Raw genomic sequence first — 55,948 nt, forward strand, 5'->3', positions numbered from 1 at the left:
AGTCGGTTCTGCTACCACCGGCGCAACCATTTTTGGAGGCTGATCCATGACTCTTACCGCAAAAGACGCCAGCCGTCGCACCCGTGAAATCTGCGCGCTCGCCCCAATCGTGCCTGTTCTGGTGATTGAATACGTCGCACACGCCCGGCCATTGGCTGAGGCGCTGGTCGCCGGGGGGCTGCCCGCGTTGGAAGTGACCCTGCGCACGCCTGCCGCGCTGGATGCGATTGCGGCCATGGCTGAGGTCGCGGGCGGGCATGTGGGGGCGGGCACGTTGATCACCCCCGAAGACGTGCGCGCGGCGAAACGGGCGGGGGCGACCTTTGGCGTCTCGCCCGGTGCCACAGATGCGCTGATCGCTGCCTGCGAGGAAGAAGATCTGCCGCTACTGCCCGGCGCTGCCACAGCGAGCGAAGCGATGCGTCTGTTGGAACTTGGCTATGACATGCTCAAGTTTTTCCCCGCCGAAGCTTCTGGCGGGGCACCCGCACTCAAAGCCATCGGCGCACCGCTGCCGCAGATCACCTTTTGCCCGACCGGCGGCGTCAGCCCAGAGAATGTGGAAAGCTACCTGAGTCTGCCCAATGTGCTTTGCGCGGGCGGCAGTTGGGTGGCCCCGAAAAAGCTGATCGACGCGCAGGATTGGGCAGGGATCGAAGCGCTGGCACGTGCAGCAGCGGAATCCGGGCAAAAAGGCTGATTTCCATTCGGACCGAAGGCTTTCCGCCGAGGTTGAAAATGCCGCGGAAAGCCCAACACCATCAGACCCTTGCTGGCTGACCGAACTTATCTCTATATTGACTTGAGTTTACGCGCGATGCGTTTCGTCAAGGGAGGGTTAAGATGGGCCAGCAAAAGATCCGCAATATGGAAGAGTTCGCCGCTGTCAGTGGCATTTCTCGGCCCACGCTGTCAAAATACTTTAACGACGCCGACAGCGTGCGCCGCTCTACCCGGGAGCGGATCGAAGCGGCCCTTAGTCAGTATGACTACCGCCCCAACGTCTATGCGGTGAACCAAAACCGCCGCAAAACCCGCAACATCGGCGTGGTAGTGCCCAACCTTGCGGACCCGTTCTTTTCTGAGATTGGTCGTGAGGTGGAACTGGCCTGTCTGGCGGCAGGCTATAGCCCTATCCTGCTTAGTTCACACGGCAAGCCAGCGCAGGAGCGGGCCAATCTCGACTCGCTTCGGGCGCTGAAGCCTGCGGGCGTGCTTTTGGCACCTTTCGGCAAGGCCTCGGACCGAGGGGCGATTGAGCGTTTTTGCAAAGACGTGCCGGTCGTGACCTTTGATGCGAATGTTGAAGGGGTGTGTGAGGCCTTCGTGGGTACAGATAACTTCCAAAGTGTGGAGTTGATCGTCGAATACCTCTGCCGCAGTGGCGAACCGCCTTGTTTCTTTGAGATGAAGACTCCCAGCAACCCGAACGCCAACAAGCGCCGCCAAGCCTATCTGGAAGCGATGGAACGTCACGGCTTTGCCCCGAAGATCCATCAGGTGCCGGGCGAGGGATGGAACTTTGAAGAGATCGGCGCAACCGAAGGCGGGCGGTTGATCTCAGCTGGGGCATTCGAGACGGACACGGTTCTGTGCTCAAACGACCGTCTGGCGATTGGGATGCTCTCGGCTGCTTATGAACTGGGTGTGCGGGTCGGTCACGGTAAAGATTGCGTCATGCGGATCGCGGGGCAGGACGACCACCCGTTCTCGCGCTACACCTGTCCGCCGCTGACCACCATCGCACAGGATTATGGCGCCATCGCGAATCGCGCGGCGAGCACTTTGTTCCGCATTATCGAAAGCGAAACCAGACTGGCCGAACGCGAAGAGACCGTGTTCGATGGCAAATTGGTGATGCGCGCCTCGGCCTAAGTCATTGAGTTCGCAAGTTGCTCAGAAAATAGTTATCGCGCGTAAAATTTAATTTGACTGCGCGTTATGTGGGCCGTTAGTCTCGTTCCATCATCTGTAGAGGGAGGAACTATCGATGTTCTCGAATAAATCATTGCACGCTGCGACGGCCCTGTCCTTGGTCATGGGCGGCGGCGCTTTTGCTGAGACGATCACCATCGCCACCGTGAACAACGGCGACATGATCCGCATGCAAGGCTACACCGACAAATTCACCGAAGAGACCGGCCACGAAGTGGAGTGGGTCACGTTGGAAGAGAACGTGCTGCGCCAGCGCGTCACCACCGACATCTCGACCAAGGGCGGCTCTTTCGACATCATGACCATCGGCATGTATGAAACGCCGATCTGGGGGGCGAACGGCTGGCTTGTACCGCTGGATGACCTCAGCGAAGAATACGACGCGGACGATATCCTACCCGCGATGGCCGGTGGTCTGAGCCACGAAGGCACGCTCTACGCCGCACCGTTCTATGGCGAAAGCTCCATGATCATGTACCGCACAGATCTTATGGAAAAAGCCGGCATGGAAATGCCGAAAGACCCGACTTGGGAATTTATCCGCGAAGCCGCCGCCGCCATGACCGATCGCGACAACGACATCAATGGCATCTGCCTGCGCGGCAAGGCCGGTTGGGGCGAGGGCGGCGCGCTGATCACGGCGATGTCCAACTCCTTTGGCGCACGCTGGTTCGACGAAGACTGGAACGCCCAGTTCGACACCGAGGCTTGGGCCAACACCATCAACTTCTACAAAGACCTGATGGATGAAAGCGGCCCTGCGGGCTATGCCTCCAACGGCTTCAACGAGAACCTCTCGCTGTTCCAGCAGGGCAAATGCGGCATGTGGATCGACGCCACCGTGGCGGCATCCTTCGTGACCAACCCCGACGATTCCACCGTGGCCGACAAGGTTGGTTTTGCGCTGGCACCGGATACGGGCCTCGGCAAACGCTCCAACTGGCTCTGGGCATGGGCGCTGGCAATCCCGGCGGGCACTCAGAAAGAAGATGCCGCGAAAGAGTTCATCGAATGGGCCACCTCGAAAGACTACATCGAGATGGTTGCCGAGAACGAAGGTTGGGCCAACGTTCCTCCCGGCGCGCGTAAGTCGCTCTATGAGAACCCCGAGTACCAGAAAGTGCCCTTCGCACAGATGACGCTCGACTCGATCCTGTCGGCTGATCCTGAGAACTCCACCGTCGATCCGACGCCTTACGTCGGTGTTCAGTTCGCCGCGATCCCAGAGTTTGCAGGCATCGCGACCGACGTGAGCCAAGAGTTCTCTGCCGCCTATGCCGGTCAGCAGACCGTCGAAGAGGCACTTGAGAAGGCACAGGACCTGACCAACGACGCAATGGAAGCTGCTGGCTACCGCTAAGCCGCCGCTTCTCCGGCACAAAGGGCGGCGGACACCGCCGCCCTTTTCCGCCCCACCACCTGATATGATACCCTTCACCTAAACGCGGCATCCGCCGCCTGCAGAGGAGATGTGCCCGATGGCTACCCAACATTCCCGATCAGCGGCACGCCTGATGATGGCCCCTGCGGTGGTCTTGCTCCTTGGATGGATGCTCATCCCGCTGACCATGACGCTCTATTTTTCCTTCAAGAAATACCTGCCGATGCGCGGCGGTGATCTGGGCTGGGTGGGGTTTGACAACTACGTACGCTTCGTCACCTCGAGCGCCTTCTGGCCCTCGGTGATGACCACGCTGATCATCGTCGGCGGTGTGCTGGCGATCACGGTGGGCTTGGGCATCTTGCTCGCCATCCTTTTGAACCAGCCGATGTGGGGGCAGGGCTTTGTCCGCATCCTCGTCATCGCGCCCTTCTTTGTTATGCCCACCGTTTCGGCGCTGGTGTGGAAGAACATGTTCATGGACCCGAACTATGGTCTCTTCGCGCATCTGTGGGAGTTTTTCGGCGCGACCCCGGTGCAATGGATGAGCCAAGCCTCGCTGTCGTCAATCGTAATCATCGTGTCATGGCAGTGGCTGCCCTTTGCGACGCTGATCCTTCTGACCGCGATCCAGTCGCTTGACCGCGAGCAGCTTGACGCCGCCGAGATGGACGGCGCCCCCGCCACCAAACGTTTCGCCTATATCACCCTGCCGCATCTGGGCCGCGCGATCACCGTGGTGATCTTGATCCAGACGATCTTTCTGCTGTCGATCTTTGCGGAGATTTTCGTGACCACGGGCGGTGCCTTTGGGACCAAAACACTGACCTATCTCATCTTCCAGCGGGTGCTGGAAAGCCAGAACATCGGCCTCGGATCGGCAGGCGGTGTCTATGCAATCATTCTCGCCAATATCGTTGCCATCTTCCTGATGCGCATCGTCGGCAAGAACCTGGACGCCTGAGGAGGAGACATCATGGCACGCGCAGTCACCAGACAACGCAAGATCGTCAACACGGCCCTCGCATGGGGCATCGGTTTCCTGATCTTCTTCCCCATCCTTTGGACCATCCTCACCAGCTTCAAGACCGAAGCGCAGGCCATCGCCGATCCGCCGATCTTCCTCGGCTTTGATTGGACGCTGGCCAACTACGAGGCGGTTCTGGAGCGGTCCAACTACGGGCGCTTTCTGTGGAACTCGATCATCATCGCCGGGGGCTCGACCGTGCTTGGCATCCTGATCGCAGTGCCCGCCGCATGGTCGATGGCCTTTGTGCCCGGCAAGCGGACCAAGGATATCCTGCTCTGGATGCTCTCGACCAAGATGCTGCCAGCAGTTGGTGTGCTCTATCCGATCTATCTGCTCTGCATCCAGTTCGGTGTGCTCGACAGCAAGATCGCTTTGGTCATCATCTTGATGCTCATCAACCTGCCGATCATCGTCTGGATGCTTTATACCTACTTCCGCGAAATTCCCGGCGAGATCTTGGAAGCGGCACGGATGGATGGGGCAAGCCTGCGTGAAGAGGTGCTTTATGTCCTCACGCCCATGGCGATCCCCGGCATTGCCTCCACCTTGCTGCTGAACTTCATCCTCGCATGGAACGAAGCCTTCTGGACACTCAACCTCACCGCGGCCAAAGCGGCACCGCTCACGGCCTTCATCGCGAGCTATTCCAGCCCCGAGGGCCTTTTCTACGCCAAGCTCAGCGCGGCCTCCACCATGGCCATCGCGCCAATCCTCATCCTCGGCTGGTTCAGCCAGAAACAACTCGTCAGCGGCCTGACTTTCGGCGCAGTCAAGTAAGCAAGGGACAGTCACATGGGACAAATTAAACTCAATCAGGTTTCCAAAAGCTTCGGCGATGTGGAAGTCATTCCGCCCCTTGATCTGACCATCGAAGATGGCGAGTTCACGGTCTTCGTCGGCCCCTCGGGCTGCGGGAAATCCACACTGCTGCGGCTGATCGCGGGGCTAGAGGATATCACCTCGGGCCATATCGACATCGACGGCACGGATGCGACCCATGTGCCGCCCGCGAAACGCGGTCTGGCGATGGTGTTCCAATCCTACGCGCTTTATCCGCATATGTCGGTGCGCAAGAACATCGCCTTTCCGATGAAGATGGCGGGTGTTCCGGCGGAGGAACAGCAGCGCCGGATCGAAGCGGCTGCCAAAGCGCTGAACCTGACCGACTACCTTGATCGCCGTCCGGGCCAACTGTCTGGCGGTCAGCGCCAGCGGGTCGCTATTGGCCGTGCCATTGTGCGGGAGCCTTCGGCGTTCCTGTTCGATGAGCCGCTGTCGAACCTCGACGCCGCGCTGCGGGTGGGGATGCGTCTCGAAATCAGTGAGCTTCACAAGCGGCTGGCCACGACGATGATCTACGTGACCCACGATCAGGTCGAAGCGATGACCATGGCCGACAAAATCGTCGTGCTGCGTGCGGGCTATATCGAACAGGTCGGCACCCCGCTTGAGCTTTACTACAAGCCGCGCAACGAATTTGTCGCGGGGTTCATCGGCTCGCCCAAGATGAACCTCATCAAAGGGCCCGAAGCCGAAGCCCGCGGCGCGCCGACGATCGGCATCCGCCCCGAGCATTTCGACGTCTCCACCACCGAGGGCGCTTGGGAAGGCACCATCGGTGTGGCCGAGCATCTGGGCTCTGACACCTTTTTGCACATCCACGGTGTCGCGGGCTGTGACCCGATGACCGTGCGTGTAGATGGGGAGTTATCGGTCAAACATGGCGACCGGATTTTTCTGACCCCGCAGGCAGACAAGCTGCACCGGTTCGATGCGCAGGGCCTTCGGGTCGAGTGATGCAAGCGACAGGAATGACAGGCCGACCCCCGCACCCTTTCCCCGGTGCGCGGCCCTACAAGGATGTGGATCATGGATAATTTGGTAGACCTCTCGAACGCGACGCTTGGCGATCTTGATATCGCGCGGCCCACCTATGACCGCAGCGCCCTGACCCCCGGTATCGTGCATGTTGGCGTCGGCAACTTCCACCGCGCGCACCAGGCGTGGTATCTGCACCGTTTGATGCAGAACGGCCAGGCGCATGACTGGGCGATCCTCGGCGCGGGCGTGCGCCCCTATGATGCGGCGATGCGCGAGAAGCTCCTGGCACAGGACTGTCTGACGACGCTGATCGAACTCGACCCCGCGCAGACCTCGGCTGAGGTTGTGGGCTCTATGATCGACTACCTGCCGATCGAAGAGGGCAACGGCGCCCTGATCCGCGCCATGGCCGATCCGGCCATCCGCATCGTCGGGCTGACGGTCACGGAAAGCGGCTATTACATCGACCCCGTCAGCAAGAGGTTCGACGCGGCTCACGCCGATATCGTCCATGACGCGGCGAACCCTGACACTCCGCGCACCGCCTTTGGGGCCATTGTCGCGGCCCTGCGGCTGCGCCGCGATGCGGGGCAGGGGCCGTTCACGGGGCTGAGTTGTGATAACCTGCAAGGCAATGGCGATATCCTGCGCCAGGCGGTCGTGTCGCTGGCGCGCATGTCCGACCCGGCGCTGGCCGATTGGATCGAGGCAAACGCCAGCTTCCCCAACTCCATGGTCGATTGCATCGCCCCGGCTACTGGCCCTGCCGAGATCGCGCAGGCGCGGGAGTTCGGCGTGAACGACGCCGCCCCCGTCACGCATGAAGCCTTCCGCCAGTGGGTGATCGAAGACGACTTCTGCGCAGGCCGCCCGGATTGGGATCAGGTGGGGGCCACCTTCTCGGACGATGTGCATGCCTATGAAAAGATGAAGATCCGCATCCTCAATGCGGGCCATCAGGTCTTGGCGAACGTCGGTGAGGTGCTGGGGATCGAGACGATTTCGGCCACCATGGCGCATCCGGCGATCCGCGCGATGTTCCACCGCGTGCAGGCCGAAGAGATCACCCAGACGGTCGCCCCGGTGCCCGGCATGACGCCGCTGGCCTATCTTGAGCTGATCGAACAGCGTTTCTCGAATCCGCGCATCGTCGACACCACCCGCCGTGTCGCCTTTGATGGCTCGGCGCGGCACACCGGGTTCGTCCTGCCGATCCTGCGGGATCAACTGGCGGCAGGGCGTTCGGTCAGTGGTTTGGCCTTGGTTGAGGCGCTTTGGGCGCGAATGTGTGCGGGCACGCGGGAGGATGGCAGCGAGATCGTGGCGAATGATCCGATCTGGGAGGCTTTGAAAGAGGCGGCGCAGGCCGCGCGGACGCGGCCCGAGGCATGGTTGGCGCAAGACCGTCTTTATGGCGATCTGGCGCAGGCAGAAGCGTTCCGCGACGCTTTTGTTGCTTGGCTCTCGCTCATTTGGGATGAGGGGGCCGTCGCGGCGATGAATGCCTATACGCAGGTCGATGAGAGCAATGGCCGCGCGAGCAAAGCAAGCTAACGGTTAGCCTTGGTCGGGTTTCAAGAACCCGACCAGCAGCGCCGACAGGGCCACCATGATCGCCGCCGCCCCCAGCATCAGGGGCAGGCCGCCGATCTGATAGCTCAGCCCCGACAGCAGCGTGCCCAACAGTCGCCCCGCAGCATTGGCCATGTAGTAGAACCCCACATCCATCGTCACCCGTTCGGCCTTGGTGAATGATAGGATGAGGTAGGAATGTAGGGACGAGTTCACCGCAAAGACCGCGCCAAAGGCCAACAGGCCGATTACAAGGGTCACGGTGAGCCATGTCTGCGGCCCGTCGCTGAACAGCGCCGCCAGCGTCAGCGCCGCAGGCACGGCGGCGAGCGACCATGCCCCGCCCTTCGCGGCTGAGATCAGGTCTTCCGCCGGGCGGGATTTCGCGCGGAGTAGGCGCGGGGCGTAGATCTGCACCATGCCGTAGAGGATCACCCAGACCGCCATAAAGGTGCCGATCATGAAGAAGGCCGCGCGGTTGCTTTCCTCCGTGCCGTCCGAGAGGACCGCGTAGAAATAGATCGGGATGCCCACCACAAACCAAACATCCCGCGCGCCGAACAGAAACACCCGCGCCGCGCTCAGCCAGTTCACGTTGGGGGATTTAGAGAAGATTTCGGAGAATTTCGCCCCCTTGCGCCCTTTGGGCAGGCCGGGCGGCATGGCGGTCAGCACGGCGAGCAGGATCAGCGCAAGGATCGCCGCCATGCCGAGCACCGCCCAGACGAAGCCTAGCGTCGCCAGCAACGCCGCGCCGAGCAGAAAGCCCAGACCCTTAACCATGTTCTTGGAGCCGGTCAGCAACGCGACCCAGCGGAACAACCCGCCATCCTCAGCCGGGGCGAGCAGTTTGACGGCGGATTTCGACGACATCTTGGCCAGATCCTTGGCCACACCGCTGGCCCCCTGCACCAGCATCACGAAGACGACCGAGGCGCCAACCGCCCAAGACGGATCAAGCTGCGCCAGCGCCAGCAGCGCCACGATCTGCAACCCCAGCCCCGCATAGAGCGTCGAGGCCAGCCCGAACCGCGCCGCGATCCAGCCCGCGCAGAGGTTGGTGACAACGCCCGCGATCTCATACAGCACAAAGAGATAGGCCAGTTGCACCGGCGAAAAGCCCAGCCGGTGGAAATGCAGCAACACCAACATGCGCAACGCGCCATCGGTCAGCATGAAGGCCCAATAGGCCGCCGTGACCGCGATATAGGCCGATAGCCCCTCAGGGCGGGTCGCGCTCTGGCTCACAAGCTTGCCCCGACCATCAGCGCCACATCGACCAAACGGTGCGCATAGCCCATCTCATTGTCGTACCACGCATAGATTTTCACCTGTGTCCCATTCACCACCATGGTGGAGGGCGCATCGACGATGCTGGACCGCGTGTCATTGGTGTAATCGGTCGAGACGAGCGGGCGCTCCTCATAGCCTAGGATATCTTTCAATTCCCCTTCAGCGGCGGCTTTGAACAGGGCGTTTACCTCTTCCACCGTCGTCTCGCGCTCTACTTCAAACACGCAATCGGTCAGCGAGGCATTCAGCAGTGGCACCCGCACGGCGTGACCGTTCAAGCGGCCTTTGAGTTCGGGGTAGATCAGCGTGATCGCCGTGGCGCTGCCGGTGGTCGTCGGAATCAGGGAGTTCAGGGCCGAACGCGCGCGGCGCAGGTCTTTGGCAGGGCGGTCGACGATGGTTTGCGTGTTGGTCACGTCATGGATTGTGGTGATGGAGCCGTGTTTGATCTTCATTGCCTCATGGATCACCTTCACCACCGGGGCGAGGCAATTGGTCGTGCAGCTTGCCGCCGTGACGATCCGGTGCCGTGCGGGATCATAGACGTCATCGTTGACGCCGTAGACGATATTCGCCGCATCGCCGTCTTTCACCGGAGCCGAGATCACCACCTTCTTCACCCCTGCATCGAAATAGGGGGCGAGTTTGGCCTCGGTTTTGAAGGCCCCGGTACAGTCGATCACCACATCCACCCCGTCGAGCGGCAGCGCGCTGAGGTCGCGGGTGCCGATGAAGGGCAGGCGGGTGCCGTTGATCGTCACGCTGTCTGCGTCATGGGTGAAATCGGCCTGCCAGCGCCCGTGCACCGTGTCGAACTCCAGCAGATGCGCGTGCATCTCCGGGTCGCCCACCGCGTCGTTGATCCATGCGATTTCTGCGCCCTGATCCAGCAGGGGCTTCAAGGCGAGCTTGCCGATGCGGCCAAGGCCGTTGATGGCATAGACGGTCATGCGGAGAATCCTTCTTTGTCGGTTTGGCCCGCGTCATCGAGCGCTTTTTGCAGCGAAACACGGTCGAGCGAGGTCAGCGGTAGGCTGGTAAAGCCCAGCATTCGGTTGCGCAGCGTGCCATAGGCTTGTTGAAAGGCGAGGCTCTTTTCGGCGTCGGATCCTTCGACCTTGACCGGATCGGGCAGGCCCCAATGCGCGGTGATCGGCTGGCCGGGCCATGTGGGGCATTCTTCGTTGGCCGCCTGATTGCAGACGGTAAACACAAAATCGAATGCCGGGGCGTCCTCAGCTTGGAATTCTGACACGCTTTTTGAGCGCAGTTGCGATACGTCATGGCCCTTCTGCTTAAGGACTTCCACCGCGAAGGGGTTCAACTGTGATTGCGGCCGGGTGCCTGCGGAATACACATTGAAACGGTCCTCAGCGAGATCGCGTAAGATGCTTTCGGCAAAGATCGAACGGGCAGAATTGCCGGTGCAGATGAACAGGACATTGAATTTTCTGTCAGTCATGAGAGCATTTCCATGTATGGAGGGGGTGGTGTTGGGGGTGCAAATCTCGGGCCGTCCACGGCAGCAGTCGATCAGTAGATAGTTGATCGTGTCACGGGCGGCAGTCAGATCAACCGCATAGCGCAGGGAGGTCCCGACACGTTCCTGAGTGACCAATCCAACCTGCATAAGCGCGCCGACATAGGTTGAGAGGGTGTTGGGTTTCAGCCCAAGCGCCTGTGCCAGTTCGGTTGCGGGAACGCGGTCGGGATAGCGGCGCATAAGCAGCCGAAACAGCGCGAGCCGCTGTGGGTGGCCAAGGGTGGCAAGGCGATGGGGGATCACTTGTTCCATAATTCACGAATTATGGAATTAGTCGCAATTTTGCAAGTGAAGTTTTTGTAACGGGGATGTTCGGCATAGTGGGCGTAACGCTGGGGCGTCGCGTCGATTCACCGGACCCTATAATTTCTACCAGCTTTACAAATGCGACCCGCCGCGATCAGTCAAGATATGCGAAAAATTTAATCAAACTATAACAAATGCTTGGGGTTCTGATGCGCGAATCTTGTTATTCGGGTTTGTGGCTGCCTTGAATGGAAGCCACATAAGACCTGCGTGCTACGGCTGACGCGACCTTTTGACAGGGTCTGCCATTTGGCTCTGTTCCGGCCCTCGCTTGAGGAAGCCGCGCCCCTGTCCGCTGTGTTGGACGACTGTGTTTTTGTAAGGGGTGTATCGGTTTTCCGGCGGGGGCCGCTTTATGCCCTGCAGGGTGCTGGGAAAAGGTCCGGTCATCTGCCGGGCGTCCTTGCGCTTGACCTTTGGTCACCGGGGCAAAAATGCAACGTTTTGGTCCGATTCCCCTATACCGAGAAATCATTCGCCGTGGGCCATGTTCCCTCACTGGTTGAGGTGCCTTAAAATATTGCTCAGTATTTAAACACATGAGCTTTTGAACGCCGCCCTATGGTGACCCCGCTTTCCGACCGCTACCTCGCTTTGAAAGAGCAACGACCAGATATCAAGCCTGCTGAAATATTGCAGGTTTTGGCGCAGGATATGGGGCTGAACAACCTGTCCTATCTGGGGTTTCACAAAACCACTTCGGGCGGGAGTGATCCAGTTATTCACTCGACCTATGATCCCGCTTGGCTGACGCGCTACCAAGAAGAAAACTATCACCTGATCGACCCGGTGGTCGACAAATCCCTCGAAGGCACCCTGCCGGTGGATTGGAGCGAATTGCCTAAGGTCGACCGGACCACGCGCAACTTTTTCGGGGAGGCAATGGAGTTTGGCGTGCGCCAGAACGGTGTGTCGATTCCCATTCGGGACCATGCGCATGGCAAGGCGGTGCTGACGTTGAACTCTGACCTGCGGATTCACGAATGGCGCAAATACAAGCGCGGGATCATTGCCGATGCGATCTATCTGGGCTGCCTGATTCAAAGCGATATGGTGGCCAGTATCGGCAAGGGGCAGCCCGCACCGAGGCTAAGCAATCGCGAGAAAGAAGTGCTGAAATGGGCGGCGGTGGGCAAAACCGCGTGGGAGACGGCACAGGTAATGACTGTGTCCAACAGCACCGTGAATCACCACCTCTATAACGCCTGCGCCAAACTGGACGTGACCAATAAAACCCATGCGGTCGCCAAGGCGATCCGGGCGCAGATCATTACGATCTGACCGCAGCGTGTCTTTGCATCAAACCGCCCTTCGCGGTAAGCCGCCGCCAGCATAGGAGAGCAATATGGAACTGCGCGACAAACGTATTTTGGTTACCGGCGGCAGCGACGGGATTGGGCGGCACATTTGCCTCAAACTGGCAGGGACTGGTGCGCGGCTGGCCATTCTGGGCCGCGATGAGGTTCGGCTGCAAGCTGTCGCCGATGCCTGCAAAGCCGCAGGCGCGCCGGATGCGGTGGGGCTGATGTGCGATCTAAAAGACCCGTCTGCTATTGCCCGAACCGCCTCAGAGGTGGTGGCGCGCTTTGGCGGGCTCGATATCCTGATCAACAACGCAGGGATTTGGCACAAGGCAGGCCCGCTCGACACGATCGCGCCCGAAATGCTGCAAGCCACGGTCCAGACCAATTTGACGGGGTTGATGCAGATGACGCATGCCACGCTGCCCGCGCTGCGCGACAATGATGAGGCGATTATTCTGAATGTCGTGTCAAAATCCGGTGTCGTGGCGCAGGCGGGGCAGTCGGTCTACACGGCCACGAAATACGGCGTGCGTGGCTTTACCGAAGTGCTAAAGGCAGATGAGGAGGGCACCGGCGTGCGGGTTGGCGGGCTTTATCAGTCAGGCACCAATACCGGCATGTTCGCCAAAGCGGGTGAGGATGTGCCGAACCACATTTTTACTGAGCCGGATGATCTGGCCGATGTGGTGGTCTTTGTCCTGTCACGCCCGCCGAAACTGTGGATTCACGACATCCGTATTGAACTGTAGGCGGGGCAGGGGCCGTCAGGCCGTTTGTTGCAGCGTGTCTTCGTCACCTTGGGGCGTGGGGTTGCTTGCGGCCCCAAGGCCAAACTCTACATGAAAGGTTGATCCGACGCCGACTTCGCTTTCGTAAAATAGGTCTCCCGCCATCTGCCGCGCCAGTTGGCGAGAGATATGCAGCCCAAGTCCGGACCCTTGAGTTGATTTTTGACCGTCGTCATCAAGCTGCCCAAAGCGGCCAAAGACCCGTTCTTCCATCCCCTCAGGAATGCCGCGCCCCTTGTCAGTGATAGAGATCCGCACGCGGCCATTATTCGTGGTCAACGTACCCTCAACAGTGGCGCCCACATTCGAGAACTTCACTGCATTGGAAACCAGATTATCGACCACTTGCCGGATGGCAAAGGCATCGCCCAAGATCACGGCGGGCTGGCCCAGTTCGCCGATATCAAGCCGCACGCCGCGCTCATGGGCGTACATGCGGTTTTCCTCAATGCTCTCTTTCAGCAGGGCAGGTAGATCGACGGGCAGCCATTCAAGCGACAACGCCTGTACCTCAAGTTTCTGCACCAATAGGATATTGTCCACCAGCCGTGACAGCCGCACCCCATTGCGATGGGCGATATCCAAGGACGACCGCAGCGGCCCTTTGACCTCGCCCAACTTCCCGCTCAGCGCCAATGCCAATCCCCCCTTCAACGAGGTCAACGGCGTGCGCAGTTCATGGCTGACGACAGAGATGAATTCGTCCTTGGCGCGGTTGGCTTCATCGGCTTCTTTCAAGGCTTGCTCAAGCGCTGTTGTGGTGGCGATCTGTTCGGTTACATCGACAAAAGTAACACTCCATCCGATGCCCGGGCCAGCGGGAGCGAGTGGGTTTTCGATGGGGTGAACGCGCGGCTCATAAAGGCGTTCATTGCAGGCGATATGGGGGGCATCGGCGTCGTTAATCTGCGCTTCGATTCCGGCGATTAGGTCCGTTGCGAATTCCGGTTCAGACAATAGCCCGCTGCGTTTCGCCGCCGCGTTCGAGCGGACGATATGGCGCCGCGCATCAAGCAGGATCAGCGGCTCGCTCATCGTGTCAAACAGTGTCGATTGCCCTACCGAGGGCATGTCCATGGTCTTGTTCGTCACCAGCAGCCACGAGAAGGCCAATATCCCCAAGGTGAACATGAAGGACGTCGGGTCCAGCCCCAACACCGTGAAACCAAAGAAGGCATAGGCCGCGTTTGCTGCCAATGGGGTGAGCGTGATGGCCAGCAGCATCGTCAACAATGGCCAAGCGGCCCGCTTGGCCCGGGAAAATGCGCGGCCCAGCCAGACCAAGGTCGCCATGACAAAGCAGTAAAGCACGGCTAGGATCAGGAAATATCCCGGTCCATGCAAAAAGGTGATCTGATCCCCATCCGGCGGGATCGCCGTTTCTGCCGTATAGACCAGATGATGCCAGTCATTCGTCGCCGCGAGGCCAAATGCACCCAGCGGTATAGCGATAAGGGCCAAAAGGCTCAGCCGTCCCCGCGCGCGGTTCGAAGGACCGACATAATCGAAGATAAAGAATGACCATGCGACCGGAACTAAACCATGGCCCAACCAAGCCAATTGCGCTTGCCGCATCTGGCATTGATAGGGTGTTGTCGCGGCTTCGGCCCCAACCATCATCAGGGTCCAGATCATGCCGACGAATGTCAGCGCATAGTAGACCTTGGCTTGGAATTTTTGGAACTTAAGCGTCCAAAGCGCGACTGCTGCAGCGATCGAGCTAACGGCGAGCACGGTCCAGTAGACCGGGTCAAGCATCAGCCCTTGAAAACACGTTAGCATGGCGAAAACACCTATAAGCTAAATACAATGTGCGCAGATCAGCATGGAAATGCGGCGCAAGTTTGGCAATCTAGTGCCGTATTATGGCAGAGCAATGCAACCCTTGGATGTGAATCAAGGGGGTTGGCGTGGGATTTGGCTGCGGTGACGTCCTTATAGGACGGTTGGACGCGGGCATTCGCGACGTTCTTGAGGAGGGGCGCAAGAGTTTCCGGTGTTGCGGCAACGCAAGCCTATGAGGGCTTAGAAAACGCATGGGCGTTTAGCAAAGGTGCTGGGTGAATCAATGTCCACAGCCCCGGCCGGAGTAGCAGTGCGCTGTGCGGGCCGAGCGAAAACCAATACACGCACTGGTTATGTAAGGTGAAAATACCGTTAAAAGGAGCGGTCTTTGACAACGTTTTGCCGCATTCCTTTAGCAACACTACCTTGATTATTTTGAGGTTAAAAAATGCTTACAGTCGCTCATTCTATGCATAGTGACCACGACATGATGCTGGTTCTGCTGGCTGCGCTTTTGTGTGTTTTCGGCAGTTGGGTGTTCACAAACCTTTACCGGCATGCGCTAAAGCAGACGCCGCGACAGGCCTTGCTGTGGTATTTTATGACCGCTGTCACCTCTGGTATCGCCATTTGGTGCACACATTTCATCGCCATTCTTGCCTATCAGCCTGACGCTCCGGTAAGCTTTGATCTGGGTTTGACGTTCGCATCCCTGCTGATCGCGATCCTTGGGTGTACACTCGGCATTCTGATCGCTGGGATGTTCCGCTTTTGGATTACAACCATTATCGGCGGGGTGATCTTGGGGCTGGCGATCTCGGCCATGCACTACACTGGGATGGTCGCCTATCGGGTTGAAGTGATGATCCATTGGGACGAGAATTACCTCATCGCCTCAGTTGTATTTGCCATGCTGTTTGCGACCTTCACGTTGTTCTTTGGCGCGCAGAACGGGAAGTTCACCACGCTCAACATGACCCTGACCTTTGCGGCGGCGATCATTGGGCTTCATTTTACCGGGATGGCCGCCTTTCATGTGACTCCCACGAATTTGATGGCCGGGCACAGCAACCCTGCTGAGTTCAAGCTGCTGGCGCTTGTCATCGCAGGAACGGCGGCGCTAATCGTTCTTGGTGGGCTGTTCACCTATTTTATCGAAAACCGCACGCGGATGGAGAATATCGACGAGTTGCGCCAGGCGCGGGATGAAGCGCGCAATGCCAGCCGTGCCAAATCAGAATTCATGAGCGTTCTAAGCCACGAGCTGCGCACGCCGCTGACGATTATCAACGGTTACGCCAGCTTTTTGACGAACCTCAAAGGACATACGATAGCCAAGTTGAAACCGAATGAGCCGATCACCAAGGTCCACTTTGATGATTTGGGCGATCAGACAGAGCGTTACGGGGGCCGCATTAAATCGGCAGGCGATCACCTGCTAACGATCATCAACGAGCTTCTGGATTACACAAGTATTGAACTTAACTCGATCAAACTGAACAGAACCTCCTTTCAAGCTGGTGATTTGCTGGCCGAGCTGCAGGAGCAGTTTCAGGGCCTGGCGAGAGAGAAACAGTCGTCATTGGAAATTGAGTTTGATGAGTTCAACGTTTTCGCCGACCGTGGGCGCTGCAAGCAAATCTTGATTAACCTGCTTGGCAACGCGCTGAAGTTTTCATCGGCCTCAAGCATACGAATGCGCGCCAGAATGATCGACGATACCTGCCGACTTGAGGTTGAGGACAACGGCTGCGGGATGCCGGCAGAAGACTTGGAGCGGATTTTCCAAGCCTTTATTCAAGCTGAAACAGCGACCAGAAGCGCCGAAGGGGGCACCGGTCTGGGCCTTGCGATCAGTAAAAAGCTAGCCGCGGCACATGATGGCGACATCGGCGTGGAAAGCACCGTTGGTGTTGGGACAAAGTTCACCGTTGATCTCCCGGAATGCGCTTCGGTTATCGTTGCCGAAAAAGCGCTCGCTGCGGCTTGATTGATCCAATCGGTCGATGTTTGGGCCGATGAATTTCGGCCCTGACGGATTGGGCTTCACAATCAGGTTGATAAGGCAGTTTGTGAAGATGCTGCCAGCCAGTGAAGGCACAGTTCGGCGAAAGCCGCGGCACAGGGTGGTGCCTAGGGAAATAGGTTTGCCCCCTCGGCAGCTTTATGAAAAATGGCGCTCCCTGAAGGATTCGAACCCTCGGCCTGCCGATTAGAAGTCGGCTGCTCTATCCAGCTGAGCTAAGGGAGCACTCGCCTGCTTATAGGGGTAAGCCTTAGCGCGCATCAAGAGGAACCCGACGCGGGCCGGGTGGGTTGGGCTATCATCTGATATAGAACCCAACGGAGGAAAGCCATGTATCTGCGCACTATCCTAATCGGGGCCACTCTGGCCGCCACTGGCGCCGCAGCGGTGCAGGCCGAAGGCCATATGCAAACGGCAGCAACCGCTCAGGTGGCCGGCAATTCTGATGATATTTCAGGCAGTGTTACGCTAAACACGACCGCTTCGGGTCGGACATTGGTCAAGATCGATGTGACGGGCGTTCCGGCTGGAACTCATGGCGTCCATCTCCATGAGACTGGCGATTGTTCTGCGGAGGATTTCAAATCGGCAGGCGGTCATATCGCGGGCGATCATCAGCATGGCGTGCTTGTCGAAGGTGGACCGCATCCGGGTGACATGCCGAATATGACTGTCGGTGATGATGGCGTGTTGAAGGCCGAAGTCTTTCTTGATCTGTTAGAAATTGACAGCATGATCAAAGACGATGACGGCGCGGCTTTTGTTATACACGACGGCTCGGATGATTATACATCTCAGCCAGCGGGTGACGCAGGATCACGTATTGCTTGCGGTGTGTTTGAAGCATCTTGATTCGACTTGAAGCGTAGAAAACACCACGCCTTGCCCCATGATTGGGGCAGGGTGGTTGAAGTTGACGTTCGAGATGTTGCTGGGCTTAGTAGGTTTCCCCGGTACCATTTCCCGAAGAAACTCTGCCTTCGCAAAACTGAGGGTGAAGAAGGACTTATCTGAAAAAGGTAAGGGTCCACAGTATTGCTGAAGAGAATCGATCTTTCGCACTCAGAGTGACGCGCAGCGACGGGCGTAAGTCGAGAGATCATCGCCAGCGCGACGAGTGTCTTATATGACGAAGTGTGGGGTTCATGGTGCTGCTGGAGAGAATTGAACTCTCGACCTCTCCCTTACCAAGGGAGTGCTCTACCTCTGAGCTACAGCAGCGCCGTGGGCGGGTGATTAGCCGCAATCGAAATGGGGCGCAACCCCTGATCTGGACGCTTCGTGCACCCTGCGCTAGATAGGCGGCATGGCAAAGCAAAACGTCCCAGAAAAGACCGCCAAAACGCCGAGCGTGCGCGACGCGCGGTTGAAGGCTGCGCTCAAGGCCAATATGGCCCGGCGCAAGGCGCAAGCGCGTGCGCGGGCCGAGGATGTGGCGCAGGATACAGGCAATGACCCCCAAGGGTCGGAAAAGGACAGCTGAACGATGGATTCTATTCTGGTCAGGGGCGGCGGTGAGCTGAACGGGCAAATTCCCATCGCGGGGGCCAAGAACGCCTGTCTGGCGCTGATGCCGGCGACGTTGCTGAGCGAAGAGCCGCTGACGCTGACCAACGCGCCGCGCCTGAGTGACATCCGCACGATGACCGAGCTTTTGCGCTCTCTGGGTGCCGAAGTGGCCTCGATGCAAGACGGCAAGGTCATCACAATGGCCAGCCATGGTGAGATCAACACCCGCGCGGAATACGACATCGTGCGCAAGATGCGGGCGTCTAACCTGGTGCTGGGTCCGCTGCTGGCCCGTGAAGGCCATGCCGAAGTTTCCCTCCCCGGTGGCTGCGCTATTGGCGCGCGGCCGATGGACATCCACACCGATGGGCTGGCGAAGATGGGCGCGGAAATCGATCTGCGTGACGGCTATCTTTACGCCAAGGCTGAGGGTGGCAAGCTTAAGGGCGCCGTGATCGATTTCCCCTTTGCCTCTGTCGGGGCGACCGAGAATATCCTGATGGCCGCGACGCTGGCCAAGGGGACCACCGTTATCAACAACGCCGCGCGGGAGCCTGAGATCGTCGATCTCGCGGACTGTCTGCGGGCCATGGGCGCGCAGATTGAGGGTGACGGCACACCGAGCATCACCATTCAGGGCGTCGACAGCCTGCATGGCGCGACCCACAAGGTGGTAACCGACCGTATTGAGCTTGGCACCTACATGCTTGCGCCAGCCTTTTGCGGCGGCGAAGTGGAACTGCTGGGCGGGCGGATCGACTTGCTGCAGGCGTTCTGTGAAAAGCTCGATGCGGCAGGGATTGAAGTGACTGAGACCGAAGCAGGCCTCAAGGTCGCGCGGCGCAACGGGCGCATCTCGGCGGTGGATGTCACGACCGAGCCTTTCCCCGGCTTCCCGACCGACCTTCAGGCGCAGATGATGGCCCTGCTCTGCACGGCGGAAGGGACCTCCGTGTTGGAGGAAAAGATTTTCGAGAATCGCTTTATGCATGCGCCGGAACTGATCCGCATGGGAGCAAAGATTGACGTGCATGGCGGCACGGCCAAGGTCACCGGGGTTGAAAAGCTCAAAGGTGCGCCGGTGATGGCGACCGATCTTCGGGCCTCCATCTCCCTGATCCTTGCCGGGCTGGCCGCCACCGGAGAGACCACGGTAAGCCGGGTCTACCACCTTGATCGTGGCTATGAGCATGTGGTGTCGAAACTGCGCGGCGTGGGTGCGGATATCGAAAGGATCAGCGGCAAATGACCGAAGATGCACGTTTTGAAGATGGCCGCGAAGCACCCCTGAACCTCGGCGCATTGGATGCCGAGGATCTGACGGTGATCGCCTCGCTGACCCAAGACGCGGTCTTTCCCGCCTCTGAAATGCGCTGGCATCGCACCGGGGCGCGCTTTGCCTTGCTGCTGAACCGCTTGCGGCACGAAGACACGGGCGCTGCACGGCACGCGCCTGAACGTGTGCAATCAATACTGATGTTCAACAATGTGCAGCGTGTGGCGAGCCAAGGCGTGCCCAAGGGCGATGCCGATACGATCCTATCGCTGCTCGACATCACCTTTGAGGAAAGCGACGCACCTTCAGGCCATGTCACCCTGACATTGGCCGGGGATGGCGCGATCCGATTGGAAGTCGAAGCGCTTGAAGTGACGCTTAAGGACGTGACCCGTCCCTATGTCGCCCCCTCCAAGAAACGGCCCGTTCACCCCGAGTGACATCCCGTCACGGTGGCAAGGATCGCGAGATGCCTGAACTTAAACAGAATAGATTTACCCGGGGGCGCGTTGCGGCCCTCATGACCGAGGCCACCGGCTGGGCGCTTTTGCTGCTTGGGGTGGCGCTGGCGGTGCGGCATCTGTTGGGCACGGTCACATTACCGGGGCTTTTGGCTCCTGCAGCGGCGATCGCTGGCGGGCTGTTTGCCATTCTGGCAGCCCATGTCGCCCGCGCCGTTTTCGACAACGCCCAAGACACCCGCGCCATGCGTCTCGCGCAGCGCTCCGCCCCCAGTGCTGCCGTTAAAACCTCGGGTCTGCGTGCCGAACCCAGTCTGCGCCGTCCTTCCGCGCCTTGATACCTTTGGGCCAACCCCTCGCGGCGGCCCCCTTTTTCGAAAGCCTGCACCCATGCCCGTCACGCTCGATGCCACCGCACCCGATTTTGAAGCCGCTTTTGACAAGCTGCTGAATGCCAAGCGCGAGGATAGCCCCGATGTAGATGCCGTGGTGGCCGAGATCATCGCCGACGTCCGCGCCCGTGGCGACGCCGCCGTGATCGAACTATCGCAAAAATTCGACCGCGTGACCCTGACGCCTGAGACCCTGCGCATCACCGCCGCAGAGGTCGACGCCGCCGTGGCCCAGGTCTCCCCCGAAGACCGCAAGGCGCTGGAACTCGCCGCCGACCGCATCCGCGCCTACCACGTCCGCCAATTGCCCGAAGACGCCGAATGGACCGACCCCGAAGGCGCCACTCTCGGCTGGCGCTGGACGCCGGTGTCAGCGGCAGGCCTCTATGTCCCCGGCGGGTTGGCAAGCTACCCGTCCTCGGTGCTGATGAACGCGGTTCCGGCCAAGGTGGCGGGGGTCGAGCGTTTGGCCATGGTCGTGCCCACGCCCGATGGCGTGCTGAACCCGCTGGTCCTGCTCGCCGCCCGCATCGCCGGGGTGGACGAGATCTACCGCATCGGTGGCGCGCAGGCCGTGGCGGCGCTGGCCTATGGCACCGATACGATCCGCCCAGTGGACAAGATCACCGGCCCCGGCAACGCCTTTGTCGCCGCCGCCAAACGGCGCGTTTTCGGCAAAGTCGGCATCGACATGATCGCGGGGCCATCCGAGATCCTCGTCATCGCCGATGGTGACAATGACCCCGATTTCATCGCCCTCGATCTGCTCAGCCAAGCCGAACATGACGAGAGCGCGCAGAGCATTCTGATCACCACCGACCCCGCCTTTGCCCGCGCGGTGGAAGAGGCGGTCGAGAAACGCCTGCTCACCCTTGAGCGTCGCGCCATCGCGGGCGCAAGCTGGCGCGACAACGGGGCGATCATCACCGTGCCGGACCTCGACGCCGCCGCGGCCCTCAGCAACCGCATCGCGCCCGAACACCTCGAGCTGTGCGTCGCGGACCCCAAAGCGCTCTCGGCCAAGATCACCCATGCGGGCGCGATCTTCCTCGGCCAATGGACGCCTGAGGCGATTGGCGACTATGTCGGCGGCCCGAACCACGTTCTGCCCACAGCCCGCTCGGCACGCTTCTCCTCTGGCCTCTCGGTGCTGGATTTCATGAAGCGGACCACGCTGGCACAGATGTCTCCCGAGGCGCTCAAGACGATCGGCCCAGCAGCAGAGCGGCTGGCCCAGTCAGAGAGCCTTGAGGCGCACGGCCTTTCGGTCACCGCGCGCCTGCGCAAACTGAACGACTAGGGCAGGAGGCTGCTCGCTGAGCCAACCGGGCGCGACATTCGCCATAGGGTGTGCTCTCGCGCATTGCCCCCTCCCCACCGCTGCGCTATCCACGAAAGGGTATCGCCAGCAAAAAGGATGCGTTCATGACCCGCATCACCCATATCGCGCTTGATGACGCGAACATGCCGCCCCCCACGCCTGAGATTGATCAGGAGCGTAAGGTGGCTATGTTCGACCTGCTGGAAGAGAACAGCTTTGTCCTGCCCGAACGGGAGAAGGGCCCAGTGCCGGAAGGGCCCTATCACTTATCTTTGTCGATCCGCGATAAGCGGCTGGTCTTTGATGTGGAGACCGAAGCGGCTGAGAAGGCAGCGGAATTCCACCTCTCCCTCGGCCCGTTCCGGCAGGTGGTGAAGGATTACTTCCAAATCTGCGAAAGCTATTTCGAGGCGGTCAAGAAACTGCCCCCCAGTCAGATCGAGACGATCGACATGGCCCGGCGCGGCATTCACAACGAAGGCTCCCGGGTGCTGCAAGAGCGCCTGTCGGGCAAGGCCGAGATCGACACCGATACCGCGCGGCGGCTCTTTACCCTGATCTGCGTTTTGCATTTCGGCGGATAAATGAAGCAGGTGCTGCCTCAGTCCGTTCTCTTCTGCTGCGACCACAATGCCGTCCGTTCGCCGATGGCCGAAGGCTTGATGAAGAAATTCTACGGCACCGGCACCTATGTGCAGTCCGTGGGCGTCAAGAACGACATGGAGATCGACGGTTTTTCCATCGCTGTGTGCAGTGAATTGGATGTGGAGTTGGACCGGCATCGCAGCCGCAGTTTCGATGAGATGGAAGAATGGGGCGACGATCTGGGGTCATTCGACCTTGTGATCGCGCTCAGCCCCGCCAGCCAGCGCCGGGCGCTGGAACTGACGCGGTTTTATCATCTCGACGTGGAATATTGGCCAATCCTCGACCCAACCGGGCTGGGAGAGGGGCGCGAGGCCAAGCTCACCCAGTTTCGCGCCGCCCGCGATCAGATCGTCGGACGGCTGATTGACCGGTTCGGACCGCCGCTGAACGAAAGCTGAACGGTTAGGTGTTGGAGCAAGCCGCTGCAGCGCTTTGCCCAAATGCTTTCCATGTGCTCCAGAAAGCGTTGTGGCTCTTGTTGTCGGACTGACGCATTTCCTGCAAACGGTGCGGGTCGCGGAAAATCTTGGCGCCTTGGCGCTGGTCTGAGCGGGACAGCGTTTGATCCGCCACCGCCTGTACGCATCCGCAACGCGCATGGCTCGAGCCGCGACGCCCATCGGCCAGACAGGCCTTTTGGATCGGTCCTGTGGCGAAAAGCACCGGAGACGGAGCGAAACGCCCCACGGCCGCATCGCTGGAATACCGCGACCCACCACAGCCCGCCAAGACGACAAGCGCCATCAAACTTACAACTGTACGCATTGATTTGCCCTATTGTTTTGGACCGTGGGGTTTTCCCCTTGTCGGCCCGATCTGCTCTGACGAGCATTATGCCGCAAAAAGGGGCTTCGTGCAATTCTCCTTTGGAGGGGTGCTGGCTCTCAGCCCGCGATAAAGCGCCGTGAAGGGCGGGCAGGGGGCACAGGAGCGTTCATGGCCAATTGACGCAGGCGCGGCACTGCGCCATATCCCCTTGCATGACACCGCTTGAAAACATCCGCAATTTCTCCATCGTGGCGCATATCGACCACGGCAAATCCACGCTGGCCGACCGGTTGATCCAACTCACCGGCACGGTCGCCGAACGCGACATGCAAAGCCAGCTTCTGGACAACATGGATATCGAGCGGGAGCGGGGCATCACCATCAAGGCCAACACCGTCCGCATCGAATACCCTGCCAAGGACGGCAAGACCTATGTGCTGAACCTGATCGACACGCCCGGACACGTCGACTTCGCCTATGAGGTCGCGCGCTCCATGCATGCGGTCGAAGGTTCGCTGCTGGTGGTCGACGCCACCCAAGGCGTCGAGGCGCAGACGCTGGCCAATGTTTATACCGCCATCGATGCGGATCATGAGATCGTGCCGGTGTTGAACAAGGTCGACCTGCCCGCCTCTGACCCCGACCGCGTGCGCGAACAGATCGAGGACGTGATCGGCATCGACGCCTCCGAGGCCTGTCTGATCTCAGCCAAAACCGGCGTCGGCATCCCCGACGTGTTGGAAGCGATCGTCAATAAATTGCCCGCGCCCAAGGGCGGCGACCCCGATGCGCCGCTCAAAGCGATGCTGGTGGACAGTAAATATGACCAATACCTCGGCGTCATCTGTATCGTCCGGATCATCGACGGCACCCTGAAAAAGGGCGACCGCATTCGCATGATTAAGACCGGCGGCACCTATGACGTGGATGATGTGGGCGTTTACCGGCCCAAGATGGTCGGCGTCGAGAGCCTCGGCCCCGGCGAGATCGGTTATCTGAACGCCTCGATCAAACAGGTCCGCGACACCCGCGTCGGCGACACGATCACCCATGAGAAGCGCAAGTGCGAAACCCCACTGCCGGGCTTTAAGCCCTCGGTGCCGGTGGTTTTCTGTGGTCTCTTCCCGGTCGACGCCAATGATTTCGAAGACATGCGCGATGCGATCGAAAAGCTTGCCCTGAACGATGCCTCCTTCACCTATGAGATGGAAACCTCTGCCGCGCTTGGCTTTGGCTTCCGCTGCGGCTTCCTTGGCCTGCTGCACCTCGAAGTGATCCGCGACCGGCTTGAGCGTGAGTATGACATCGACCTGATCACCACCGCCCCTTCGGTGATCTATCACGTCCACATGAAGGACGGCGAGATGCAGGAGCTGCACAACCCCGCCGACATGCCGGACATGACGTTGGTGGACCACATGCAAGAGCCGCGGATCAAGGCGACGATCCTCGTGCCCGATGATTACCTCGGCGACGTGCTGAAACTCTGCCAAGACCGCCGCGGCATTCAGGAAGACCTGACCTATGCCGGTTCGCGGGCGATGGTCGTCTATGACCTGCCGCTGAACGAGGTGGTGTTTGATTTCTACGACCGGCTGAAGTCGGTCACCAAGGGCTACGCCAGCTTCGACTACCAGATGATCGGCTACCGTCAGGACAATCTGGTCAAGATGCAGATCCTCGTGAACGACGAGCCGGTGGATGCGCTCTCGACCATGGTGCACCGCGACCGCGCCGAGATGCGCGGCCGGGCGATGGTGGAAAAGCTCAAAGACTTGATCCCGCGCCACATGTTCAAGATCCCGATCCAAGCGGCCATCGGCGGCAAGGTGATTGCGCGGGAGACACTCTCCGCGATGCGCAAGGACGTGACGGCGAAGTGCTATGGTGGTGACGCCACGCGGAAGAAGAAGCTGCTGGAGAAGCAGAAGGCCGGTAAGAAGAAAATGCGCCAGTTCGGGAAAGTGGACATCCCGCAGGAGGCGTTTATTTCCGCTCTAAAAATGGACAGCTAAAAGCTGGCCATTTTTAGAGCGCGCGGGGGGCAGCGTATTGCAAAGCAATGCGCGTTCCCGCTCGGTTGTGTTTGGGGGCATTGGTTCACGCTGGAAGCTCTTGGGCTTTCTTGAGGGTGAGCGGGGGCTTCACTTCCCCGCTAGCACCACCTTCCACTTCCCAATAGTGTACACCGCCCCCGCCATATGCGACCCTGCGCATCAAACACTACAGGACCCCACCCATGACCACCCCCTGCATTCTCTGCGTCGCCATCACCGGCTCCGTGCCCACCAAAGCCGCGAACCCCGCCGTGCCGATCTCGATCACCGAGCAGGTCGAGTCGACACACGCAGCCTTCGAGGCCGGGGCCTCGATCTGCCACGCCCATGTGCGCAACGATGATGAGACCCCGTCCTCCGACCCCGATAAGTTCGCGCGGCTGATGGAGGGCGTGCAAAAGCATTGCCCCGGCATGATCATCCAGTTCTCCACCGGCGGGCGCTCGGGCGCGGGGCGGGAGCGGGGTGGAATGCTCTCGCTCAGGCCCGACATGGCCTCGCTCTCGGTCGGGTCCAACAACTTCCCGACGCGGGTTTATGAGAACCCGCCGGAACTGGTCGATTGGCTGGCCTCGGAAATGAAAACCCACGCGGTCAAACCCGAGATTGAGGCCTTTGACCTGAGCCACATCCACAAGGCCGCCGAGATGAACCGTGACGGGCGCATCCCCGGCCAGCTTTATGTGCAATTCGTCATGGGCGTGAAAAACGCCATGCCGGTGGACCGTGAGACCTTTGATTTCTACATCCAGACGCTCAACCGTTTGGCACCCGATGCGCAGTGGTGTGCTGCCGGGATTGGGCCGAACCAGATTGTGCTGAACGAATGGGCCATCGCGGCGGGCGGTCATACCCGCGCGGGGCTGGAAGACAACGTGCGGCTGGACCGCGACAGGCTGGCGCCGTCGAACGCCGCGCTGATCCAGCGGGCGGCGGATCTCTGCGCAAAATACGAGCGTCCGGTCGCCACGGCTGCACAAGCGCGTGAGATTCTGGGTCTGCGCCCGGCATAGGCTTGCCGCAAGAAGGGCGCTGCGTTGAAATGCGGGACGGGACAGCTATGTCCCGTTCCAGCAACCAACAGGAGCCTGAGATGTCCCAGACCCGCCGCCATTTCCTTGCCACCTCCGCCGCCGCCGCTGGCATCGTAACCCTGCTGCCCTTCGCCGCCCGTGCCGCCGCGCATAGTGGTGACACATTCGACACCAGCGCAGGGCCGATCACGGTGCATCCCGTCGATCACGCCTCTATCGTGTTGGAGACGCCCGCGGGCGTGATCTATGTCGATCCGGTGGGCGAGCCCGCGCAGTACAGCGACTTCCCCGCCGCCGATCTGATCCTTATCACCCATGAGCATGGCGACCACTATAATGCCGATACGCTGGCCGCGCTGGCAGGCGATGACGTGCAGATCATCACCAACCCCGCCGTCTTCGACTTGCTGCCCGAGGCGCTGGCCGCCAAGGCCAGTAAGATTGCCAATGGCGAGAATACCGAATTTAACGGCCTGCCGGTCAACGCGATCCCGGCTTATAACACCACCGAAGAGCGCAAGAAGTTCCACCCTGAGGGCCGCGACAATGGGTATATCCTTGGGTTTGAAGGGTTCCGCGTCTACATCTCGGGGGACACCGAAGATACGCCAGAGATGCGCAGCCTGACCGACATCTCTCTGGCCTTTGTCTGTATGAACTTGCCGTTCACCATGGATTCCAACGCCGCTGCTTCCGCCGTGGCAGAGTTCAAACCGACCTATGTTTATCCCTATCACTTCCGGGGCAAAGACGGCGGCACGCAAGATCCAGAAGAGTTCGCCAAGCGCGTCGGCACCGATGTCGAGGTTAAAATCGGCGGCTGGTACGAAAGCTAAAGCCCTGCGGCCACGCCCATTGGGGTGTGGCCGACCCTTTCGACGGTTCCCGCACAGGTCGCAACGGGAGCCGCTTCCAAATTCCCTGTATTATCTTCTTATACAATGAATTCAGTGCTCTAGGCACTCTCCCTTCCCAAGTCAGAAGTTTTGCTTGATCGCCCCAAGCTCGCGGACTAGCGTGACCTGCGACAGATGTGAAACAATGGTTCACATTGCGAAACAAGTCTCTGGGAGGAGCCGACATGACAATTTTCAAACACCTGAGCTGCGCCGCAGCTCTGGCGCTGGCTGGCGGCGCGGTGAGCGCCGAAACCGTTTTGATTCACGGTGAAGCAGGGCCCAACCGCGGCGCGCGCGCCGATGCGTTGCAGTGGTTCGCCGATCAAGTTGCCGAACGCTCGGACGGCGATATCCGATTCGACATTCAGTGGGGCGGCGCGCTGTTCAAAGCCAACGCAGCCGTGCAATCCATCGCCGATGGCGTGGCGGACACAGGCTCGGTCATCGCCGTGTACTATCCGCAGGAAATGGCGGGCTACGGCATCGCTGACCTGCCGGTAAACAACCCTGACGCTTGGGTCGGTATGCGCGCCACGGATGAGTTGATGCGCTCCAGCCAAGCGATCCAAGACGATCTGGCCGACAAGAACCTCGTCTACATCGGCACTTGGACCACCAGCCAGGTAAACATCGGCTGCAAGGGCGGCGCGATCAAATCCGTGGCGGATATCTCGGGCAAGAAGGTCCGCGGCGTGGGCGCCTACGGCAAGGTCTTTGGCGAGCAGGGCGCGAACATGGTCAACATGTCGATCTATGACGCCTACCAAGGGCTCGACACCGGGCTGATCGACTGTTCGCAGGGCTACAGCTATGCCGTCGCAGCGCTGAAGCAGGCCGAGGTGATGGACAGCTACACGATCCTCGACTGGGGTCAGGTCGGCGGCCTTGGCATCTTCATGAATAAAGACATGCACGACAGTCTGACGCCCGAGCAGCAGGAAACGCTGGCTTCCGTGGGGTCGGACATGGCGGATGAATTTGGCCGTATGATCACAGAGGCCAACGACAACGCCATCGCATCGATGAAAGAGCAGGGCGTCGAAGTCATCTCCCTCCCCGAAGAAGATCGCGCTCAACTGGTCGAAGCGGGTCAGAAGTTCCTCGACGAATGGCAGCAGACGGCCGATTCTGCGGGCCTGCCCGGAGAGCAACTGCTGGAAGAGTATAAAGGCCTCATCGCCAAATACACCGAGCAGCGCGACGCGGATGGTTATCCTTGGGAAGCCAAAAGCAACTAAGCGCAAAATTAGGGGAGGGGCAGCATATGTTGGTAAATCTGGAGAAAATTCTGTTGGGATTGGGCGCTTTGGCGGTGATCGCTTTGGGGGTGCTGATCACCTCCAACGTGATCGCTCGCGCGCTCTTTGCCAGTCAGGTGCCCGATAGCGTGACCATGGTGCGAGAGCTCATGGTCGCCGCCATCCTGCTGCCCCTCGCCGCTGCGACCGCAGCCCGTGCGCATGTCTCCGTGGCCTTCGTGACGGACCGGTTTCCCGACCGCGCCCGTTCGGTGTTGATCGTTGCGGGCTCTGCCATCGGGATGCTGGCACTGGCGCCGCTGATTTATTCCGGCGGGCGCGAATTCTTTGCCGTGGTCGAAAAGGGCAGCTTTTTCTACGGCGACCTCAATCTGCCGAAATGGCCCGGGCGGCTGCTGTTCCTGATCGGAATGATCGCGACCTTCCTGCGACTGGCCGAACTGACGTGGCGCGATGGGCGCACCGTGCTGGCGGGTGGCGTGGTCTCTGACGAACAACACCATGCGGCCGACCTTCTGGCCGAGAAGGACGTGCTGTAATGGATGCTTCGACCATCGGAATGATCGCCTTTGCCGCAGTGCTGATCCTGCTTGCCCTGCGCGTGCCAATCGCCTTTACGCTGGCCGCCGTGGCGACCGTTGCTACCTTCTTTATCTTCGCCTTCCGTACCGGGACCTTCATGCCCGAACGTGCGATCAAGGCGACCACCTCGATGGTGTTTTCAAACTCCTTCGACCTCATTCACTCTTACGATCTGTCGATGATCCCGCTTTTCGTGGCGCTTGGTCACATCGCGTATCGCGCGGATATCACGACCAAGATTTATCACGCCGCCAAAGTCTGGCTGACCCGCCTGCCGGGTGGTGTCGCCATGGCAAGTGTTATGGGCTGCGGCGGGTTCTCCGCGATCACCGGTTCATCCATCGCCTGCGCCTCGACCATGGGTAAGATCTGTACGCCCGAGATGCTGCGCATGGGCTATGACCCGCGTTTGGCCACGGCTTCGGTCGCGGCGGGGGGCACATTGGGCTCGCTCATTCCGCCATCGGTTCTGTTCATCATCTACGGCATTTTCACCGAGACTTCGATCTCGTCGTTGTTCCTTGCGGGTGTTCTGCCGGGGTTGCTGACGCTGGCGGGTTTTGTGCTGGTCATCGCCGTCTGGGTCTGGCGCGATCCGGCGGTAGCACCCTCGACCGACCAACGCTACACCGGGGGTGAGCGTTGGCAGGCGGCCCTTGATAGCTGGCCCGCGATCTTGCTGTTCGTGCTGATCATCGGCGGCATCTACGGCGGTATCTTTACCGCGACCGAGGCCGCCGCCGTCTGCGTCGTTTCCGCCACGCTGATCGGTTTCGCGCAGCGCAAACTGGATTGGGCGGGCCTTTGGGAGGCGGTAAAAGAAACCTGTGTTCAGACTTCTGCTATCTTCCTGATTGCTGCCAGTGCCAAGATTTTTGTGGCTTTTGTTGCGCTGACTGGCGTCGCGGGCACCATCGTTGGTTTCGTGTCCGACGCGCAGATGTCGCTGGTTGTGCTGATGCTCTGCATTGCGCTGATTTACCTTCTGCTCGGCATGTTCCTCGATCCCATTGGCATCATGGTGCTGACCCTGCCGCTGATGATCCCGCTGGTGGAAAGCTATGACCTCAACCTCATCTGGTTCGGCGTCGTGGTCATCAAACTGCTGGAGATCGGCCTGATTACACCGCCTGTGGGCTTGAACGTCTTTGTCATCGCCAATGTGGTGGGCCGCGAGGCACCGATCGACAAGATTTTCGCAGGCATCACACGGTTCCTCAGCGTAGATTTCATCGTGCTGATCCTCATCATGTCCTTCCCGATGATCTCGCTTTTGATCCCGATGGCGGCGCGATGAAGGACCGCGACGAAACGACAACTGACCGCAAGTTCGCCAATACGCTGGCGCGGGGTCTCGGGATTCTGCGTGCCTTCCGTGCCAGTGACAGCGGGCTGAGCCACGCGCAGATCGCCGAGCGGACGGGCCTGCCGAAACCTACCGTTTCGCGGCTAACTTATACACTGTGCGAACTGGGCTATCTGGCGCATGGCGGGCGCAACGACAAGTTTCGGCTAGGGCCTGCGGCGATTGCGCTCGGCTCGGTCGCCTCGGTCGCGGTCAGTTTCGTCGATATGGCGTCGGACGTGATGCAGCAATTGGCCGACGAGACCCGCACGCTGGCGCTGATCGCGGTGAGGGATGGCGACCGGATGATGCTGGTGCGCACATGGCGTCCGCATACCGCCTCGACCATCTGGCTAGAGCCGGGTCACCGCATCCCGGTCTATGGCTCTTCTTCCGGTCTCGCCACGCTGGCCAGTCTGGACGAGAACCGTTTTGACGCGCTTGAGCCAGATGAGCGGCTACGCAATTTCCGCCGCGAGGGGTATGAGCAATTGCTGGCGCAGGGCTTTGTCCTCGCCCCGCCCGAGACGCGTTATGCCCGCAGCATCAACGCTGTGAGCGTGCCTTATTACGCAGGGGAATTCGGCGAACCCGTCGCCTTCACCTGCGGCGCTTTGCCGGGTGACTTGCCCGACTGCCGCATTCTGTCACAAGTGGGGCCAGCGCTGCGTGACGTGGTCAGCGGCATCGAACAACGCACCGGACGGGCACCGGCCCTATCCCGGCGCGGATAGATCAAGGAGTTTAACATGACCGACAAGATTGCCTATTCCCGCCATGACGACATCGTCGTGCTGCGCATTCAAAACCCGCCCGTCAACGCGCTGAGCCAAGCCGTGCGGCAGGGGCTGGCCGACGGCATGGACCGTGCCGAGGCTGAAGACGGCGTGCGCGCCGTGATGATCGTGGGCGAGGGCCGCGCCTTCATCGCGGGGGCTGATATCACCGAATTCGGCAAGCCGCCGATGGAGCCGTTCCTGCCTGACCTGTGCAACCGGATCGAAGCCTCGCCGCTTCTGGTCGTGGCGTCCATGCATGGCGTGAGCCTTGGCGGCGGTCTCGAAGTGGCCCTCTCGGCGCATTACCGCATCGCTCAGCCTTCGGCACGTGTGGGTCTGCCGGAAGTCCACCTTGGCCTGATCCCCGGCGCAGGCGGCACCCAGCGTCTGCCGCGCCTTATCGGCGTGGAACCCGCGCTCGACGCGATCACCACGGGCCGCCATATTAAGGCACCGCAGGCGCTGGAGATGGGCATCGTCGACCGCGTGGAGGAGGGCGATCCGCAGGAGGTCGGTCTCGCCTACGTCCGCGAATTGCTCGACAGCGGTGCCGAGCGTCGCCCGATCTGCGAGATGCCCGCGCCTGCGCCGATCGACTGGGATGCCGCCTATGAAGTGACGCTGAAGAAAGGCCGCGGCCAGATTTCCCCCGCTGAGGCCGTCCGCGCCGTGCAGGCAGGTGTCGAGAAACCCTTCGAAGAGGGCATGAAAGCCGAGCGCCGTATCTTCTCGGAACTGATGAACACCGACCAGCGGCAGGGCATGATCCACGCCTTCTTCTCCGAACGCGCGGTCAGCAACCTGCCCGAGCTGAAAGGCGTCGAGCCGCGCGAACTGAAAGCCATCGGTGTCATCGGTGGCGGCACCATGGGGGCGGGGATCGCTACCGCAGCACTGCTGTCGGGCTCCTCGGTCGTGCTGATCGAGATGAAGGAAGAGGCCGCCAAGGCCGCGCATGAGCGTATCTCGGGCAACCTTCAAGGCGCGCTGAAACGTGGCAAAATCGATCAGGCGAAATTCGATCACCTGACCGGCACGGCGCTCACCGTCTCCACCGAATACGACAGCCTCTCGGACGTCGATCTGGTGGTCGAAGCGGTCTTCGAGGACATGGACGTCAAAAAGCAGGTCTTCGGCAAGCTCGACGCGGTTTGCAAGCCGGGCTGCGTGCTGGCCTCCAACACCTCTTATCTCGACGTGAACGAGATCGCCGCCTCCACCAAGCGCCCCGAGGACGTGATCGGGCTGCACTTCTTCTCGCCCGCGCATGTGATGAAACTGCTTGAGGTCGTCGTCGCCGACAAGACCGCGAAAGATGTTGTCGCCACGGGCTTTGCCCTTGGCAAGGCGCTCGGCAAGATCAGCGTGCGCGCGGGCGTCTGCGATGGCTTCATTGGCAACCGCATCCTCGCCACCTACCGCACCGCGGCGGACCACATGGTGCTGGACGGCGCCAGCCCCTACAAGATCGACGCGGCACTTGAGAAATTCGGCTTTGCCATGGGCCCCTTCGCCGTGGCCGATCTCGCTGGGCTCGACATTGGCTGGGCCACGCGCAAGCGCAAGGCCGCGACGCGCCACCCCGAGGAGCGGGTGCCGACTTATATCGACCGTCTGTGCGAGCAGGGACACTTCGGCCAGAAGACCGGCCAAGGCTACTACCTTTACGAGAAGGGTAAACGCGGCGGCACGCCGAACCCTGAGATCACCCGCCTGATCGAGGAAGAGCAAAAGGAACGCGGCATCACCCCGCGTGAATTCACCGAGGCCGAGATCGTGCGCCGCTACATGTGCGCCATGGTCAACGAGGCCGCCAAGGTGCTGGAAGAGGGCATCGCAAAACGCCCGCTCGACATCGATATGACGCTGCTTTTCGGCTATGGCTTCCCGCGCTACTGGGGCGGCCCGATGAAATGGGCCGATATTCAGGGCTTGCCCAATGTCCTCGCCGCGATCGAAGGCTTTGCCGAAAAAGACCCTTGGTTCTGGAAACCAGCGCCGCTGCTGGTCGATCTGGTCAAGACCAACCGCACTTTTGATGATCTGAACAAGGAAGCTGCCAAATGAAACAGGCTGTCATCGTCTCTGCCGTCCGCACCGGGCTGGCCAAATCCTTCCGCGGGTCGTTCAACATGACCCACGGTGCCACCATGGGCGGCCATGTCGTCGCCGAAGCCGTGAAACGCTCGGGCGTCGATCCGTCGGCCATCGAAGACGTCATGATCGGCTGCGGCTACCCCGAGGGGGCGACCGGCTCGAACATCGCGCGGCAGATCGCCCTGCGCGCGGGTCTGCCGGTCACTGCATCCGGCGTGACCGTGAACCGCTTCTGTTCGTCCGGCCTGCAGACCGTTGCCATGGCCGCCAATGCGATCTGCATGGAGGGCGCAGGCCCGATGGTCGCGGGCGGGGTCGAGAGCATTTCGCTGATCCAGCCGGATGTGAAATCGGTGAAAGAGGCTTGGCTTATGGAGCAAAAGCCCGAGGTCTATATGGCGATGATTGACACAGCCGACATCGTGGCCAAACGCTACAACATCAGCCGCGAGGATCAGGACGCCTATGGCCTGCGCAGCCAGCAGTTGATTGCCGCAGCGCAAGAGGCCGGTCTCTTTGATGACGAGATCGTGCCGATGCAGACCACCATGGGCGTGCAGGACAAGGAAACCAAGGAGATCTCCACCCGCGAGGTCACTGTGGACCGCGACGAATGCAACCGGCCCGGCACCACGCTCGAAGGGCTTGCGGGCCTGACGCCCGTGCGCGGCGAGGGGGCCTTTATCACCGCGGGCAACGCCAGCCAGCTTTCCGATGGGGCCGCGGCCCTCGTGCTGATGGACAGCAAAGAGGCCGAGCAGCAGGGCCTGCAAGCCATGGGCGCGTTCCGCGGCTTCGCCGTCGCAGGCTGCGAGCCCGACGAGATGGGCATCGGCCCGGTCTTTGCCGTGCCGCGCTTGCTGGAACGCCATGGCCTCAGCGTCGATGACATTGACATCTGGGAGTTGAACGAAGCCTTCGCGAGCCAAGCGCTCTACTGCCGCGACAAACTCGGCATCGACCCCGACAAATGCAACGTGAACGGGGGATCCATCGCCATCGGCCACCCCTTCGGCATGACCGGGGCGCGGATGACCGGGCACATCCTGCGCGAAGGCCACCGCCGCGGCGCGAAACTCGGCGTCGTGACGATGTGCATCGGCGGCGGCATGGGGGCGGCTGGCCTCTTCGAAATCTACTAAAGGGGGCCGAGATGGACCTGAGCTATACAGACGAAGAACGCGCCTTTCGCGAGGAGGTGCGTCAATTCCTCGCCGAGAAACTGTCCAAGGAACTCTCCGAGAAGGTGCGCCGCGGGCGGGAGCTGACGAAGGACGATCACGAACGCTGGCACGCCATCCTGAACGATCAAGGCTGGCTGGCCACCAACTGGCCCAAGGAATTCGGCGGGGCCGCGTGGAATGCCGTGCAGCGCCACATCTTCGAGGAAGAAGCCGCCGCCCATCACGCTCCGCGCATCGTGCCCTTTGGCCTGTCGATGCTGGCGCCCGTCTTGCAGAAGTTCGGCTCGAAGGAGCAGCAGGACTACTGGCTACCGCGCATCCTCTCGGGTGAAGACTGGTGGTGTCAGGGCTATTCCGAGCCGGGCGCCGGGTCGGACCTCGCCTCGCTGAAAACCACAGCGGTGAAGGACGGCGACCACTACATCGTCAACGGTCAAAAGACTTGGACCACGCTGGGCCAGCACGCCAACATGATCTTCTGCCTCGTGCGCACCGACAAGGACGTGAAACAGCAAGAGGGCATCTCCTTCGTGCTGATCGACATGGGCACGCCGGGCATCACCGTGCGCCCGATCATCCTGCTGGATGGCGGCGCCGAGGTGAACGAGGTATTCTTTGACAACGTGAAAGTGCCCGCCGAGAACCTTGTAGGCGAAGAGAACAAGGGCTGGACCTACGCCAAGTACCTGCTGACCCATGAGCGCACAAACATCGCGGGCGTGGGCTTCTCCCAAGCCGGTCTTCAGGCCGTGAAACGCATCGCCAAATCCGAAATGGCCGGGGGCCGCCCGCTGATCGAGAACCCGCATTTCGCCGCCCGTGTGGCGCAGGCAGAGATTGATCTGATGGCGATGGCCACGACCAACCTGCGCATCATCTCCAAGGCCGCCGCAGGGCAGGCACCGGGGGTGGAAAGCTCCATGCTCAAGGTCAAAGGCACGATCATCCGTCAGGAAATCAACGATCTGGCGCGCCGTGCGGCTGGCGTCTATGCCATGCCCTTCGCCTCGGAAGCGGTGGCAGGCAGCAACGACGCGCTGCCCGATCCGAACGAGGCCGGCCCGGTGGCCGCGCAGTATTTTAACAACCGTAAGCTGTCGATCTTTGGCGGTTCTAACGAAATCCAGCGGCAGATCATCGCCAAGACAACGCTGGGAGGTGCAAAATGAATTTCGACCTGACCGAAGAACGCCAGATGCTGCAAGACAGCCTGCGCCGTTTCCTGCGGGATAAATACGACACCGCCACGCGCAACGGCATTCTGGAAAGCGAAGCAGGCTTCTCTGCTGATATCTGGAACGGCTTGGCCGAATTGGGCGTCATCGGCGCGCTGTTCACCGAAGAGCAGGGCGGCTTTGGCGGCGCGGGTTTCGACATCGCAGTGGTGTTCGAAGAACTGGGCCGCGCCGGTGTGGTCGAGCCGCTGCTCGACAGCGCCGTGCTGGCTGGGGGCTTGATTGCCGATCTGGGCAGTGAAGCGCAGCAGGAGCATATTGAGGCACTGATCGGCGGCGCGTTGCAATTGGCCTTTGCCCATGGCGAGCCGACCAGCCGCTATGACCTTGAGCGCGTCACCACCACTGCGTCGCAAAACGGCGGTGACATCGTGTTGAACGGTCGCAAAGCCGTCGTCGCCAATGCCGAGGCTGCCGATATGCTCGTCGTCTCTGCCCGCGAAAGCGGAGAGGCTGGCGATCAGGCAGGCATTTCGCTGTTCCTTGTGCCAGCGGATACCAAAGGGCTCACCGTCACGGGCTACGCCCTGCTGGCCGGTGGCCGCGCCGCCGAAGTCACGCTGGACGATGTGACTCTGCCCGAAAGCGCCCGCTTGGGCGAGGCTGGCAAGGCGTTTGACGCCATCGAGGCCCGTGTGGCCGTGGCGACCACCGCGCTCTGCGCGGAAACGCTGGGCGCGATGGAAACCGCCTGCGATCTGACCCGCGAATACCTCGGCACCCGCAAGCAGTTTGGCCGCCCGATCGGCAGCTTCCAAGCGCTGGCGCACCGCATGTCGGACCTGCTGATTGACCTCGAACAGGCCCGCTCTGCCGTGATCAATGCCGCAGGCCATCTGGCTGACGACCGCGCCAGCCGCGAGCGTCACGTCTCAGCCGCAAAGAACCTGATGGGCCGCGTGGGCCGTCTGGTGGCCGAAGACACGATCCAGATGCACGGCGGCATCGCCATGACGCAGGAGTACGAACTGGCCCATATCGCCAAGCGCATCACCATGGCGGATCACCGCTTTGGCGACATTGACTATCATCTGGAGCGGTTCATTGCACTATCCGCCGCATGAGGCACCGACCAGCGGGGTTCAACAGCTGATCGGGTTTCAACCCGACCTGTCGAACCCCGATGGCAGCACCCGCGTGACGCTCGATATCGGCCCACAGCACCTGAATGTCTCGGGCGTGCTGCACGGGGGGCTGCATACGTTGCTCTTGGATGTGGCCACGGGCTTTGCCTGCGCGCGGCACTGTGCGATGAGCGGGCCTTTCGTGCCGATGCTGACCCTGTCGCTGACCACCGATTACATCTTGGCGGTGCGCGAGGGGCGGGTTGTGGCGACAGGCCGTGTCACCGGTGGAGGCTTCAAGATACTCTATGCCGAGGCGCAGTTGCATGATGCCGAGGGCAAGCTGCTGTCGCGCGCGACAGGCGTATTCAAAAGGGCAAAAACATGAGCGCACGTATCGAAGATCGCGGTGATCGGTTGATCGTCTGGAACGGCAATGCCGAGAAGCGCGGTGCACTGACGCCAGAGCTTTATGAGGCGATTGCAGAGGCGATGCGGATGGCCGAAGACCCGCGCATCCGCGCGGTGATCCTCACTTCTGAGGGGCGCTTTTTCTGTGCGGGGGGCGACCTTAACGTGCTGATCGAACGTCGCAAATTGACCGAGGCCGAACGCCGCGAGCGGGTGGACGGTCTGCATGATCTTGTCCGCGCCATGCGCGCCTGCCCGGTGCCTGTGATTGCGGCTATCGAAGGCGGTGCTGCTGGCGCTGGCCTGTCTCTGGCGCTGGCCTGCGACATGATCGTGGCTTGCGAAGAGGCGCAGTTTACTGCCGCCTATGTGAAGGCTGGTCTGGTGCCTGACGCGGGGCTTACCGCGTCGCTTGCCCGGCTATTGCCGCGGCCCTTGTCGATGGAGATGTGCCTTTTGGGCCGTCCTGTCATGGCGATGCGCTTTGCGGAACTGGGCGCGGTGAACCGCATCTGCGCCAACGGCAAAGCCTTGGACGAAGCGCTGATGCTGGCCGATACGCTGGCCGCTGGCCCGCGTGCGGCGCAAGCTGTGATCCGACAGTTGGTGGCGCAAGCCTATGAGACCGAAGAGGCCGATCAGCTTGATGCTGAGCGCAACGCCATGGCGCATGCCGCCGGCGGGGATGAGGCCGCCGAAGGGATCGCGGCCTTTTTGGATAAACGTAAGCCCCGGTTTTAAACCGGGCGGCGACACTCGGAGGAGGGCGTCGCAGATAGGCAGGAGGAGACACCCATGAATGCCAGGGTACAGGATTTTCTAGCTGAGCAATTGGCGACCCGACCAGAGGCACCCGCGCTGAGCGATCCCAGCGGTGCCGCGTGGAGCTACGCCGATCTGGACCGTGCGCGCGTGGCATTGGCCGCTGAGTTGCGCAGCGCGGGTGTGCAGGCGGGCGACCGCGTGCTTTTGATGGTGGAAAACTGTGTTTCCGCCGTTGCCGGCCTCTATGCCGCGTGGGAGTTGAACGCGGTGGCGATCCCCGTCAATGCCCGCCAGACCGAGGCCGAAGTCACCCGCATCATCGATCACGCCACCCCGGCAGCGGTGCTGCTGACCTGCGATGTCTCGCCCGAAGCGGCGGCCCACGCGGCGCGGCTGAATGCGCGCGAGATTGCGGGCGATTTCGGCAGCTTGCATTTGGCCACGCCACTGCCCAGCAGCCCGGACGCCGATCTGCATGATGTGGCCGTGCTGCTTTATACCACCGGCACCACGGGCGATCCTAAGGGCGTGATGCTGACCCATTCCAACCTGCGTTTCGGCGCGCGGGCCTCGGCAGATTTGCGGCAGATGCTGCCCGGCGATGTGGTCTATGGCGTCTTGCCGATGACCCATGTTTTCGGGTTGGTTTCTGTGTTGATGGCGGCAGTGAGCGCGGGGGCAAAGGTGCGGCAGGAGTCGCGTTTCTCGGCGGCGAAGCTCCACGCGGCGACCCACGAAGACGTGACGATCCTGCCAGCGGTGCCGCAGATGCACGCGCTGGTGATGCAATACTCCCGCGAGGGTGGCATGGCGAAACTGGCCAGCCCCACGCTGCGCTATGTTTCATCAGGCGGTGCACCGCTGGACCCGGCGTGGAAACGCAAGGCCGAGGCGTTCTACGAACTACCTCTACAAAACGGCTTTGGCATGACCGAGACATGCTCGGGCGCCTCCGCCACCACCAACGCGCTTGGCTCGCCCGACACGTCGGTCGGACCGGTCACGCCGGGCACCGAATGCAAGATCGACGACCAAGCCCCCGGCGGCAATGGCGCGGGCGAAGGTGAGGTGCTGGTGCGCGGCCCGCATGTGATGAAAGGCTACTACCGGAACCCGACCGAAACCGACAAAGCCATCGACGCCGAGGGCTGGCTGCACACCGGCGATCTGGGCAAGCTCGATGAGAATGGGCGGTTGCACATCCTCGGGCGCAGCAAGGAATTGATCATCCACGGCGGTTTCAACGTTTATCCACCCGAGGTCGAAGCCGCGTTGAACGATCACCCGCGCGTGGTGCAATCGGCCGTGGTCGGACGGCGGCGCGAAGGCGACGAAGAGGTGCTGGCCTTCGTGCAGGTGGCACCGGGGGACGAGGTGACCGCAGAAGAGTTGCGCAGTTTCGTCAAAGAGCGGCTGACCGGCTACAAACGCCCGTCGCAGATTATCGTGGCGACCGATTTGCCCGCAGCGCCCACCGGCAAGATCCTGAAGCACCGCCTGCTGACGGCTTTCGCCGATCAACTGGCGTGACAGCGCGGGGCGCAGAGGCGCCCCGCATTTCTATCAGACGTAGGTGCCTTCGGCGGCGGCGCGGATCGCGCGGATGTTCTCGCCGTAAGGCGCGGGGTCGCTGACCGAGCCGCCCTTGAAAACGGCGGATCCCGCCACCAGCACATCGGCTCCGGCCTGCGCCACCAGCGGCGCGGTCTTGGGGTCGACGCCGCCGTCGATCTCAATATGCACGGGCCGGTCGCCGATCAACGCGCGCAATTCGCGGATTTTGGCTGTCATGTCGATGAACTTCTGCCCGCCGAAGCCGGGGTTCACGGTCATCACACAGATCAGGTCGACCATGTCGAGCAGTTCGGCCACCGCGCTGGCTGGCGTGCCGGGGTTGAGTGCCACACCCGCTTTCGCGCCCGCGCCGCGGATCGCCTGAAGCGTGCGGTGGATATGGGGGGTGGCCTCGGCATGGGCGGTGATCACATCGGCGCCCGCCTTGGCGAAGGCTTCGATATAGGGATCGACCGGAGCAATCATCAGATGCACGTCCATCACGCCCTTGATGTGGGGCCGGATCGCCGCGCAGGTGGCGGGGCCGAAGGTGATGTTGGGCACGAAATGCCCGTCCATCACGTCCACATGCACCCAGTCCGCGCCTTGGGCCTCAATGGCTTCGCATTCGGCACCGAAGTTGGCGAAATCGGCGGCGAGGATGGAGGGGGCGATCTTGATCGAACGGTCGAAACTCATGGGGGCAGCCCTTTGTTGCAGAGGTTGGCCTCTCTTAACGGCTGCGCGCTTTTTGCGAAAGGGGTTAGAGATCGAGTTCCAGTACGCCGCCTGCCTCTGCCGCGCGGGACTGGCAGAGGATGATCGCGCCTTCGCGTTGCTTGGCGGAGAGCACGAAGTCGCGGTGTTCGACCGCGCCGCCCCGCAGGCCGCATTTACAGACGCCGCAGATGCCATCGCTGCATTTCAGATCCACCGGCACCCCCGCCGCGATCAGCGCGTCGGCGGCGGTTTCTTCGGCTGAGACGGCGATTTCACGGCCAGAGCTGAGTTTCAGCGTGAAGGGGTGATTGACGTAATCCGGCACCTCGGGGGTTGAGAAATATTCCAGATGCCGCGCGTCTTCGGGGATGCCCGCGGCCTCAGCGGCGGCCATGACAGATTGCATGTAGGCGTCCGCGCCACAGGTGTAGACATGGGTGCCCGGTACGGCGTGATCCATGATGGCAGGCAGGTCGGCGCGGGTGCTCTCGGACGAGATATGCAGGTGCACGCGGTCGGCCCAAGGAGCCTGCGCCAGTTCTTCGGCAAAGGCGGCGGCTTCGCGGTCAGAGGCCGAGTAGTGCAGATCAAAGGGCCGCCCAAGGACGTGCAGGCGATGGGCAAAGGCGATCATCGGCGTGATGCCGATACCGCCGCCCATGAGCAGGCTATGCGGCGCGTCCTCGACCAGTTCAAAATGGTTCACCGGCTTGCCGACAAAGATCCGCCGTCCCTTGGTGAAGACCCGGTGGAGCAGGGCTGATCCGCCCCGGCCCGCGTCCTCGCGCAGTACCGCGATGCGGTAGCGTTTGCGGTCAGTTGGATCACCCAGCAGGGAATAGGGGCGCAGGAATTCGGGCGCGACGACCAGATCGAGATGCGCGCCAGCGGTCCATTCGGGCAGGTCGTGGCCTTCGGGGTGGGCGATGTCATAAAGCGCCGTGGTCGCGTTCAGGTGGGTGACTTGCGTGATGCGCAGATCAAGCACGGGGGTGTCGCTGCCGACCTTGTAAAGATGCAAATGATCGGTCTCGCCCGCTGCGGTTTTGCGGCGGTGCTCATCGGCGCTCAGCAGGGCCGCATGGGCAGCAATCCCGGCCTCGCGGTTCATCGGATCGGGGTAGGGCCATGGGTGCGGGGCCAGCGGGGCGGGGTAGACGGCGAGGGTTTGATCCTCGAACTTGAGATCAAGATCGGGCTGCAGGTCACGTGCGTTAACGGGCTGGGCAGGCGTGTCGAACTGGCCCGAGGGTTTGCGTTCGATGTCCCACCACCACTTTTTGACCGGGTTCAGGCGGCCTTTGCCGACCTTGTCATCCAGCTTGGCCAGCAGTGGTGCGGCGGCGGGGATGTTGGAGGCGGCCCAGCGGAAGGGGGCCTCGGCGAAGAGCCCTTCAAGGTTCCACGGACAGGTCTTCATGCAACGCCCGCACATCGCGCCGCCTTGGTTGGTGATCCGGTAGGTAGCGCATTTCTGGCTGTCAGATTTCCAGATTTCATAGCCGTTGAACATGCGTTTCGGCCCGGCGGTGATCGCCCCCGAGGGGCACTCGCGGGCGCATTTGTTGCAGGCTTCGCAGAACTTTTGCAGGCCAAAGTCGATGGGCTTGTCATGGGCAACGGGCAGGGTGGTGGTGACCACGCCGGATTTCAGGCGCGGGCCGAGGAAGGGGTTCAGGATCACTTCGCCGATGCGAGAGACTTCGCCCAAGCCCGCGAGCAACAGCAGCGGCGGCTGCAGCACGTCGCCATCCATCACCGTATGCGCTTTGGCGGAATGGCCGAGGTTGCGCAGATGCTGGGCCATCACGCCACCCAGCATCGAGAACCGCAGATAGGCCCGCATGGATTGCGACACGGCGATCCAGTCGTCGCCCGAGGAACCTTCCATCGTGTCGAAGCCTTGGTCGATGATAAGGCTCAGCGCTTGGTCATGCGGCGGGGTGATCGGGGTGCCGGTGGCGTCGTGGCTGTACCATGTCCAATCGGGGCAGGCAGAGAGGCCCGCAGCATCGGCCCCCAGAAAGTAGCTTGCCGCTTTAAGGTTCGCGGCATTTCGGGCGCTGTCCGCCATAGCGGGTGCGGCGTCGTTCACCGGGCCATCTTGCAGCAGGATCAACGCCCCCAGCAGACGGCGCTGCGCGGCGGAGGGGGCGGATTTCACCACATGGTGCCCGCCTTTCATGGCGTTCTGCACCTTTGGCCCCATGTCGCCGAACTGCCCGCGTGCGAAAAGATCCCCGCGTTTCGGCACGCGCGGCACGTTCGGCGCGTCGATATAGGTGGTCGGCTCGTCCACCCGCTTCAAAGTCTCGAATGGATGCGGCCCTGCGGCATAGTCGCGCCGCGCGTAGGGGTCGGCATCGCGGGCGCTGACGCCGCCATGGGTGCCCAACTGCCAATGCGGGCCTTTGAGCACAGACCACGGCTGATCGGCCAGCGGGGCAAGCGGCATATCGGGCGCGAGATCCATGTCGGTGGTAACAACCGCCAACCCGAAACGCGCGCCCACCCACGGAGCTTGCAGTGTGTTGTCTTCCCAAACCGCCAACCCCGCCGCCACGGCCAGTTGTCCAAGGTTCACATCGGCGGTGGTGCCTGAATGAACCTTGGCCGCGAAGCCCAGCTGCCGGATGTATTCGGCCAGCACGGTGGCGTTTTCGGTGCCGCGTAGGCAGGCGCGCTCGGCTTGGGCGTCGATGATCCAATCGCTGCCCAATTCATCCTCGCGCGGATCGCGGGGATAGGCGGTGAGGACCACCAGCGCGTGGCTGTGAGTATTGATCGAGGTTTCGGGCGCGTCCACCGCATCGCGCAGGTTCGCCATGATGACATCCACTCCGGCGGCGAGCGTCTTGGTCTGGCGGCTGCGCAGTCCTTCGGCCAATTGCGCAGTGCCCTCGCTTCGGCGGGGCGTGGCTAGAAGCGCCTCTTGCGGCAGAGCGCAGACGCCCATCATCGAGGCATCGTTGTAATAGCCAAAAGATTTGAGGTGGTTGGCGCGTTCCACCGGGCCGTCGGGGATCACCGCGCCCGCCGTATTGATCGGCCCGTCGCGCAGCACGTCCATCATCGCTTGGAAGGGCGCCATGGCGTTGCATATGCTTTGGGGCGTCTCGGGCCGCTCAAAACGCAGCACCGGCATGGGCGCGCCCGGCAGTTGGTCATGGGGCGCATGCAGCCGGCGCAGCCGCTCCAAGGGGAAGGGGCCGAGGTGCATGGGGCGGGTCTTGGATGAAAAGAGCTTCATGGCAAATCGATGCCATGCTTTGAAATGATATGCCAGTCCCGGTTGTGGCCGCTGAGGGCGCTCTCGCTTGACTTTCGGTCTGGCCGCCGACCATGCTGCGGCAAAATTGGAGGAGTGAGATCATGACCCTGTTCAACCGCCGTCAGGCCATCGCAACCTTGGGTGCCGCAACCGCTGTGGGGCTGGCGGCTCCGGCGCTGGCGCAAAACCGCAAGATCACCGTAGGCGCGCTGCGTTTCACCAGCCACGCGGGCAGCTTTGTCGGCTTTGAGCGGGGCTATTTCAAAGAGGCCGGGCTGGACGTTGAACTGCGCTTTTTCGAGGCCGCGCAGCCGATGGCCGTGGCGATTGCCAGTGGCGATGTGGACTATGCGATCACCGCGATTTCGGGCGGCTTGGTGTCCTTGGCGCAAAAGGGCGCGGTCAAGGTTATCGGCGGCGGTCTGCAAGAAGAGCCGGGCATCGACGGACAGAAGTTCCTCGTCTCCGACGCGGCTTATCAAGCGGGCATCACCGCGCCGGGCATGTTGGATGGCAAAAGCTTTGGCATGACGCAGGCGGGATCGTCCTTCCACTACATGGGCTCCAAAATGGCCGAGGCGGAGGGGATTGAGCTGAAGTTCAAGCCGCTGCAAAAGGTTGGCGCGGTGATTGGTGCGCTGAAGTCTGGCCAGATCGATGCGTGGTCGATCGTGCCGCATATCGCCAAGCCGCTGGCCGGGTCGGGTGCCGTGCATATCATCGGCGATGTGGCGACATATCTGCCGGATTATCAGGTGACGACCGTCTTCACCTCGTCCAAGAACGCCAGCGATGAGCAGGAGATGACCAAGAATTTCCTTACGGGCTATTCCAAAGGTGTCGCCGACTATAACGCCGCTATGATCGCCAAGGACGGCGGCGATGCGGGCGTGGATGAGATGGTCGATCTGATCCATAAATACGTCTACACCGACCGCCCGCGCGACAAGGCGGCGCCGTCGATCATCAACGGCACCATGCGTCTGAACGAAGGTGCCAAGCTGAACGTCGCCTCTGTGCGCGACCAGTTGGAGTGGTTCCAGTCCGAAGGGCTGGTCGACAGCGACATCTCCTTGGAGACGCTGGTCGACACATCTTATGTCGAGACGGCGGGCAGCTAAGTGCGCCACTGGAGTTTTGTAGTCATTCTAAAAGGCGCGTCCGAAATGGGCGCGCCTTTGTTTTTGGCCGCGCGCAGGGGCGATTTTGGGCGGGCGTGACTGGCAATGCCGCCCCGTAAAGATACCTTTGAAGCTGATACAGGGCCAAGCCCCTGACCAGTAGACGGAAACGTTCAGTGAGCGACGGCAGTTTTTTCACCCTAGACGGCTATCATTTCGCCTTGGGGGCCGTCGGGGCGGTTGTCATCCTTGCTCATTGGCTGCCGCGATTTGTCAGCCGACGCGAGCCTGCGGCATCGGGGCTTTTGATCCTTTTGGGCATGGGTATTTTCGCCCTTGTCCCCGGTATGCCGATATTCCCCGACCCCCGCATCTATCCCTTCCCGTGGGAGATGGTGTCAGAGCTTTGCGTGATCGTCGCCTTATTCGCGACGGGGCTGCGCATTGATAAACTCTCGGATTGGTCCCGCTGGGGGCCGACGGCGCGGCTCTTGGCGCTGACCATGCCACTGACGATCCTATCGGTCGCGCTGATGGGATGGGCCTTTGCGGGGATGACCGCGGCGGGCGCGATCCTCTTGGGCGCGGTGATGGCCCCGACCGATCCGGTTCTGGCCGCCGATGTGCAGGTCGGCCCGCCGCATGAGGGGGGCGAGCATCCGGTGCGTTTCGCGCTGACGACCGAGGCGGCGCTGAACGACGGCTTGGCCTTTCCCTTTGTCTATCTCGGGATTTTGGTCGCGGCTGAGGGCTTGGCCCCTGCGGCTTGGGGTGTGGAGTGGCTGGCGCGCGATGTCTTTTGGCGCATTGCTGTCGGCACCGCCATGGGTGCTGCGGGCGGTTGGGCCTTGGGGCAGGTGTTGTTCGTCGTGCCGCGCAAGGCGGTTCTGGCGGATACCTCCTCGGGCGTGGTGGCCTTGGCAGGGGTGCTTTTGTGTTATGGCACGACGGAATTGGTTGAAGGCTATGGCTTTATCGCCGTGGCGGTGGCCGGTCTGGTGATCCGACGGGTTGAGGCAGACCACGAATTCCACCGCCGTTTGCATGATTTCACCGCTGCTGTTGAGCACGCCCTAACGGCGCTGCTGCTGGTGGCGATTGGCGCGGTGCTGCCTGCCTTGCTGGCTGGTTTGACCCTCTCCGGTGGGGTGATCGTGCTGGCATTGATCTTTGTCGTGCGTCCCTTGGCGGGGTGGCTGGCGCTTTTGGGATCGTCGATTGAGGCGCGCCCCCGCTGGGTCGTGGCGCTCTATGGCATTCGGGGGATCGGGTCGATCTACTACCTCGCCTATGCGGCGGGGAAGGTGGAATTTCTGGACGAAGAGCCGCTTTGGGCGATGGTGGGGTTCGCGATCCTTGTGTCGACTTTAGTGCATGGGTTTACCGCCGGGATCGCGGTGGATGGGCTGCGCGGGAAAGAGGGTGAGCAGCCTTAAGCGCGTCACCGGCGGCGGACGGCTGTCCTAGTGTGCGGATCGTACATTGCGTGCGCAGCGTTTTTGCTGAAAAAGGACGGCATGGACCTCAAGCTTTCCTCCGTCAGCCATTATTATGGCGATACCCAAGTGCTGCGTGATATCACGCTCGACATTCCCTCTGGCCAGATCGTTTGCATCGTTGGCCCCTCCGGCTGTGGCAAATCCACTCTGCTGCGCATGCTGGGCGGGTTGGAGCGGCCCAGCGAAGGCCGCGTGCTGCAAATGGGCGATGCGCCCGAGGGCTGTCTGAACCCGCTGACCTATATCTTTCAGGATTTCGCCCTGCTGCCGTGGCGCACGGTGCGCGGCAATGTGGCGCTGGTGCTGGAGGATCACGGGCTGGGCAAGGCGCAGCGCGAGGCGATCATCGCCGATGTGCTGGCGCGGACCAAGTTGACCGATTTTGCAGATGCCCTGCCCAAACAGCTTTCTGGCGGGATGAAACAGCGGGTGGCGATTGCCCGGGCGCTGGCGGTGAACCCCGCTGTGATGCTGATGGATGAGCCGCTGAGCGCGCTCGACAGCCAGACCCGCGAATTGCTGATGGATGACCTCGTGGCGCTTTGGACGCGGCAGCCTTTCACGGCGGTCTATGTGACCCACAACCTCGCCGAGGCCGTGCGGCTGGGGCATAAGATCGTCGTCCTGTCGCGCCGTCCGGGTGAGCTGCGTGAGGTGGTGGAGTTGGACATGCCACTGGTCGAGCGGCGCCACGGCGACCCGGTATTGGAGGCGCAGCAGCAGCACCTTTGGGGCTTGATGCGTGATGAGGCCGCGGCGGCGGATGCGGAGTTGATCGATGGCTGAAATGACGGATGCAAATGCCCGCGAGGTCACTTTTCGCGGCGGTGGTTTCCAGCCCGGCACGCGGCGGGGCGTGGGGCTTGCGGTCTTCGTGGTGCTGATCCTGCTGGCGGAATGGGGCACGCGCAGCGGCTTTATCTCGGCCCTGACGCTGCCTCGGCCCAGCGATGTGTTGCTAACGTTTCAAGAGCTTTATCAGTCGGGGATGTTGTTCAAACACCTCGGCCCCTCGTTGACCCGACTGGCCGTGGGCGCGCTGATCGGTGCCTCGCTGGGGATCGGGATTGGCGTGTTGATCGGGCTGTTTTCCTTGGCCCGCGCGGGTCTGGTGCCGCTGGTGGCGGCGATTTTCCCCATTCCCAAGATCGCGCTGTTGCCGCTGTTTGTGATTTGGTTCGGCATTGATGAGGCGAGTAAATACGCGCTCATCGCCTTTGGCACCTTCACGCCCACGGTGGTTGCGACCTATGCGGCGGTGGACAATGTGGACCGGGTGCTGATCCGCATGGGGCAGAGTTTCGGCCTCGGCTGGTGGTCGATTGTTTCGAAAATCGTGGTGCCCGGCGCGATGCCGGGGATCCTCTCGGGGCTGCGGATTTCGCTGACGATTGCGATTATTCTGTTGGTGGCGGCTGAGATGCTGGGCGCGGAATATGGGATCGGGGCGTATATTTTGCAGGCGGGGAGTCTGTATGATTTGGAGCGCCTGTTTGCAGGCGTGGTGATCCTGTCGCTGCTGGGCGTTGCGGTGTCTTCCGTGGTGGCTTTCGTTGAACGGCGTGTGTTGAACTGGCGGGTCTGAGGGTTTCGGAAGGGCCAGCGCCTACCCGGTCGCACCAAAGGTGCGCCAATATAGGCTGGCACGCCTCCGGCGTGACGTGCGGGCAGGCGATGGCCCGGCGCCTGCGGCTTGATTCCGGGCCCGGGGTGGCAACATCCATCCATTTGCGTATCAATGCTGCAACCGCCCTCACAAACGGACCCCACCATGACCGACCACACCACCACCCACGCAGCAGACGAAGACGCCCGCAACCGCGACATCAAGATCTACGTCAATGGCGACATCGTCCACCGGGATGAGGCCAAGGTCTCGGTCTATGACGCGGGCTTCATGCTGGGCGACGGCATTTGGGAGGGCATGCGCCTCTATAACGGGACATGGGCCTTCTTCGATGAGCATATGGACCGCTTCTTCAACTCCTGCAAAGCGATCTCGCTCGACGTGGGCATGGATAAGGCCGGCATCGCCGAAGCGCTGCGCCGCACGGCAGAGGCGAACGATATGCACGAGGACGTGCACTGCCGCCTGATGCTGACCCGCGGGATCAAGGACAAACCCTTCCAGCACCCCTCGCTCAGCACCACCGGGCCGACGCTGGTGATCATCATGGAGCATTCCAAGCCCGTGGACCGGCTGCAGTCCAAGGGCATTCGTCTGGCTTCGGTCCCGCAGGTCCGGGGCCTGCCGCACAGCCAAGACCCCAAGCTCAACAGCCATTCCAAGCTCAACTGCATCATCGCCTGCCTTCAGGCCGAGGAAGCGGGCGCGGATGAGGCGCTGATGCTCGACCCGCATGGTTTTGTGAACACCACCAACGCCTGCAACTTCTTCATCGTGCGCCGGGGCGAGGTTTGGACTTCGACCGGGGATTACTGCATGAACGGGGTGACGCGGCAGAAGGTGATCGACCTGTGCCATGAAAACGGCATTCCGATGCGGGAGAAGAACTTCGCGCTCTACGAGGCTTATGGCGCGGATGAGGCCTTTCTCACTGGCACCTTTGGGGCGCAGACCCCGGTGGCAGAGATTGACGGCAAGACCATCGGCAGCGGAGAACGGCCCGTCACCAAACGCATTCAGGCGCTTTATAAAGAACTGATCAAACAGCACACGGCCTGAGGGCCGCGAGGGTGCCCGCCCCCGCAAAGGGGCGGGCGGCATTTCAGGACACCATGCGTTTCAGCGCTGGAATACGGCGCAGCAGCAGCCAATCCAGCAGCCCGACGACCAGCAGGGTGATCCCCGCCATGGGAAAGGCCAGCGCCACGGCCAGTCCGACCACAACCGCGCCTTTCCACAGCGTCATGTTGCGCGGCGCAGGCGGGGCCGAAAGCCAGCCTGCCCGATTTGCCGGGCGGCGTTTCCACCACATCACCACGCCAGAGACGCAGAGAAAGATCACCGACAGACAAAACAGCGTATTGGCCAGAACGCTCGGCCAGCCCAGCGTGCCCATATGCAGCGCGATGCCCACGGCCATCGCCTTGCCCGCCAGCGAGTAATCCGCATAGCGCACATCGGCGAGGATATTGCCCGTGTGCTGATCAATATGCACCGTGCGGTCGCTGGTGGGGTCGGTCGCATCGGTGTTCATCGTATCCCGGCTCAGGCTCCAGACACCCTCTTCGCCCTGCGGCAGGTTCATCTGATAGCGCGCATCAAAGCCGATCTGCCGTGCCAGCGCATCGATTGTGTCAAGCGTGGCAGGCGTGCCTTCGGCGAGTCCTGCGACACCGGCATCACTGCCAGAGGCGGGCATTGGTGTCTGCTCCAACGCCCAAGGCACTTCTTTCGGGCCGTGGTTCATCTTGGCGTGGATGTCATCAGACAGCGGGGCATCCCACTTCTCTGCTGGGAATTGGCTCCATGCCTGGACCATTTTCTCCCCCCAGACACCGGCCCATGACAGGCCCGAGATCAGGAAGAAGAACAACACGACCGACACCCAAAGACCGATCGCCCCGTGCAGAGATTTCCACAAGGTACGACCACGGCTCAGTCGCGGCAGCAGCGCTGCGCGCCAGCCGGTGTCGCGCGGCCACCACAGGTAGAGCCCGGTCGCAATCAGCACCATCCCAAGCGAGGCCGCAATCTCGATCATGCGGTCGCCTGTGACGCCAAGCAGCAGGTTGGCGTGGATGTTATCGGCCATGTCATACCAGCCACTGCGGCGCGGGAAACTGGCGAGAATCTCGGCGGTATAGGGATCGACGGCGACCATCGTCGCCACATCATTCACATCCACCCGAAAGATCGCGGCCAAGTCGTCGGCGCGGGGGGCGACATATTGGACGAGCGTGCCGCCCTCTATGCTGGCCTGTGCAGCGGCCGCCTGTTCCGAGACAGCAAGCGGTGCGTCTTGGGGCATCACAGAGATACGCTCCCCATCACGCCCGCCGACAAAAGCGATCCAAAGCATCACCAACCCGGTGAGGGCCAGCATTATGAAAAAAGGGATGACGTAGAGCCCAGCGTAGAAGTGCCAGCGCCAAGCGGCGCGGTAGAAACTGTTCGTGCGTTGCGTATTGTCGTTTTGCAGGGCCGCGGCGCCTGCGGGATCGATAGAAACCATTAAATTGGTCCTCTGACTGAATTGATTTGTAAGGTGGACGTCAGAGGGTTTTTGGCGGCGCACGCGCGCGTTTGCTTGCGCTGGGGCGCGGTTTTGGCTGTGTGATCACGGCCGGCGGTAGGGCAGGGGCCGGGTAAAAGTTGACGGTTCGAGGCTGCAATTCCAGCGCTGTCCGAACCTCGGCAACGAGGTGCTGGTTCCAGTCGCAGGGCTTATGCTCAGGCGTGATCGGTTCGCCGTCGGGGCCGATGGTCACGGTCTTCACCCCGTAACCGGTGCACAAGACTATGGTCAGCCCGCCTTGCTGGCGATCTGGCATGGTTCCCGGCGCAAGCGCCGAGAACGCCCCGAAAAACAGCACCAAAGCCCAGAGGCAGAGGTGCTGAAGGGGGCCGGTCAACGCCCTACGGCGCATTTTCGGTATTTTCAGGGTTTAGTTTTCGTGCGCGTGCGAGGAATGTTCCATATCGCCGGCGCTATGACCCCGGCGGCTTTCGACGTTGAAGGTCACGTCCAGCGTCCCGGCTTTTTCAAAGGTCAGGGTGGCAGGAATTTTCTCACCTTCCTCGAAAGGGTCGCCATCTAGGCCCATGAACATGACGTGCAGACCGCCGGGCTTAAGCGTGACGGTCTCACCCGCAGGCAGGTTGATCCCCTCGACATGCGACATGCGCGCCACGCCCATGTCATCGGTCGTTGTCTCATGGAGGGAAACTTCGTCGAAACCTTCAGCGCTTACTGCGAGCAGGCGGTCGGATGTATCGCCATTGTTGGTGATGGTGAGATACCCTCCGCCAACGCGGGCTGTCTTGGGGGTTTCAAAGGCCATGGGGTGATCAACGACGATACCGCCCGCGTTGTATTCATGTGCGGCGGCAGGCAGGGCGAAAAGGGCAGCCAAGGCTGCTATAATGATGGTTTTCATGTGATGTTCCATTGTCTGATAAATTGCTTAACGGGCGATTAATCAGACAAAGGGCGGCCCGCGGACCGGGGGCGGTGCCCCGGCTGGACTGCGCGGCGCACCAAGGGCGCGAGCCGCACGGGGCGCGGCAATGCCCATCTTTTCAGCGGGAAGTAAGACATTGGCCAAAGTCGGCAGCATCAACGCGCTGACGATCCGGCAGGCTTCGCAATCCAGCGCTGCATGGCCTTGGCCGTCCAACGGCCCATCGCAAAGGTCGCTTAGCGTGCCGCCCGCTTGGATAAAGGCGATAAACGCAGGGTCTTGCTGAGTTTGCGCGGTGGAACGATGCGCAAATGGCAGGCTGGCGAAGGCCAAAACCAGCAAAAGGGTCAGGGTGACCCGAAGCGAAGATATGCGCGAAGCGGCGGACATAGGGCGTGATAACGCGAAGGGCTGCGCAAGGCTATAGCGCGGAGCAATCTGCGACGTGTTGTCGTAGGGCGGGGTGCTGCGCGGTGGGTCTTGGGGAAGCAGTGTTGGTTTGGTTAGCCGTCGGAAAGATATGGTCGACATTGCCGGCTCAACGCGAAGCGGGCCTCATCAAACTGCCACCACCACTTTATCACCGATATGGTGGACGCTGGCGGAGGTGCCGTAGACCTCCAAAAGCATCGCTTCGGTTACGACTTCGACCGCTGCGCCTTGATGCGTAATTCGCCCGTCTTTCATCGCGACGATCTGATCTGCATAGGCGGCGGCATAGTTGATGTCATGGAGCACGATGACGATGGTCCGTCCATGATTGCGCGCGAGGTCTTGCAATGTGCGCATGAGGTTGCGCGAGGCGGCGATATCGAGATTGTTCAACGGCTCATCCAGCAGGATATAGTCGGTCTCCTGTGCGAAAGTCATGGCCACCTGCGCGCGCTGCCGTTGCCCGCCTGACAGGGTATCAAGCCGCCGCTCTGCAAGGGGCAGCAGATCAAAGGTCGCCAGCGCGGCCTCTACCTTTTCGTCGTCTTCTGCTGTGGGGCGACCCTTGTGATAGGGATAGCGGCCAAATCCCACCAATTCGCGCACCGTCAGCAGCGGCGCGGCATCGCTGGCCTGCGGCAAGATAGCGAGCCGCCGAGCTAGTACATCATTCGCGCAGACGCCAATTTGCAGATCGTCGACCATGATCTGCCCCTGCTGCAAAGGAATCAGCCGCGCGATCAACGATAGAAGTGTCGATTTCCCAGCTCCGTTCGGCCCAATAAGCGCGGTTACACCGCCCGATTGCAGCGTCAGGTCAATCTCGCGCAGGGTCGGTTTGCCGTCTCGGTCGTGGTTCAGGTCACGGATGGCGATCATCTGGGTTTTCTCCGCAACAGGAGGGTCAGGAAAACAAGGCCGCCGAGCACATCAACGATTACGATCAGCGGCATTGTGGATTGTAGGGCGCGCTCCAACACCATTTGCCCACCGACCAAAGTGATCGCTGAGACCAAGCCCGCGGAGGGCAGCAAGATACGATGCGATATCACCGGTGTAATTTGCCGCGCAACGCTTACCACCAACAAGCCAAGGAACGCCATCGGACCAACAAGGGCCGTCGAAACTGAGACGAGGATCGACACAAGGACCAGCACCTGAAACATGCCGCTCTTTGGAGCCTCGCCAAGGTTGATGGCGCTTTCATCGCCCAGCGACAGCACGTCAAGCCGGTGCCGCATGCGCCAAGCCGCAAATAGCGCAGCGCCGGTCAACGCGGCAGCGAGGGTTAACAGCTCGGTGTCGACCCTGCCGAACCGCGCAAAGGAATTCGCCTGAACGACCATGAATTCATTGGGATCAATGATGCGTTGCAAGAAACTGGTGACTGAACGAAACAACCCCGCAAAGATGATGCCGGTCAGGATCATGCGGAAAAGGTCATGTCCGCCACGGCGCAAAAGCGTGCCAAAAAGCGCCAGCGCCGCTCCCATCAACAGCAACGTATTCACGATGAACTGTGCGATCTCGGGGAGTTGCGTGAAGCTTTGACCGCCAAGAATAAAGATCAGCACAGTAAGGGTCAGCAGATAGAGTGCGTCAAACCCCATGACCGAAGGCGTCAGGATGTGGTTGCGGGTGATCGTCTGGAACAGCACGGTGGCCGTCGAGACCGAGATGGCGAGCAGCAGCAAGGCGATCAATTTGTTGGCGCGAAACGACAGCACAAAACCCCAATTACCCCGCGCGCCCAGCCCGAGGTAAAGTGCGATGCAAAGGCAAAGCACCGCCAGAAGCCACCACAGACGCTTAGGATACATGGCGTTTGGGTCCGTGCAGCAGCCACAAGAACAGCAAGGCGCCGACCACGCCAAAGACTGTGCCAACCGGAATTTCGTAAGGGTAGCGGATCAAACGTCCAAGAATGTCACAGAGCAAAACGAGGGTGGCACCGGTCATTGCAGTGAGCGGCAAGCTGCGGCGCAGATTGTCACCGGCCAGCCGCGCGACGATGTTGGGCACCACAAGCCCCACAAAGGGGATCAGTCCCACCGTGACAACCGTCAACGCGGTGACGATAGAAATGGCCAGCAGCCCCAGCACCATGGTCTGCCTATAGTTCAAGCCAAGATTGATGCTGGCGGTACGCCCCATGCCAATGATCGCGAATTGATCCGCGGCGAGATAGGCAAGCGCCGCCACCAGCGCCACCAGCCAGAGCAGCTCATACCGGCCCTGCAAAACGCCGGAGAATTCTCCATTCATCCAGATTTCGACATATTGCAGCAGGTCTGCTTGATAAGCGATGAAGGTGACCGCCGCGCCAAGTATGCCACCGTAGATCAGCCCGACAAGCGCCACCAGCAAGGGCTGTGTTGGCGGAAGGCGTTGCACAATCGCCAGAAACCCCGCGCTCGCCCCAAGGGCGGTTAGCGAGGCGAGGACCATTTTCACAAGGATAGACGCGCCCGGTGCAAATAGCGTGACCAACAGAATGCCAAGGGCCGCGCCCTGACCTGTCCCGGCGGTCATCGGTTCCACGAAACGGTTGCGCACCAGCATTTGCATGATCGCACCGCTGACCGCCAATGCACCGCCTGAAATGATGACGGCGATGGTCCGTGGTGCCCGGCTGACCACAAGCAGTTCCACGGCACCCGGATCGCTCCAGAGGGCTGCCCACGACAGGTCAATCACCCCGACAAAAAGCGAGGTGATCGACAAAATCACAAGAAGACATGCCAGGGCCAGCGCCACGGGATTTACTGCTCTGCCAAGGCGGCGTTGATTTCATCCAGCGTGAGGTTCATCGACTGAATGCCGCCACCAGCGATGTAGATTGGTGCTGCACTCAAATGCACAACTTGGCCGGATTTCCATGCGGAGGTCTCATGCACCAAAGCATTGTCCAGCGTCGCGTGCGCACCTTCGCTTTCTTGACCGATGGCGGCCATACGGTCGATCACCAGCAGGATGTCGGGGTTGGCCTCGCGGATAAATTCAAAGCTGATCGCCTCGCCATGGTCGGTCATTTGGACGTCTTCCACGGCCTCGGGCAGGCCAAGCGCCTCATGCAGCCAACCAAAACGCCCGCCCGTGCCGTATGCACTGATCTTGGGGCCATTCGTCATCACGATCAGAGCGGTGCCTTTGCCCGCCAGCGCCTCTTTGGTCTCGGACAATTTGGTTTGAAAATCAGCGGCGAGGGCTGCGGCCTGTTCTTCTTTGTCAAAGATTTCGCCATAGGTGGCAAGCCGGGCAAGTCCTTCGCCGATGGTGTCCTCCCAGATGGTCATATCGAGTGTCGGCGCGATGCGGGCAAGCTCGGGCACCTGTTCAGAGCTGCGGCCACCGGCGATGATCAGGTCGGGGTTCAACGCAAAAAGCGCCTCGAAGTCCGGCTCGAAAAGGGAGCCGACAACATCGGTGCCAGCGGCGGCGGCCTCAAGATAAGACAGGTAGACTGGGCGCACCATTCCTTGCGGTTTCACGCCAAGCGCAGTGAGGCTGTCAAGCGCGGCCAAATCAAATACCGCGACCGTTTCGGGGGAATGGGGCGCGTCCACAGGGCCTCGGGCGGTCTCAACCGACCTTGTTTCTGCAAAGGCGGGCGGGGCAAGCAGAAGGGCAATCAGGGCTAGGGGTTTTATCATAGCGGTAGGGCTTTCGTGAGAGAGAGAACGGGGGGAGGGCCGGTGTTTACCATCCCAATGGCGCGTCGTAGGACTTGCAGACAACTTGAATCTGGAGAGCGCGCTATGCCGACGACAACGGGGTTTTACGAGACCGAAAACGGCTCGAAATACTTGCAGCAGCTGTGCAAACACTTTGGCCATAAGGTCGAGACATCCTTTGATCCGCATAAGGGCTGGGTGGCGTTTGAGATGGGCACCGCGTATCTGAGCGCCACTGATGGCGGTCTCACCGTGACCGCGACAGTAGAAGACGCGAAAGCGGTGCAAATGGTGCATGATGTCATTGACCGTCACTTGGAGAAATTTGCCTTTCGCGAACCAGAGAAAACGATGGTTTGGACGGTCGAATAGGTCGACTTTAATAGCAATACCCGGCGCCAATTGTGGCGCCGGGAGCGGATCAAAGCGTCGTTTGACCAACGATTAAGAGTAGATCAAAAGACGATCTCGGCGCTTACACGGATGGAGCGGCCCGGTTCGGTCAGCGGCTCCACTTCGCCTACAAACTCTTGCCCATAGGTGGCGCGGCTGGTGTATTGCTCATCAAAGAGGTTATTCACCTCGGCCCGCAGGGTCAGATTGTCCATACGCTTGGGCGTGTATTCGGCAAAGACGTTGGCGATTGTATAGCCATCAAGCTCTGCTCCACGTCCACCCGTATCCGAGTCGTAAGTATCGTCAAAGTCGAAGGCGACTTG

General features: G+C 61.1%; 55 protein-coding genes and 2 tRNA genes (2 of these 57 cut by a window edge). 39 read left to right on the plus strand and 18 right to left on the minus strand.

Annotation, left to right across the window (positions count from 1 at the left end; all coding sequences use genetic code 11):
• The 8 genes from edd to ACSQ16_RS04940 all read left to right on the plus strand — a co-directional run.
• Positions 1–43, plus strand: partial view of a phosphogluconate dehydratase gene (edd, locus tag ACSQ16_RS04905; RefSeq protein ID WP_243261467.1) — the 3' portion only. The gene continues 1,766 nt to the left of window position 1, outside the view; the window shows 43 of its 1,809 coding nt (coding positions 1,767–1,809); its start codon lies beyond the left edge, outside the window; its stop codon occupies positions 41–43.
• Between the two features lie 3 nt (positions 44–46).
• Positions 47–700: a bifunctional 4-hydroxy-2-oxoglutarate aldolase/2-dehydro-3-deoxy-phosphogluconate aldolase gene (gene eda, locus ACSQ16_RS04910; RefSeq protein WP_243261466.1), complete on the plus strand. Its 654-nt coding sequence runs from the start codon at positions 47–49 to the stop codon at positions 698–700.
• Between the two features lie 143 nt (positions 701–843).
• Positions 844–1,875 (plus strand): LacI family DNA-binding transcriptional regulator, encoded by a 1,032-nt coding sequence (locus tag ACSQ16_RS04915; protein WP_243261465.1) that lies wholly within the window; start codon positions 844–846, stop codon positions 1,873–1,875.
• A gap of 115 nt (positions 1,876–1,990) precedes the next feature.
• Positions 1,991–3,295, plus strand: a complete 1,305-nt coding sequence (locus ACSQ16_RS04920; protein WP_243261464.1) for an ABC transporter substrate-binding protein — start codon at positions 1,991–1,993, stop codon at positions 3,293–3,295.
• Between the two features lie 118 nt (positions 3,296–3,413).
• On the plus strand, positions 3,414–4,280 hold the full coding sequence (locus ACSQ16_RS04925; protein ID WP_093928110.1) for a carbohydrate ABC transporter permease: 867 nt from the start codon (positions 3,414–3,416) through the stop codon (positions 4,278–4,280).
• A gap of 12 nt (positions 4,281–4,292) precedes the next feature.
• Positions 4,293–5,123 carry a carbohydrate ABC transporter permease gene (locus ACSQ16_RS04930; protein ID WP_067625898.1) on the plus strand — a complete coding sequence of 277 codons (831 nt, stop codon included), beginning with the start codon at positions 4,293–4,295 and terminating at the stop codon, positions 5,121–5,123.
• A gap of 15 nt (positions 5,124–5,138) precedes the next feature.
• Positions 5,139–6,143 (plus strand): ABC transporter ATP-binding protein, encoded by a 1,005-nt coding sequence (locus ACSQ16_RS04935; protein ID WP_093928112.1) that lies wholly within the window; start codon positions 5,139–5,141, stop codon positions 6,141–6,143.
• Positions 6,144–6,215: 72 nt separating this feature from the next.
• Complete coding sequence (locus ACSQ16_RS04940; protein ID WP_243261463.1) at positions 6,216–7,721, plus strand: mannitol dehydrogenase family protein; 1,506 nt, start codon at positions 6,216–6,218, stop codon at positions 7,719–7,721.
• 3 nt (positions 7,722–7,724) lie between these two features.
• Here ACSQ16_RS04940 and arsJ read toward each other — a convergent pair whose 3' ends face one another.
• From arsJ to ACSQ16_RS04955, 3 genes are read right to left on the minus strand one after another with little or no spacing between them, the layout of a single operon-like run.
• Entirely contained in the window at positions 7,725–8,987 is a 1,263-nt protein-coding gene (arsJ, locus tag ACSQ16_RS04945) for an organoarsenical effux MFS transporter ArsJ (protein WP_243261462.1), read from the minus strand.
• Complete coding sequence (locus tag ACSQ16_RS04950; protein WP_317405746.1) at positions 8,984–9,982, minus strand: ArsJ-associated glyceraldehyde-3-phosphate dehydrogenase; 999 nt, start codon at positions 9,980–9,982, stop codon at positions 8,984–8,986. Before ACSQ16_RS04950 ends, arsJ begins: the two co-directional genes overlap by 4 nt.
• A complete protein-coding gene (locus ACSQ16_RS04955; RefSeq protein ID WP_243261460.1) occupies positions 9,979–10,827 on the minus strand; it encodes a helix-turn-helix domain-containing protein in 849 nt (282 codons plus the stop codon). The genes ACSQ16_RS04950 and ACSQ16_RS04955 overlap by 4 nt, the downstream gene beginning before the upstream one ends.
• Positions 10,828–11,445: 618 nt before the next feature.
• Here ACSQ16_RS04955 and ACSQ16_RS04960 point away from each other — a divergent pair.
• The gene (locus ACSQ16_RS04960; RefSeq protein ID WP_243261459.1) at positions 11,446–12,162 is read left to right on the plus strand and encodes a helix-turn-helix transcriptional regulator; all 717 of its coding nucleotides are present in this window, start codon (positions 11,446–11,448) and stop codon (positions 12,160–12,162) included.
• A 64-nt stretch (positions 12,163–12,226) separates the two neighbouring features.
• Positions 12,227–12,934, plus strand: a complete 708-nt coding sequence (locus ACSQ16_RS04965) for an SDR family oxidoreductase (protein WP_243261458.1) — start codon at positions 12,227–12,229, stop codon at positions 12,932–12,934.
• A gap of 15 nt (positions 12,935–12,949) precedes the next feature.
• Here ACSQ16_RS04965 and ACSQ16_RS04970 read toward each other — a convergent pair whose 3' ends face one another.
• Entirely contained in the window at positions 12,950–14,755 is a 1,806-nt protein-coding gene (locus ACSQ16_RS04970; RefSeq protein ID WP_243261457.1) for a sensor histidine kinase, read from the minus strand.
• A gap of 490 nt (positions 14,756–15,245) precedes the next feature.
• Here ACSQ16_RS04970 and ACSQ16_RS04975 point away from each other — a divergent pair, with 490 nt between their 5' ends.
• On the plus strand, positions 15,246–16,748 hold the full coding sequence (locus ACSQ16_RS04975) for a sensor histidine kinase (protein ID WP_435988599.1): 1,503 nt from the start codon (positions 15,246–15,248) through the stop codon (positions 16,746–16,748).
• A 184-nt stretch (positions 16,749–16,932) separates the two neighbouring features.
• Here ACSQ16_RS04975 and ACSQ16_RS04980 read toward each other — a convergent pair.
• Positions 16,933–17,009, minus strand: a tRNA-Arg gene (locus tag ACSQ16_RS04980).
• 105 nt (positions 17,010–17,114) lie between these two features.
• Here ACSQ16_RS04980 and ACSQ16_RS04985 point away from each other — a divergent pair.
• The gene (locus tag ACSQ16_RS04985; protein WP_243261427.1) at positions 17,115–17,636 is read left to right on the plus strand and encodes a superoxide dismutase family protein; all 522 of its coding nucleotides are present in this window, start codon (positions 17,115–17,117) and stop codon (positions 17,634–17,636) included.
• Positions 17,637–17,930: 294 nt separating this feature from the next.
• On the opposite strand, the gene ACSQ16_RS04990 is transcribed toward ACSQ16_RS04985, so the two are convergent.
• Positions 17,931–18,005, minus strand: a tRNA-Thr gene (locus tag ACSQ16_RS04990).
• An 85-nt stretch (positions 18,006–18,090) separates the two neighbouring features.
• Here ACSQ16_RS04990 and ACSQ16_RS04995 point away from each other — a divergent pair.
• The 7 genes from ACSQ16_RS04995 (at position 18,091) to ACSQ16_RS05025 (ending at position 22,789) form a co-directional block, all read left to right on the plus strand.
• A complete protein-coding gene (locus tag ACSQ16_RS04995; RefSeq protein ID WP_243261426.1) occupies positions 18,091–18,267 on the plus strand; it encodes a hypothetical protein in 177 nt (58 codons plus the stop codon).
• A gap of 3 nt (positions 18,268–18,270) precedes the next feature.
• Positions 18,271–19,542 (plus strand): UDP-N-acetylglucosamine 1-carboxyvinyltransferase, encoded by a 1,272-nt coding sequence (murA, locus tag ACSQ16_RS05000; RefSeq protein WP_317405751.1) that lies wholly within the window; start codon positions 18,271–18,273, stop codon positions 19,540–19,542.
• Positions 19,539–20,009, plus strand: a complete 471-nt coding sequence (locus ACSQ16_RS05005; RefSeq protein WP_243261424.1) for a DUF2948 family protein — start codon at positions 19,539–19,541, stop codon at positions 20,007–20,009. The genes murA and ACSQ16_RS05005 overlap by 4 nt, the downstream gene beginning before the upstream one ends.
• Before the next feature lie 29 nt (positions 20,010–20,038).
• Complete coding sequence (locus tag ACSQ16_RS05010) at positions 20,039–20,368, plus strand: hypothetical protein (protein ID WP_243261423.1); 330 nt, start codon at positions 20,039–20,041, stop codon at positions 20,366–20,368.
• A 52-nt stretch (positions 20,369–20,420) separates the two neighbouring features.
• Positions 20,421–21,722: a histidinol dehydrogenase gene (hisD, locus tag ACSQ16_RS05015; RefSeq protein WP_317405753.1), complete on the plus strand. Its 1,302-nt coding sequence runs from the start codon at positions 20,421–20,423 to the stop codon at positions 21,720–21,722.
• A gap of 125 nt (positions 21,723–21,847) precedes the next feature.
• Positions 21,848–22,327 (plus strand): UPF0262 family protein, encoded by a 480-nt coding sequence (locus tag ACSQ16_RS05020; RefSeq protein WP_067623920.1) that lies wholly within the window; start codon positions 21,848–21,850, stop codon positions 22,325–22,327.
• Positions 22,328–22,789: a low molecular weight phosphatase family protein gene (locus ACSQ16_RS05025; protein ID WP_093928127.1), complete on the plus strand. Its 462-nt coding sequence runs from the start codon at positions 22,328–22,330 to the stop codon at positions 22,787–22,789.
• A gap of 4 nt (positions 22,790–22,793) precedes the next feature.
• Here ACSQ16_RS05025 and ACSQ16_RS05030 read toward each other — a convergent pair whose 3' ends face one another.
• Positions 22,794–23,156 carry a hypothetical protein gene (locus ACSQ16_RS05030; RefSeq protein WP_243261421.1) on the minus strand — a complete coding sequence of 121 codons (363 nt, stop codon included), beginning with the start codon at positions 23,154–23,156 and terminating at the stop codon, positions 22,794–22,796.
• A 215-nt stretch (positions 23,157–23,371) separates the two neighbouring features.
• On the opposite strand from ACSQ16_RS05030, the gene lepA reads away from it, so the two are divergent.
• From lepA to ACSQ16_RS05100, 14 genes are all read left to right on the plus strand, one after another.
• Positions 23,372–25,174, plus strand: a complete 1,803-nt coding sequence (gene lepA / locus ACSQ16_RS05035; protein WP_243261420.1) for a translation elongation factor 4 — start codon at positions 23,372–23,374, stop codon at positions 25,172–25,174.
• 224 nt (positions 25,175–25,398) lie between these two features.
• Positions 25,399–26,229 carry a 3-keto-5-aminohexanoate cleavage protein gene (locus ACSQ16_RS05040; protein ID WP_243261419.1) on the plus strand — a complete coding sequence of 277 codons (831 nt, stop codon included), beginning with the start codon at positions 25,399–25,401 and terminating at the stop codon, positions 26,227–26,229.
• Positions 26,230–26,309: 80 nt separating this feature from the next.
• Positions 26,310–27,086, plus strand: coding sequence for an MBL fold metallo-hydrolase (locus ACSQ16_RS05045; RefSeq protein ID WP_243261418.1), 777 nt, complete (start codon positions 26,310–26,312; stop codon positions 27,084–27,086).
• 245 nt (positions 27,087–27,331) lie between these two features.
• A complete protein-coding gene (locus tag ACSQ16_RS05050) occupies positions 27,332–28,387 on the plus strand; it encodes a C4-dicarboxylate TRAP transporter substrate-binding protein (protein WP_243261417.1) in 1,056 nt (351 codons plus the stop codon).
• Positions 28,388–28,413: 26 nt separating this feature from the next.
• Positions 28,414–28,947, plus strand: a complete 534-nt coding sequence (locus ACSQ16_RS05055; protein WP_093928132.1) for a TRAP transporter small permease — start codon at positions 28,414–28,416, stop codon at positions 28,945–28,947.
• Positions 28,947–30,287, plus strand: coding sequence for a TRAP transporter large permease (locus tag ACSQ16_RS05060; protein ID WP_243261416.1), 1,341 nt, complete (start codon positions 28,947–28,949; stop codon positions 30,285–30,287). Before ACSQ16_RS05055 ends, ACSQ16_RS05060 begins: the two co-directional genes overlap by 1 nt.
• On the plus strand, positions 30,284–31,069 hold the full coding sequence (locus ACSQ16_RS05065; RefSeq protein WP_243261415.1) for an IclR family transcriptional regulator: 786 nt from the start codon (positions 30,284–30,286) through the stop codon (positions 31,067–31,069). The genes ACSQ16_RS05060 and ACSQ16_RS05065 overlap by 4 nt, the downstream gene beginning before the upstream one ends.
• Positions 31,070–31,084: 15 nt before the next feature.
• Entirely contained in the window at positions 31,085–33,181 is a 2,097-nt protein-coding gene (locus ACSQ16_RS05070; protein WP_243261414.1) for a 3-hydroxyacyl-CoA dehydrogenase NAD-binding domain-containing protein, read from the plus strand.
• Positions 33,178–34,353, plus strand: a complete 1,176-nt coding sequence (locus ACSQ16_RS05075; RefSeq protein WP_243261413.1) for an acetyl-CoA C-acyltransferase — start codon at positions 33,178–33,180, stop codon at positions 34,351–34,353. The genes ACSQ16_RS05070 and ACSQ16_RS05075 overlap by 4 nt, the downstream gene beginning before the upstream one ends.
• An 11-nt stretch (positions 34,354–34,364) precedes the next feature.
• The gene (locus tag ACSQ16_RS05080; protein ID WP_243261412.1) at positions 34,365–35,564 is read left to right on the plus strand and encodes an acyl-CoA dehydrogenase family protein; all 1,200 of its coding nucleotides are present in this window, start codon (positions 34,365–34,367) and stop codon (positions 35,562–35,564) included.
• Positions 35,561–36,694: an acyl-CoA dehydrogenase family protein gene (locus ACSQ16_RS05085; protein ID WP_243261411.1), complete on the plus strand. Its 1,134-nt coding sequence runs from the start codon at positions 35,561–35,563 to the stop codon at positions 36,692–36,694. The genes ACSQ16_RS05080 and ACSQ16_RS05085 overlap by 4 nt, the downstream gene beginning before the upstream one ends.
• Positions 36,675–37,082, plus strand: coding sequence for a PaaI family thioesterase (locus ACSQ16_RS05090; protein WP_243261410.1), 408 nt, complete (start codon positions 36,675–36,677; stop codon positions 37,080–37,082). The genes ACSQ16_RS05085 and ACSQ16_RS05090 overlap by 20 nt, the downstream gene beginning before the upstream one ends.
• Positions 37,079–37,846, plus strand: a complete 768-nt coding sequence (locus ACSQ16_RS05095; RefSeq protein ID WP_093928140.1) for an oxepin-CoA hydrolase, alternative type — start codon at positions 37,079–37,081, stop codon at positions 37,844–37,846. The genes ACSQ16_RS05090 and ACSQ16_RS05095 overlap by 4 nt, the downstream gene beginning before the upstream one ends.
• Positions 37,847–37,900: 54 nt before the next feature.
• The gene (locus ACSQ16_RS05100; protein WP_243261409.1) at positions 37,901–39,400 is read left to right on the plus strand and encodes a class I adenylate-forming enzyme family protein; all 1,500 of its coding nucleotides are present in this window, start codon (positions 37,901–37,903) and stop codon (positions 39,398–39,400) included.
• A gap of 33 nt (positions 39,401–39,433) precedes the next feature.
• Here ACSQ16_RS05100 and rpe read toward each other — a convergent pair whose 3' ends face one another.
• Positions 39,434–40,123: a ribulose-phosphate 3-epimerase gene (rpe, locus tag ACSQ16_RS05105; RefSeq protein ID WP_243261408.1), complete on the minus strand. Its 690-nt coding sequence runs from the start codon at positions 40,121–40,123 to the stop codon at positions 39,434–39,436.
• Between the two features lie 64 nt (positions 40,124–40,187).
• Positions 40,188–43,394 carry a 4Fe-4S double cluster binding domain-containing protein gene (locus ACSQ16_RS05110; protein ID WP_243261407.1) on the minus strand — a complete coding sequence of 1,069 codons (3,207 nt, stop codon included), beginning with the start codon at positions 43,392–43,394 and terminating at the stop codon, positions 40,188–40,190.
• A 122-nt stretch (positions 43,395–43,516) separates the two neighbouring features.
• Here ACSQ16_RS05110 and ACSQ16_RS05115 point away from each other — a divergent pair, with 122 nt between their 5' ends.
• From ACSQ16_RS05115 to ACSQ16_RS05135, 5 genes are all read left to right on the plus strand, one after another.
• Positions 43,517–44,536, plus strand: coding sequence for an ABC transporter substrate-binding protein (locus ACSQ16_RS05115; RefSeq protein WP_243261406.1), 1,020 nt, complete (start codon positions 43,517–43,519; stop codon positions 44,534–44,536).
• A 176-nt stretch (positions 44,537–44,712) separates the two neighbouring features.
• Positions 44,713–45,972 carry a cation:proton antiporter gene (locus ACSQ16_RS05120; RefSeq protein WP_243261405.1) on the plus strand — a complete coding sequence of 420 codons (1,260 nt, stop codon included), beginning with the start codon at positions 44,713–44,715 and terminating at the stop codon, positions 45,970–45,972.
• 81 nt (positions 45,973–46,053) lie between these two features.
• On the plus strand, positions 46,054–46,821 hold the full coding sequence (locus tag ACSQ16_RS05125; protein ID WP_243261404.1) for an ABC transporter ATP-binding protein: 768 nt from the start codon (positions 46,054–46,056) through the stop codon (positions 46,819–46,821).
• Positions 46,814–47,620, plus strand: coding sequence for an ABC transporter permease (locus ACSQ16_RS05130; RefSeq protein ID WP_208604083.1), 807 nt, complete (start codon positions 46,814–46,816; stop codon positions 47,618–47,620). The genes ACSQ16_RS05125 and ACSQ16_RS05130 overlap by 8 nt, the downstream gene beginning before the upstream one ends.
• Before the next feature lie 186 nt (positions 47,621–47,806).
• Positions 47,807–48,721: a D-amino acid aminotransferase gene (locus ACSQ16_RS05135; protein WP_243261403.1), complete on the plus strand. Its 915-nt coding sequence runs from the start codon at positions 47,807–47,809 to the stop codon at positions 48,719–48,721.
• Between the two features lie 43 nt (positions 48,722–48,764).
• Here the strand turns inward: ACSQ16_RS05135 and ACSQ16_RS05140 are convergent, their stop codons facing one another.
• Genes ACSQ16_RS05140 through ACSQ16_RS05175 form a run of 8 tightly spaced genes read right to left on the minus strand, consistent with a single transcriptional unit; the run spans position 48,765 to position 55,208 of the window.
• A complete protein-coding gene (locus ACSQ16_RS05140; RefSeq protein WP_243261402.1) occupies positions 48,765–50,174 on the minus strand; it encodes a PepSY-associated TM helix domain-containing protein in 1,410 nt (469 codons plus the stop codon).
• 40 nt (positions 50,175–50,214) lie between these two features.
• A complete protein-coding gene (locus tag ACSQ16_RS05145) occupies positions 50,215–50,589 on the minus strand; it encodes a hypothetical protein (RefSeq protein WP_243261401.1) in 375 nt (124 codons plus the stop codon).
• 18 nt (positions 50,590–50,607) lie between these two features.
• A complete protein-coding gene (locus tag ACSQ16_RS05150) occupies positions 50,608–51,099 on the minus strand; it encodes a copper chaperone PCu(A)C (RefSeq protein WP_093928150.1) in 492 nt (163 codons plus the stop codon).
• 42 nt (positions 51,100–51,141) lie between these two features.
• Positions 51,142–51,654 (minus strand): hypothetical protein, encoded by a 513-nt coding sequence (locus tag ACSQ16_RS05155; RefSeq protein ID WP_243261400.1) that lies wholly within the window; start codon positions 51,652–51,654, stop codon positions 51,142–51,144.
• 27 nt (positions 51,655–51,681) lie between these two features.
• On the minus strand, positions 51,682–52,434 hold the full coding sequence (locus tag ACSQ16_RS05160; RefSeq protein WP_243261399.1) for an iron ABC transporter ATP-binding protein: 753 nt from the start codon (positions 52,432–52,434) through the stop codon (positions 51,682–51,684).
• A complete protein-coding gene (locus ACSQ16_RS05165) occupies positions 52,431–53,375 on the minus strand; it encodes an iron chelate uptake ABC transporter family permease subunit (protein ID WP_243261398.1) in 945 nt (314 codons plus the stop codon). The genes ACSQ16_RS05160 and ACSQ16_RS05165 overlap by 4 nt, the downstream gene beginning before the upstream one ends.
• Positions 53,365–54,312, minus strand: a complete 948-nt coding sequence (locus ACSQ16_RS05170) for an ABC transporter permease (RefSeq protein ID WP_093928154.1) — start codon at positions 54,310–54,312, stop codon at positions 53,365–53,367. The genes ACSQ16_RS05165 and ACSQ16_RS05170 overlap by 11 nt, the downstream gene beginning before the upstream one ends.
• Before the next feature lie 5 nt (positions 54,313–54,317).
• Complete coding sequence (locus tag ACSQ16_RS05175; protein WP_243261397.1) at positions 54,318–55,208, minus strand: siderophore ABC transporter substrate-binding protein; 891 nt, start codon at positions 55,206–55,208, stop codon at positions 54,318–54,320.
• Positions 55,209–55,313: 105 nt separating this feature from the next.
• On the opposite strand from ACSQ16_RS05175, the gene ACSQ16_RS05180 reads away from it, so the two are divergent.
• Complete coding sequence (locus tag ACSQ16_RS05180) at positions 55,314–55,601, plus strand: DUF2218 domain-containing protein (RefSeq protein ID WP_243261396.1); 288 nt, start codon at positions 55,314–55,316, stop codon at positions 55,599–55,601.
• Positions 55,602–55,684: 83 nt separating this feature from the next.
• Here ACSQ16_RS05180 and ACSQ16_RS05185 read toward each other — a convergent pair whose 3' ends face one another.
• Positions 55,685–55,948: the final stretch of a TonB-dependent receptor domain-containing protein gene (locus ACSQ16_RS05185; RefSeq protein ID WP_243261395.1), read on the minus strand. Its footprint extends 1,719 nt past the window's final position; the window shows 264 of its 1,983 coding nt (coding positions 1,720–1,983); its start codon lies off the right edge, out of view; the stop codon is at positions 55,685–55,687.

It is taken from the genome of Sulfitobacter sp. SH24 (genome assembly GCF_965641895.1).
Taxonomy (GTDB): domain Bacteria; phylum Pseudomonadota; class Alphaproteobacteria; order Rhodobacterales; family Rhodobacteraceae; genus Sulfitobacter; species Sulfitobacter dubius.

What these genes read in the sequence shown, in the direction of transcription:
- ACSQ16_RS05095 (WP_093928140.1), top strand. Translation starts at nt 37,079, where the DNA reads ATGAGCGCACGTATCGAAGATCGCGGTGATCGGTTGATCGTCTGGAAC.
- murA (WP_317405751.1), top strand. Translation starts at nt 18,271, where the DNA reads ATGGATTCTATTCTGGTCAGGGGCGGCGGTGAGCTGAACGGGCAAATT.
- ACSQ16_RS05140 (WP_243261402.1), bottom strand. Translation starts at nt 50,174, where the DNA reads ATGGTTTCTATCGATCCCGCAGGCGCCGCGGCCCTGCAAAACGACAAT.
- ACSQ16_RS05050 (WP_243261417.1), top strand. Translation starts at nt 27,332, where the DNA reads ATGACAATTTTCAAACACCTGAGCTGCGCCGCAGCTCTGGCGCTGGCT.
- ACSQ16_RS05135 (WP_243261403.1), top strand. Translation starts at nt 47,807, where the DNA reads ATGACCGACCACACCACCACCCACGCAGCAGACGAAGACGCCCGCAAC.
- ACSQ16_RS05025 (WP_093928127.1), top strand. Translation starts at nt 22,328, where the DNA reads ATGAAGCAGGTGCTGCCTCAGTCCGTTCTCTTCTGCTGCGACCACAAT.
- ACSQ16_RS05145 (WP_243261401.1), bottom strand. Translation starts at nt 50,589, where the DNA reads ATGCGCCGTAGGGCGTTGACCGGCCCCCTTCAGCACCTCTGCCTCTGG.
- lepA (WP_243261420.1), top strand. Translation starts at nt 23,372, where the DNA reads ATGACACCGCTTGAAAACATCCGCAATTTCTCCATCGTGGCGCATATC.
- ACSQ16_RS04965 (WP_243261458.1), top strand. Translation starts at nt 12,227, where the DNA reads ATGGAACTGCGCGACAAACGTATTTTGGTTACCGGCGGCAGCGACGGG.
- ACSQ16_RS04985 (WP_243261427.1), top strand. Translation starts at nt 17,115, where the DNA reads ATGTATCTGCGCACTATCCTAATCGGGGCCACTCTGGCCGCCACTGGC.
- ACSQ16_RS05150 (WP_093928150.1), bottom strand. Translation starts at nt 51,099, where the DNA reads ATGAAAACCATCATTATAGCAGCCTTGGCTGCCCTTTTCGCCCTGCCT.
- ACSQ16_RS05030 (WP_243261421.1), bottom strand. Translation starts at nt 23,156, where the DNA reads ATGCGTACAGTTGTAAGTTTGATGGCGCTTGTCGTCTTGGCGGGCTGT.
- ACSQ16_RS05045 (WP_243261418.1), top strand. Translation starts at nt 26,310, where the DNA reads ATGTCCCAGACCCGCCGCCATTTCCTTGCCACCTCCGCCGCCGCCGCT.
- ACSQ16_RS05115 (WP_243261406.1), top strand. Translation starts at nt 43,517, where the DNA reads ATGACCCTGTTCAACCGCCGTCAGGCCATCGCAACCTTGGGTGCCGCA.
- ACSQ16_RS04975 (WP_435988599.1), top strand. Translation starts at nt 15,246, where the DNA reads ATGATGCTGGTTCTGCTGGCTGCGCTTTTGTGTGTTTTCGGCAGTTGG.
- ACSQ16_RS04950 (WP_317405746.1), bottom strand. Translation starts at nt 9,982, where the DNA reads ATGACCGTCTATGCCATCAACGGCCTTGGCCGCATCGGCAAGCTCGCC.
- ACSQ16_RS05125 (WP_243261404.1), top strand. Translation starts at nt 46,054, where the DNA reads ATGGACCTCAAGCTTTCCTCCGTCAGCCATTATTATGGCGATACCCAA.
- ACSQ16_RS05070 (WP_243261414.1), top strand. Translation starts at nt 31,085, where the DNA reads ATGACCGACAAGATTGCCTATTCCCGCCATGACGACATCGTCGTGCTG.
- ACSQ16_RS04955 (WP_243261460.1), bottom strand. Translation starts at nt 10,827, where the DNA reads ATGGAACAAGTGATCCCCCATCGCCTTGCCACCCTTGGCCACCCACAG.
- ACSQ16_RS05020 (WP_067623920.1), top strand. Translation starts at nt 21,848, where the DNA reads ATGACCCGCATCACCCATATCGCGCTTGATGACGCGAACATGCCGCCC.
- ACSQ16_RS04920 (WP_243261464.1), top strand. Translation starts at nt 1,991, where the DNA reads ATGTTCTCGAATAAATCATTGCACGCTGCGACGGCCCTGTCCTTGGTC.
- ACSQ16_RS05040 (WP_243261419.1), top strand. Translation starts at nt 25,399, where the DNA reads ATGACCACCCCCTGCATTCTCTGCGTCGCCATCACCGGCTCCGTGCCC.
- ACSQ16_RS04940 (WP_243261463.1), top strand. Translation starts at nt 6,216, where the DNA reads ATGGATAATTTGGTAGACCTCTCGAACGCGACGCTTGGCGATCTTGAT.
- ACSQ16_RS05085 (WP_243261411.1), top strand. Translation starts at nt 35,561, where the DNA reads ATGAATTTCGACCTGACCGAAGAACGCCAGATGCTGCAAGACAGCCTG.
- ACSQ16_RS05080 (WP_243261412.1), top strand. Translation starts at nt 34,365, where the DNA reads ATGGACCTGAGCTATACAGACGAAGAACGCGCCTTTCGCGAGGAGGTG.
- rpe (WP_243261408.1), bottom strand. Translation starts at nt 40,123, where the DNA reads ATGAGTTTCGACCGTTCGATCAAGATCGCCCCCTCCATCCTCGCCGCC.
- ACSQ16_RS04925 (WP_093928110.1), top strand. Translation starts at nt 3,414, where the DNA reads ATGGCTACCCAACATTCCCGATCAGCGGCACGCCTGATGATGGCCCCT.
- eda (WP_243261466.1), top strand. Translation starts at nt 47, where the DNA reads ATGACTCTTACCGCAAAAGACGCCAGCCGTCGCACCCGTGAAATCTGC.
- ACSQ16_RS05065 (WP_243261415.1), top strand. Translation starts at nt 30,284, where the DNA reads ATGAAGGACCGCGACGAAACGACAACTGACCGCAAGTTCGCCAATACG.
- ACSQ16_RS05060 (WP_243261416.1), top strand. Translation starts at nt 28,947, where the DNA reads ATGGATGCTTCGACCATCGGAATGATCGCCTTTGCCGCAGTGCTGATC.
- ACSQ16_RS04935 (WP_093928112.1), top strand. Translation starts at nt 5,139, where the DNA reads ATGGGACAAATTAAACTCAATCAGGTTTCCAAAAGCTTCGGCGATGTG.
- ACSQ16_RS05130 (WP_208604083.1), top strand. Translation starts at nt 46,814, where the DNA reads ATGGCTGAAATGACGGATGCAAATGCCCGCGAGGTCACTTTTCGCGGC.
- ACSQ16_RS04930 (WP_067625898.1), top strand. Translation starts at nt 4,293, where the DNA reads ATGGCACGCGCAGTCACCAGACAACGCAAGATCGTCAACACGGCCCTC.
- hisD (WP_317405753.1), top strand. Translation starts at nt 20,421, where the DNA reads ATGCCCGTCACGCTCGATGCCACCGCACCCGATTTTGAAGCCGCTTTT.
- ACSQ16_RS05180 (WP_243261396.1), top strand. Translation starts at nt 55,314, where the DNA reads ATGCCGACGACAACGGGGTTTTACGAGACCGAAAACGGCTCGAAATAC.
- ACSQ16_RS05100 (WP_243261409.1), top strand. Translation starts at nt 37,901, where the DNA reads ATGAATGCCAGGGTACAGGATTTTCTAGCTGAGCAATTGGCGACCCGA.
- ACSQ16_RS04915 (WP_243261465.1), top strand. Translation starts at nt 844, where the DNA reads ATGGGCCAGCAAAAGATCCGCAATATGGAAGAGTTCGCCGCTGTCAGT.
- ACSQ16_RS04995 (WP_243261426.1), top strand. Translation starts at nt 18,091, where the DNA reads ATGGCAAAGCAAAACGTCCCAGAAAAGACCGCCAAAACGCCGAGCGTG.
- ACSQ16_RS05075 (WP_243261413.1), top strand. Translation starts at nt 33,178, where the DNA reads ATGAAACAGGCTGTCATCGTCTCTGCCGTCCGCACCGGGCTGGCCAAA.
- ACSQ16_RS05005 (WP_243261424.1), top strand. Translation starts at nt 19,539, where the DNA reads ATGACCGAAGATGCACGTTTTGAAGATGGCCGCGAAGCACCCCTGAAC.
- ACSQ16_RS05010 (WP_243261423.1), top strand. Translation starts at nt 20,039, where the DNA reads ATGCCTGAACTTAAACAGAATAGATTTACCCGGGGGCGCGTTGCGGCC.
- ACSQ16_RS05160 (WP_243261399.1), bottom strand. Translation starts at nt 52,434, where the DNA reads ATGATCGCCATCCGTGACCTGAACCACGACCGAGACGGCAAACCGACC.
- ACSQ16_RS05165 (WP_243261398.1), bottom strand. Translation starts at nt 53,375, where the DNA reads ATGTATCCTAAGCGTCTGTGGTGGCTTCTGGCGGTGCTTTGCCTTTGC.
- ACSQ16_RS05155 (WP_243261400.1), bottom strand. Translation starts at nt 51,654, where the DNA reads ATGTCGACCATATCTTTCCGACGGCTAACCAAACCAACACTGCTTCCC.
- ACSQ16_RS05175 (WP_243261397.1), bottom strand. Translation starts at nt 55,208, where the DNA reads ATGATAAAACCCCTAGCCCTGATTGCCCTTCTGCTTGCCCCGCCCGCC.
- ACSQ16_RS05110 (WP_243261407.1), bottom strand. Translation starts at nt 43,394, where the DNA reads ATGAAGCTCTTTTCATCCAAGACCCGCCCCATGCACCTCGGCCCCTTC.
- ACSQ16_RS05055 (WP_093928132.1), top strand. Translation starts at nt 28,414, where the DNA reads ATGTTGGTAAATCTGGAGAAAATTCTGTTGGGATTGGGCGCTTTGGCG.
- ACSQ16_RS04970 (WP_243261457.1), bottom strand. Translation starts at nt 14,755, where the DNA reads ATGCTAACGTGTTTTCAAGGGCTGATGCTTGACCCGGTCTACTGGACC.